Genomic DNA, 57,671 nt, shown 5'->3' with positions numbered 1-57,671 from the left:
CGACGGTGACTTCTTCACCAACTTCCAGCGGGATTTCCGCTCCCTGACCAACCTGCTGGGCGGCGGCAGCCCGTCACCCCGCCGTGGCGACGACAGCCCCGCTTCCCACACGTCGCACAACCACTAGGGACCGGATCAGCCGGCTTTACCGCCGATCGTCGTCCGCATCCGCCCCAATATCTTCCGGCCCGATATCCTCCGCCTCCACATCGATGGTGACGCCGGTCCGGCCCGAGCGCACATGATCCCCGTGCTCCGGATCGATGCCGTGGTCGCGGCGCAGTTCGTCGCGGATCTCCGCCATGCGGGCGCGCAACCGGGCATAGTCGGCCAGAAGCTGGCGGCGCCGGTCGTTCGGCGTCACGTCCTTCGGCGGGCGCAGCGAGCGCTTGAAGTCGATCAGCTGGCGGCGGGTCACATCGGGACGGATCAGCCCCTGCGCCTTGGCCCGCTCCAGCTCGTCCGGCGTCATGGTCACGATCTGGTAGGCGACGCTTTCCGCCCCCGGCAGCACGTCCAGCGACAGCCGGCCGGTGTCCACCGCCTCCGCCACCGCACGGAAGCGGAAGGCGGTCTCGACCGAGAACGGCATGTCGCTCTCGATCATCGCCTCGAAGTCGCCATGCGGCAGGATTTCCTTGGCGCGGTTCAGGTACCGGCCGATCGACAGGAATTCCTTGCGGCTGCGGTTCCAGTGATAACGGATTTCCTGGGCGAATTCCTGCCGGGTGTGGCAGGGCACGATGGCGTCGCTGATGTCGGAGGCCCGGCGGTCCGCCTTGGACGGCGCCACCGCCGTCCCTGACCGCACAGGAGTAGACGCTACCTCCGGCTTGGCCGCGGGCGGGGGAGCGGCCTTGCCCTGCTCCGCCACCTTCTTCATGAAGGACTTTACGTTAGCCATCTTCAGATCCCCAGCTCGTGGCGGATGAAGTACCAGGCGCCCAGGCATTCATCGGCGCCATTCACCGCGCCCACGTCGACGATGGAGCAGCCGACATCGTCCACCCGGTGCATGTCCTCGATGTCCGGCACCTCGTGCGGCACCAGCCGGCCGACGCGGCCCAGCTCCAGCTTCGCCTCGCGCAGGCTGACCGACCGGCGCTTGACCCGGTTCAGCAGGAAGGCGGCGGGGCGGCCATAGTCGCGCAGGAACTCCATCCAGGGAATGACGCTCATCTTGTCGAAACGCCCGACCCCGGTCGGCACCAGCACCAGATCGGCGCGGCGCAGCAGGATCTTGGTCGCCTCCGGATACAGCTCCACCGACGGCGGGGTGTCGACGAAGACCACGTCGTAACGGCCGGGATCGATCCGGGCCAGTGCCGCCTCGATGTCGTCCAGCGTTCCCTCGTAATGATCGATCGCCACCACGTCGTGCGGGCGGCGCAGCTCGTGCCATTGCCCCAGCGTGCGCTGCGGATCGAAATCCAGCGTCGCCACCCGCATGCCGTCCTTGGCCGCGGCGACGGCGGTGTTCTTGCAGCTGGTGGTCTTGCCGGTGCCGCCCTTCGGCGCACTGTAGACCACCCAGCGCGCGGGCATCGGCGCAGCCGTCTTTACCGTCTCGCCAGCCCCCTGGGCGGCCGCCTTGCCCGTTGATTTACCTGTGGCTTTGCCCGCGGATTTCCTCGTGGCGACGGCGGTCGGATCGGCCATCTGTTCCCCCTGCATCGCGTGCCAGTCATCTTGGCAGCCTTCTTATTAGCGGATCGGCCGCCGCCTCGAAAGGGCAAAGGCGGCACCTGCGCCATGGAAATAGGCGATCTCTGTACCACTGAAGCCGTTACCGGTAACGCCTCCCCACCATATCCGTTACCGGTAACGCTTCCGCCGGTGGCGGTACGGCAACCTCGATTGCCGGCACGAAACAATCCGTCACCACTTTCGGGATTTCCGTGCAGGCGCCCGGTCGCTAAAATGTCTCGCATTCCATAGTTTCGGACAGCGTATTGCCTTCCCGCAGGCGTCGGGGGCGGTGATTGGGGTTGGCGGGGGTTGGATCGGTGATACGGGGATGGCTGGGGGGATCGGGTGCACCGGCCGGGGCGGCGTCCAGGCGTGATGGTGCATGGCAACGCTCCGCCCTGCACCACAGCACCGCCCTGGCCGGGGCGGCCCGTCTGGTCATCATCACGGCAACTCTCACCCTGCCCCTCCCAGCATTCGCCAATCCCGAAGGCGGCGTGGTCACCGATGGGGCCGCCACCATCCAGTCCACCGCCCCCGGCCGGCTCGACATCATCCAGTCGACGCCCAAGGCGGTGATCGACTGGCAGCGTTTCGGCATCCGCGACGGCGAGCACACCAACTTCCAGCAGCCCGACGCCTCCGCCATCACCCTCAACCGCGTCACCGGCTCCGACCCGTCGGCGATCCTGGGCCGGCTGACCGCCAATGGGCAGGTCTGGCTGGTCAATCCCAACGGCATCCTGTTCGGGCCGAACGCCCGGGTCGATGTCGGCGGGCTGATCGCCACCACCCACGACATCCGCAACGCCGACTTCATGGCCGGCCGCTACGCTTTCGAAGGCAGCAGCGGCTCCACCGCGACGGTGGAGAATGACGGTGCCATCACCGTCGCCCAGGCCGGGCTGGCGGCGCTGGTCGCCCCCGGCGTCGCCAACCGCGGCACCATCCAGGCCCGCATGGGCGAGGTGACGCTGGCGTCGGGCCGCCGCTTCGTCGTCGACCTGTTCGGCGACCAGAAGATCAACATCGCGGTGGACGCCAAAACCGATGCGCGTCCCGTCGGCGCCGACGGCAAGCCGGTCGAAGCCCTGGTCAGCAACAGCGGCAGGATCTTCGCCGACGGCGGCCGGGTGCAGATGACGGCGTCGGCCGCCAAAGGGCTGGTCGACCGCGTCGTCAACATGTCCGGCACCATCCAGGCCCGCCGGGTGGAGCAGCAGGGTGGCGACATCGTCCTGCTGGGCGACGGCGGCGAGGTCGAGGTCTCCGGCAGCATCGACGCCAGCGCCAGCGGCCCCAATCAAACCGGTGGCTCGGTCGCCGTGTCGGGCAGTCGTACGGCGCTGACCGCCACCGCGCGCGTCAACGCCTCCGGTCCCGCCGGGGGCGGGGAGGTGCTGATCGGCGGCGACGTGCAGGGCGGCAGGGCGTCGGCCGCCACGCTGGCCGGCTACAACATCCGCCCGGCGCGCAAGCCGGTGCCGCCCTCCGCCGACACGCTGGTGGCGCAGGGGGCAAGCATCGCCGCCGACGCGACGGAGAGCGGGAAGGGCGGCAAGGTCGTGGTCTGGGCCGATGGCAGCACCCGCTTCGACGGCGCCATCTCCGCCCGCGGCGGTGCGGCCGGCGGCAATGGCGGCTTCGTCGAGACGTCGGCCAAGCTGTCGCTGCATGTGCGCGGCAGCGTCGATGCCGGTACAAGAGCAGGGCAGGGGGCAGGGAAAAGCGGCTTCTGGCTGCTCGATCCCACCAACATCACGGTGTCGGCGACGGGCGGCACCGTTTCCGCCGATACGATCCAGGCCGCGCTGAACACCGGAACCGATGTCACCCTGCAGACCGACACGACGGGCGGCGAGGCCGGCGACATCACGATCGACCAGGACATCACCAAGTCGGCCGGCGGCGATGCCTCGCTGACGCTGAAAGCCTACCGCAACATCTTCGTCAACAAGAGCATCGCGTCCAATGTCGGCGCGCTGAACCTCACACTGAACGCCGCGACCGGAACCGGCAACGGCATTGTCCGGGTGACGGGAAAGTCTGAAACCGATCCCGTCCTCATCACCACCAACGGCGGCAGCTTCATCGTCGGCGGCGGATCGGACCCGAGGGGAAAGGCCGCCACCGGCCTGTATGGCGAACGCACGCCGAGCAGCGACCGCACCGGCGTGGAGTTCGACTATGCGGTCGTCGCGACCGGCGCCGGCTCCATCCTGGTCAACGGCGAAGGCGGCGAGAACAACGGCAACGGCAACCACGGCATCGTGCTGTACGCCAGCCGTCTGACGACGGCCACCGGCTCCCTCACCCTGAACGGGGTGGGCGGCAGCGGCATGGATTACGGCGACAATGTCGGCGTGCTGCTGTCCAACTCGAGGCTTCAGACGTCCGGCGGCGCCATAACCGTCACCGGCACCGAGGGGCATGGCGAAAGCTCGATAGGCAACGACGCGGTCCGGATGGAAGGCGCGTCCACCATCACGACCGACGGCAACGGGGCCATCACCGTTCGGGGGAGCATGGCCTCCAGCCGCGACGTCGTGCTGGGCGGCGCGACCATCTACAACGGCGGCGCCCCGATCACCTTCGAGTCCGGCGGCAACCTTCTGCTCGACTACAACACCAACATCCGGTCCGGCGGGGCGGTGACGCTGAATGCCGCCTACGGGGTGTATCTTACCGAAAGCCACATCGTCACCGGCGGGGCGCCGGTGACGCTGAACAGCGCCAGAAGCCTCGACAAGGGCGCCATCCGCCTGAACACCAGCAGCATCACCACCTATGGCGGCGCCATCACCCTGGGCGGCGGCAGCGACCCGGCGACCGGTCCGGCGAAGGGCGACTATTCCGACATGGCCGGCGTCGCCATCGCCACCAGCACGCTGCAATCCGGCGGCGGCGCCATCTCCATCCGCGGCGAAGGCTCCGATTCCGGGGATCAGAGCCACGGCGTCTCGATCACCGGGCTGTCGACCATCGATTCCGACACCGGCAGGATCGCCATCCGTGGCACGGCGGTTTCCTACAATGGCTGGAATGCCGGCCTGTCGATCGCGTCCGACGGGGAAGGGGGGCCGGTCATCCATTCCAGCTCCACCGCCGCCGATGCGATCACGCTGACCGGCGACGCCACCGCCGTCGATGCCGACGAGGCCTGGGGCGTCAGGATCCGGGGCAGTGCTGCGATCACCTCGTCCGGCGGCATCGCCATCACCGGCAAGGCCGGCACCTCCGCCGTCACCTACGAGGTCGCCGGCATCGGCCTGGATGCCGACACCGACGGCAGCATCCGCATCACGGCCGACGCCGGCGAGGTCACCCTGCGGGGCACTGCCGGAACCGGTGCGAAGGCGCTGGATCTGTACCGCAACGGAGACGTGGTGGTCAGCAGCACACCGGCACCACCACCTCCGCCGCCGCCACCACCTCCCCCGGTAACGCCGCCGGTCACGGAAGAGCCGGGCACGCCCACAACGCCGACCACGCCGACTACCCCCACAACGCCAACGTCTCCCACGACGCCGACCAGCCCGGATACCGGCACCGGAAGCGGCGACGGGACCGGGACGCCCATCACGGACACGCCCACCACCGGCACGCCGACGACCACCACCCCATCCACCGGGACGACCACGTCCGGCACCACCACCGGAACCGACACGGCGGGCACGACGGACACCACGTCGTCGGCCACCGCCACGACCAGTTCGACGACCAGTTCGACGACCAACTCGACGACGGCGAACAGCCAGCCCTCCACCGCCAATTCCGTGCAGACGGTGCTTCAGACGGTGGCGCAGATCGCCGCCAACCCGACCACGACCACGACAGGCACCGTGGCAACCACCGCCACCACCCGGACGATCGGCACCACGACAACTGGCACCACCGGCTCCGCCACCGGCACTGCGACCACGCCGCAGACCTTGCTGACGACGCTGGAGCAGGGCACCGCCACCCAGAACACAACATCCCAGACCACGGCATCCCAGACCGGAGAAGGGCAGGGCACCCCGGCGGCAGGCGGCAGCTCCCCCTCCAACACCGCCCCGACCTCTCCGCCGCCGCCCGCCCCGGCCCCGGCGACCGTGGTGCTGGCCTCCGGCCGGTCGGTCACCTTCACGGCGGAAGCGGCGGCGGCCTATTCCTCCGGCGCCACCCTGACGCAGCCGGGGCCGCAGCTCCTCGCCTCGCCGCAGGTGCAGGCGGCGGCCGGCACCCTCATCCAGGCGGCCGGCAGCGGCGGCATGGTCCAGGCGGTCACCTCCCTGGCGACCGGCAGCCTGTCGGTCCAGGAACAGCGCGCGGTGCTGGCCAGCGTTCCCGTCGCCACCCTGATCGGCGGCCTGACCGCCAGCAGCGACCCGGTGGCGGTGCGCGTCGGCGGCATCCTGCAGAACAGCGCCGCCGGCCAGCCCGGCGGCTATGCCCAGGTGCGCGCGGCGGCGGCCCAGGCCAACCTGCCGCCGCAAGTCGCCCGCACCTACCTCGCCATGGTGCAGCGGGTGGAGCGCGAACAGCGCACCCAGGCCTTCTCCGGCGCGCTGCGCCAACTGGTGGCGAACCCGTCGGCGGCGGACATGTTCGGCCGGCCGGCCGCCGCCTCGGCCCCGCCCAGCCTGCAACAGGCGCGCGGCGGCCGCACCCGCGGCGGCACCATGACCCTGCGCGGCATCGTCGCCGACAGCGCCAATCTGGCCGAAGCGCGGGTGAACGGCCGCTGGGTCTTCATCGACGAACAGGGCCAGTTCCGCACCAGCATCCCGGTGGAGCCGGGGGCGAAGGAAGCCACCCTGACCATGACGGACGAGACCGGCAAGACGACGGAACAGCGCATCGCCATCGACAGCGCGACCGCCGCTCCTGACCCGGCCGCTCCGCCGAAGCCGCGCAAGATCGCCCTGATGATCGCCGTCGACAGCTACCGCGACGGCGCCATTCCGGCGCTCACCACGCCCGACGCCGACATCAAGGCGGTGGGCAAGGCGCTGAACGACCATCTCGGCTACGAGACGCGGGTGCTGCGCAACCCGACCAAGGCGCAGATCGGCGACGCCCTGCGCAAGCTCGGCCGCGAGGTGGGCGAGCAGGATCAGGTGATGGTCTATTATGCCGGCCACGGCTATGAGCTGGAGGAAACCGGCACCGGCTATTGGCTGCCCGCCGATGCGGAGACGACCAGTGCGCGCAACTGGGTGTCGAACAACGACATCGGCCGCTTCCTCAGCCGCATGCCGGCCAAGCATGTGATGGTGGTGTCCGACAGCTGCTATTCCGGCGCCTTCACCAAGGAACAGAAGGTCGATGCCAACCGCCTCGCCAACGAGACCGAGATCCGGCAGCGCCGCTCCGTCATGGCCCTGTCGTCGGGCGGCGACGAGCCGGTCGCCGACGGCGAGGTGAACTCCCCCTTCGCGGTGGCGCTGAAGAAGCGGGTGCAGGCGCTGCCGAAGGACAGCAGCGGCTACGCCCTTTACCAGGAGGTCCGCCAGGACGTGACCAGCGAGGCGCCGCAGACCCCGCAATATGGCGTGATCCGCACCGCCGGCTACGACGAGGGCGGCGACTTCCTGCTGGATCTGCCCGACCGGGCCATGAACTGACGGGGGGAAGGGGATCGACGAATGCCCTCTCCCGCCCCGGGAGAGGGAACTTCTCATTTTCCCCTGGCATATAGTTTCAAAAGAAACTATATGAGCGACAAATGGTCGCGCCCGGCGCTTGGCACCGGCCGCATCCTCCGGTTCAGGGAGCAGCCCGCATGACGTCCCCCGCCTTCACCTACCGGTCCGGCTTCGGCAACGAATTCGCGACGGAGGCGTTGCCCGGCGCCTTGCCCGTCGGCCGCAATTCGCCGCAGCGCCCGCCCTACGGCCTTTATGCCGAGCAGATCAGCGGCACCGCCTTCACCGCCCCGCGCGCCCACAACCGCCGCTCCTGGCTCTACCGCATCCGTCCGGCAGTGGTGCACGAACCCTTCCGCCCGCTGGAGCCCGGCCGCCTGACCAGCCGCTTCGACGAGGTGCCGGCCCCGCCGACCCAGCTGCGCTGGAACCCGCCGCCGATGCCGGACGCGCCGACCGACTTCGTCGCCGGCCTCACCACCATGGGCGGCAATGGCGGACCGCAGGCGCAGACCGGCTGCGGCATCCATCTCTACGCCGCCAACCGGTCGATGGAGGGGCGCTTCTTCTACGATGCCGACGGCGAGCTGCTGATCGTGCCGCAGCAGGGCCGCCTGCGCCTGTTCACCGAACTGGGCGTGCTGGAGGTCGACCCGCAGGAGATCGCCCTGATCCCCCGCGGCATCCGCTTCCGCGTCGAGCTGCCGGACGGCACCGCGCGCGGCTATGTCTGCGAGAATTACGGCGCGCCCTTCCGCCTGCCGGACCTCGGCCCCATCGGCTCCAACGGGCTGGCCAACCCGCGCGACTTCCTGACGCCCGACGCCTGGTACGAGGATGTCGACGGCGACTTCGAACTGGTGGCGAAGTTCGACGGCGCCCTGTGGCGTGCGCGCATCGACCATTCGCCGCTGGACGTGGTGGCTTGGCACGGCAACCACGCCCCCTGCAAATACGACCTGCGCCGCTTCAACACCATCGGCTCGATCAGCTTCGACCATCCCGACCCGTCGATCTTCCTGGTGCTGCAATCGCCCAGCGACACCCCCGGCGTCGACAGCATCGACTTCGTCATCTTCCCGCCGCGCTGGCTGGTGCAGGAGGATACCTTCCGTCCGCCCTGGTTCCACCGCAACGTCGCCAGCGAGTTCATGGGCCTGATCCATGGCGTCTACGACGCGAAGGAGGAGGGCTTCCTGCCCGGCGGCGCCAGCTTGCACAACTGCATGAGCGGCCATGGCCCCGATGCGGAGACCTTCGCCAAGGCCACATCCGCCGACACGACGCAGCCGCAGCGGGTCGCCGACACCATGGCCTTCATGTTCGAGACGCGTGCGGTGATCCGCCCCACGCGCTACGCACTGGAAACCGCCGAGCTTCAGCACGATTATTACCGCTGCTGGCAGGGGCTGGCCAAACACTTCGACCCGAAACGGCCATAGGTCGGGCAGGGCGCACCCGCCGGCCCCGACCATGCGACATTTTGTCTCGACGGCGCGCGCGCAGCCTTTCACACTGCGGCGTGCCGGTCGTGCGCTTGGCAAGGGGAGGGGGCCGATGGCGGCCGATGGTGGTGTTGCGGAAAGCCGGTCGCTGCTCGAACGGATGATCGACCGGATGACGGTGCAGCGCGATGCGCTGGCCTGGGCGGAGCGTGAGGTCTCGGGGCGTGACGGCATGGTGCTGGAGGTCGGGCTGGGCAAGGGCCGCACCTTCGACCATCTGCGCCACCTGTTCCCGCCGCGCGACATCCTGGTCTTCGACATGTGGGTCCGCGTGCCGCCGGAGCTGACGCCGGACGAGGACCGCCTGTTCGTCGGCGATTTCAAAGACACCATGCCGGCGGCGGCGGAGCGCTTCGGCCGCTGCGCCCGGCTGGCCCATGCCGATTTCGGCAGCACCGATCGCAACCATGACGCCAGCCAAGCGGCATGGCTGGCGCCGCTGATCGACGCGCTGATGCTGCCCGGCGGCGTCGTGCTGTCTGACCGGCCGCTGGACCGTCCCAACTGGACCCGGCTTCCCCTTCCGCCCGACGAGCGCTGGACCTACCATGCCTGGAGGGTGGAAAACTGAAGGGTGGAAAAGTGAGTAGGGCGGGGCGGATGGAAAAAGCGCCGATGGAAAACGGATCGGCCGACGCCAATCTACTTTCCCTCATCCCCCGCTGCATGACGGTGGCGGCCGGCGACGGCTGCGACGCTGCCGGCCGCCACCCTGAAGGGCTTTGATGGACCGCAACATATTTCAGTACATTTGGAAGTACAGCGGACGCCAGCAGATCCTGCTCGCCCTGTTGACGGTCGCTTCCTTCCCGGTGCTCTACGCCTCGCTGGAACTGCCGAAGATCATCATCAACCGGGCCTTGTCGGACCCCCAGCCGGAACGCCAGATCCTCGGCGTCACCATGGGTCCGGTGACCTACCTCTTGGTGCTGTGCTTCACCTTCCTGGCGCTGGTGCTCGCCAATGGCGCCTTCAAGATGCGGATCAACACCTTCAAGGGTGTGGTCGGCGAACGGCAGGTGCGCCGGCTGCGCTTCATGCTGCTCGACCGCATGCTGCGCTTCCCGCTGCCCCATTTCTCCAAGGTCAGCCAGGGAGAGCTGATCTCCACCGTGGCGGCGGAGACCGAGCCGCTGGCCGGCTTCATCGGCGACGCCTTCGCCCAGCCGCTCTACCAGGGCGGCACGATGCTGACCATCCTGCTGTTCCTGTTCATCCAGCAACCGACCATCGGGCTGGTGTCGATCGCGCTGATCCCGGTGCAGGCCTACATCATCCCGAAGCTTCAGCTGAAGGTGAAGATGCTGGGCAAGGAGCGGGTGCGCAAGGTCCGCCAGCTGTCCGAGCGCATCGGCGAAAGCGTGGAGAACATCCGCGAGGTCCGCGTCAACGGCACCGTCCGCTACGTCCTGGCGGAATTCTCGCAATATCTCGGCAGCATCTACTGGATCCGGCTGGAGATCTACAAGCGCAAGTATTTCGTCAAATTCCTCAATAACTTCATCAACCAGATCACCCCCTTCTTCCTGTTCTCCATCGGCGGCTATCTGGTTCTCGACGGCGACATGACCATCGGCGCGCTGGTGGCGGCACTGTCCGCCTTCAAGGACCTGACCGCCCCCTGGAAGGAGCTGCTCGACTATTACCAGAACATGATCGACGCCCAGATCAAGTACGAGCAGATCGCCGAGCAGTTCTCTCCCCCCTTCCTGTTCGACTGGACGCCGCCGTCGCCCACCACCCCGCCGGACCTGAAGGCCCCGCTGCGGCTGGAGGCGGTGACCTGGGCCAACGAGTATGGCGACCGCATGCTGCAACGGCTGTCGCTGGAGGTGCCGCCGGGTGCCCTGGTCGGCATCGCCGGCACCAACGCACTGGCGCTGCGCCGTCTGGCCGAGGTGCTGGTCCGGCTGTCGCCGCCGACCTCCGGCCGGATCACCATCGGCGAGCGCACGCTGGACGAGCTGCCGCTGGAGCTGCTGGGCCGCCGCATGGCCTATGCCAGCCCGGAACCGCGTATGTTCACCGGCAGCATGATGCAGAACATGACCTACGGTCTGCGCCACCGCCCGCCGGCCGACGATCCGGAAACCATGTCGCCCGCCCGCCGCCGCGAGATCGTCGAGGCCGAGGCGTCCGGCAACTCCGTCGACAGCATGGACGGGATCTGGACCGATTTCGCCATGATCGGCGCCACCGACTGGACCAGCCTGCGCCCATGGTTCATGCAGTGCCTGGCCGCCACCGGCGGCGAGAACGCCGTCTACCAGCGCGGCCTGCGCGAGGTGTTCGATCCCGACGACTACCCCTTCGTCGCCCAGCCCTTGCTGCGCGCCCGCCAGTGGCTGCGCGAAGCGATCACCGAACGCGGGCTGGACGCGCTGCTCGCCCGCTTCGAGCGTGACCACTTCAACCCCTATGCCAGCATCGCCGAGAACATGCTGGCCGGCCTGCCGGACGGCAAGCGGCTGACCGTCGCCCGCATGGTCTGCAACCCCACCGTCCGCGGCCTGATGGAAGAATACGGGCTGTGGGACTCCGCCGTGCGCATCGGCCGCCGCTTCGCCATGCGGGTGGTCAGCGTCTATCGCGACAGCGACGACGGCGACGTCATGATCATGCGCTACCCGCACATCGACGACGCCCTGTTCGAGGAGCTGGTGGAGGCGGTCACCCGGCTGAAGCGCCGGTCCGAACGGCCGCAGCGCCGCCATCAGGAGGCGGACACGCTGCTGTTCGCCACCATGTTCCTGATGATCGTGCCCAAGCGCGACGGCGTGGACTTCATTCCACCGGCGGAGCGCGAGGCGATCATGGCGATCCGCGCCCGCGTGATCGACGACATGCCGCACGAGCTGCGCGACAAGGTCGCCATCTTCCACCCCGACCTCTACCACCCGCGCCTGAACGTGATGGACAACCTCCTGTTCGGCCGCATCACCACCGAGGATCCGCGCGCCATCACCCAGCTCCGCGCCCTGGTGGACGAGGCGCTGGAGCGCACCGACGCACGGGCCTTCGTGCTGATCCTGGTGGCGCTGGGCGAGGTCGGCATCGGCGGCTCTCTGCTGCCGATCAGCGTGCGCCAGCGGGTGCAGCTGATCCGCGGCCTGATGAAGAAGCCCGACATCTTCGTCATCTATCAGGCACTGAACAGCTACGATCCGGAGGAACGGCTGCGCATCTTCCAGGCCATGAAGGAGCTGCTGCCGACCATGACGCTGATCGTGCTGGAGGAGCGGATTTCCGACAATCCCGCCTTCGACGCGCTCTACGACCTGGAGGATGGCCGGCTGGTCCGCCGCGGCCAGAACGGCGCCGACCAGGACGAGGACACCATGCCGGGCGATGCGGAGGGCACCGACGAGCCGGCCCTGCGCCTGCTGTCGCGCTCCCCCGTCTTCTCCGACCTGCCGGAAACGGTGCTGCGCCGCCTGCTGGCCTCGTCGGACTGGCGCAATGTGGCGGCCGGCGACTTCATCTACCGCAGCGGCGATCAGTCGGAATTCGCCTTCATCCTGGCGGACGGGGAGGTCGAGCAGGTGCGGCTGATGCCGGACGGCCAGCCACCGCTGCACATCGCCTACATCAAGCCGCCGGAGGTGATCGGCGAGCTGGAGCTTCTGGCCGGCGTCCGGCGCTTCTCCAGCTTCCGGGCGCGCACCGACCTGCGTCTGCTGCGGCTGGACGGGCCGACCATGCTGCGCCTGCTGTCGTCGGCGCCGGACCTGCCGATGCGGGTGATCCAGCAGATCGGCAAGCGCCTGACCAGCGAGGCGCCGTCCGGTTCGGTGCCGGCCGCTCCCCCCGTTGCCCCACAGGCCGAGACCGCCGAAAACAGCCGATCCGAAACGGAAGCATGATGAAATGAATGCAATGAGGCAGGGGCACGATGAATCCCCTCTCCCCCCCGGGGAGAGGGTTAGGGTGAGGGGGGAGCATAGCGAGGATTCTCGGGCTAGCCACGCACCGCATCCCCCTCACCCCGACCCTCTCCCCGGGGGGGAGAGGGAGATAAGGGCGAATTACGGATGGCCTTGTAATACGGGCAGGAGAGCGGCGCGATGCTGAGGGTTGAGGGCCTGACGATCCGGTTCCGCAAGGCCCCCCGCCCGGTGGTCGACGGCGTCGGCTTTTCCATCGGTGCCGGGCAGAGCGTGGCGCTGGTCGGCGAGTCCGGCTCCGGCAAGACGCTGACCTGCCGCAGCATCCTCGGCATCCTGCCGCGCGGGGCGGAGGTCGCCGGCGGCTCCATCCTGTTCGGCCAAGGCGCCGAGGCGGTCGACCTGCTGCGCCTGTCCAAGGCCGGCCTGCGCGACATCCGCGGCAGCCGCATCTCGATGATCTTCCAGGAGCCGATGAGCGCGCTGTCGCCGCTGCACACCATCGGCGACCAGACCATGGAGGTGCTGCGGCTGCACGGCAACTGCAACCGCGCCGGTGCCCGCGAGCGCTGCCTCGCCATGTTCGAGCGGGTGGGCTTCCCCGATCCGGTCCGCGCCTTCCGCTCCTATCCGTTCCAGCTGTCGGGCGGCCTGCGCCAGCGCGCGATGATCGCCATGGCGATGGTCGCCCGCCCGCAGCTGCTGATCGCCGACGAACCGACCACCGCCCTCGACGTCACTCTCCAGGCCCAGGTGCTTGCCCTCATCAAGGAGCTTCAGGGCGAGACCGGCATGGCAGTGCTGCTGGTCACCCACGATCTGGGCGTCGTTGCCAACATGGCCGACGCCGTGGTGGTGATGCGCGCCGGCCGGGTAATGGAATCGGGCTGCTGCGCCGACGTCCTCGGCCGGCCGCTGCACGGCTACACCCGCAAGCTGATGGCCGCCGCCCCCTCCATCCCCGAGACGACCTGCGCGCACGGGTCGGGCGCCGTGCGCGACCCCATCCTGGAATTCCACGGCGTCGCCAAGACCTATGAACGCGGCAACGTCCGCATCCGCGCGCTCGACGGCGTCGATCTCTGCGTCGGCCGCGGCGAGACGCTGGCCATCGTCGGCGAGTCAGGATCAGGCAAGACGACGCTGGCGCGGCTGGCCATGCTGGCAGAGCGGCCGGATCCCGGCGGCCGCCTGCTGTTCCGGGCATCCGCCGGGGAACCGCCGCTCGACCTGCTTTCCGCCGCCGGGCCGGAGCTGACCGCCTACCGCCGCCGGGCCCAGATGGTGTTCCAGGACCCCTATGCCTCCCTCAGCCCACGGATGAGCGTCGGCGAGATCATCGCCGAGCCGCTGGCGATCCACGGCGTCTGCGGCCGCGGCGAGGGGCGCGAGCGGGTGCGGGCGCTGATGGCGCAGGTCGGCCTCGACCCCGCCTGGACCAACCGCTATCCCCACGCCTTCTCCGGCGGCCAGCGCCAGCGCATCGGCATCGCCCGTGCCCTGGCGCTCGACCCGCAACTGCTGATCTGCGACGAGCCGACCTCGGCGCTGGACGTCTCGGTCCAGGCGCAGGTGCTGGAATTGCTGGAATCGATCAAGCGGCGGCTCGGCCTCAGCCTGATGTTCATCTCGCACGATCTGGCGGTGGTGGCGCGGCTGGCCGACCGCGTCGCGGTGATGCGCGCCGGCCGGGTGATGGAGGAGGCGCCGCCGGCCATCCTGTTCTCCGCCCCGCTGCACCCCTACACCCGCGCGCTGATCGCCGCCTCGCCGGAACCGGACGTGAGCCGCCCGATCGACATCGCCACCGTGGCCTTGGGCGCCGGCCGCCCCGACCTGTGGCCCGAACCCTTCCGCCCGACCGCCGACGGCGCGCCGCCCCCGCTGGTGGAAGCAGCGCCGGGCCATTTCGTGAGGCGGGCGGCATGAGGACGTCCTTTCAACCCGCCGCTCTGAATCACCCTCTCCCCCCCGGGGAGAGGGAAGGGGCCCACCGCTTTGCGGTGGGAAGGGTGAGGGGGACGCGCGGCGGGATGCTCGCAAAAATCCTGCAACGCATCCCCCTCACCCTGACCCTCTCCCCGCTTTCGGCGGACCTTTGGTCCGCCTGTCGCGTCAGCGCAAACGAAGTTTGCGCGAGAGCGGGGGGGAGAGGGGATTGGGTCCTTGCGATAGGAACTCTCCTCCTCCTCACCCTCCTCCTCGCCACCCCCGCCGCCGCCTTCACCCCGCAGGATCCGCCGATGCTGGCGGACCAGGTGCGCTACGGCCTCATCCCCCCCGTCCGCCAGCGCATGCCGGACGAGCCGCTGATCGTCGATGTGGAGGCCAAGGGCCGCGACCTCGGCCGCTCCGGCGGCTGGATCCGCACCTTCATCACCCAGCGGCGCAACAGCCGCATCGCCGTGCTCTACGGCTATGCCCGGCTGGTCGGCTACACCGCCAAGCGCGAGATCGTTCCCGATATCCTGAAGGACTTCAAGGTCGTCGACGGCCGCGACTTCACCCTGACCCTGCGGGCCGGCCATCGCTGGTCCGACGGCGCCCCCTTCACCAGCGACGACATCCGCTACTGGTGGGAGGACGTCGCCAACAACCCGCTGCTGTCGCCGTCTGGCCCGCCGCGCTTCATGCTGGTGGACGGCAAGCCGCCCGAGGTCAGCTTCCCCGACGCGGTCACCGTCCGCTTCCGCTGGGACGAGCCGAACCCCTATTTCCTGCCGACGCTGGCCGCCGCCCGGCCGCCCTTCATCTACCGCCCGGCCCATTACCTGAAACGCTACCACGCCCGCTACACCGGCGAGGCGGAACTGGCGCCGCTGCTCGCCAAGTACAAGGTCCGCAACTGGGCGGCCCTGCACAATGCGCTGGACGACATGTTCCGGATGGAGAACCCGGACGAGCCGACGCTCCAGCCCTGGATGGCGATCTCCAAGGGCACCGGCACCCACCTGCTGTTCCAGCGCAATCCCTATTACCACCGCTTCGACAGCCGCGGCATGCAGCTGCCCTATGCCGACGGGCTGGACGTGACGGTGATGGCCGGCGGGCTGATCCCGGCCCAGGTCGCCACCGGCAAGGCCGACCTCCAGGCCGAAGGGCTGACCTTCTCCCAGGTGCCGGTCCTGGTGTCCGGGGAGCGGGAGGGCAACTACCGCACCCTGCTGTGGCCGGAGGGCAAGGCGGCGGAAATCGCCCTCTACCCCAACCTGAACTACAACGACCCGGTCTGGCGCGCCCTGCTGCGCGACGTCCGCTTCCGCCGCGCCCTGTCGCTCGGCATCGACCGCCGCATCATCAACCGCTCGCTCTTCTTCGGGCTGGCGCAGGAGAGCGGCGTCGACGTGCTGCCGAGCAGTCCGCTGTTCAAGCCGGAACGCAACGGCATCTGGACCGGCTACGACGCCAAGCGGGCGGCGGCCCTGCTCGACGAGATCGGGCTGAAGCGCAAACGCGGCGAGCTGTACCGCGAGCTGCCCGACGGCCGCCCGCTGGAGGTGATCGTCGAGACCGCCGGCGAGAAGTCGGAGATCTCCGACGCGCTCCAGATCATCGCCGAGACCTGGCGCGACATCGGCGTGCGGCTGCTGATGCGCACGGTGGACCGCGACGTGCTGCGCAACCGGGTCTATGCCGGCCAGACGATGATGGCGGTGTGGGGCGGCTGGGACAACGGCGTCCCCGACCCCGACAGCAGCCCGGAGGAGCTGGCGCCGATGACCCAGGAGAATTTCAGCTGGCCGAAATGGGGGCAGTATTACCAGACCTCCGGCAGCGCCGGCGAACCCATCGACATGCCGATCCCGCAGGAGCTGATGGACCTTGCCCGGCGCTGGCGCCACACCACCGACGAGACCGAACGCCGCGCCCTGTGGTCGGCGCTGCTCGACATCCACGCCGACCAGATCTTCGCCATCGGCGTGGTGTCGAAGACGCCGCAGCCGATCGCCGTCACCAACCGCCTGCGCAACGTCCCGGACAAGGGGCTGTGGCTTTGGGATCCCGGCGCCTATCTCGGCGTCTACCGCCCCGACGAGTTCTATTTCACCGACGCCCGCCCGGCCGATCCGGAACCGGCCGGCACCCACCGCGGGGAGAATTGACGGTCATGCTGCGCTTCATCCTGCACCGGCTGCTGGTGATGGTGCCGACGCTGGCCGTGGTGTCGATGCTGATCTTCCTGGTCATCAACCTGCCGCCCGGCGATTACCTGTCCAACCAGATCGCCGAGCTGCGCGCCACCGGCCAGGAGGCGGGACTGGCGAAGGCGGAGTTCCTGCGCCACGAATATGCGCTCGACCGCCCGGTCGCCGAGCAATACCTGATCTGGATCGGCGTCTGGCCGGGCCCGAACGGCTTCCACGGCCTGCTCCAGGGCGAGCTCGGCTGGTCGTTCGAGTTCAACAAGCCGGTGGCGGAGGTGGTGGGGGAGACGCTGTGGTTCACCGTCATCCTCAACCTCGCCGCCGTGCTGTTCGTCTATCTCGTGTCCTTCCCGCTGGGGGCGCTGGCGGCGATCCGCGCCAACAGCTGGGTCGACTATCTCGCCGCCGCCGTCGGCTATATCGGGCTGGCGACGCCCAACTTCCTCTTGGCGCTGATCCTGCTCTATTACGGCCAGAAATGGCTGGGCCTGCCGATCGGCGGGCTGGTTGACGCGAAGTACGAGGACCAGCCGCTCAGCTGGGCCAAGATCGGCTCGGTGCTCGAACACCTGATCATCCCCACCATCGTCATCGGCCTGTCCGGCACCGCCGCCATGGTGCGGCGCCTGCGCGCCAATTTGCTGGACGAGCTGGGCAAGCCCTATGTCGTCACCGCCAAGGCCAAGGGCGTGCCGCCGCTGCGCCGGCTGACCCGCTATCCGCTGCGCATGGCGCTGAACCCCTTCGTCTCCGACATCGGCTCGCTTCTGCCGTCGCTGGTGTCGGGATCGGTGCTGATCTCGGTCGTGCTCAGCCTGCCGACCATCGGCCCGGCCCTGCTGGAGGCGCTGCGGGCGCAGGACATCTTCCTGTCCGGCTTCATCCTGATGTTCATCTCGCTCTTGGTGCTGATCGGCATGCTGGTCTCCGACATCGCGCTGGCCCTGCTCGACCCCCGCATCCGCCTCGGCAAGGCGAGGAAGGCCCAGTCATGAAAGAGGAGGGCCTGAAGGGCGGGGGCATGAAGGCCCCGGTCGCGAGCGGCGGCGGCATAAGCGGCAGCACGGGCGGCAGCTGGGACCATTACGTCGACGACCGGCCCTATCCCGATCCGGCCGCGGCGGATGCCCCGGCCACCCGCTTCGACGCCCACGCCTCCACCGGTCGGCTGATGCTGCGGCGCTTCCTGCGCCACCGGCTGGCGGTGCTGGGGGCGCTGTTCCTCGGGCTGTCCTATCTCAGCCTGCCCTTCGTCGATTTCCTGGTGCCCTACGGCGCCAACGAACGCGACGTGGAGCATCTCTACGCCCCGCCGCAGGGCATCCACCTGTTCCACGAGGGGCGGTTCATCGGCCCCTTCGTCTACCCGACCACCGGCCGGCCCGACCTGAAGGACTATCGCTGGCGCTACGAGACCGACAGCAGCCGGCCGATGCCGCTGCAATTCCTCTGCCCCGGCGCGCCCTACCGCTTCCTGGGCCTGGTGGAATCGCGGGTCCGGCTGGTCTGCCCGCCGCCGGATGCCTCGCTGCATCTGCTGGGCACCGACCGGCTGGGCCGCGACATGCTCTCGCGCCTCGCCATCGGGGCGCAGCTGTCGCTGACCGTCGGGCTGCTGGGCATCGCCGTGTCCTTCGCCATCGGCATCACGCTGGGCGGCATGGCCGGCTATTTCGGCGGCTGGATCGACGCCGGGGTGCAGCGTCTGTCGGAGATCCTGAAATCCCTGCCGGAACTGCCGCTGTGGCTGGCACTGTCCGCCGCGGTGCCGGCGCAATGGTCGCCGGTGACGGTGTTCCTCTGCATCTCGGTCATCCTCGGCCTGCTCGACTGGCCGTCGCTGGCCCGCGCCGTGCGCTCGCGCTTCCTGGCGCTCCGCGAGGAGGATTTCGTCATGGCGGCGGAGCTGATGGGCGCCAGCCCGGCCCGCATCATCCGCCGCCACCTGCTGCCCAACTTCGCCAGCCACCTGCTGGCGAGCGCCACCCTGTCGATCCCGGCGATGATCCTGGGCGAAACGGCACTGTCCTTCCTGGGCCTCGGCCTGCGCCCGCCGGCGACCAGTTGGGGGGTGATGCTGAACGACGCCCAGAACCTTATGGCCGTGGAAACCTATCCATGGGTATCGTTGCCGATGCTCCCGGTGATCCTGGTAGTCTTGTCCTTCAACTTCTTCGGCGACGGGCTGCGCGACGCCCTGGATCCCTATCATGGCGACTGACCCGTCCGCCTGGTCGCCACTCATATATCAGAACGCATAAGGTGGTTGCCCTCTCCCCGCCGGAAGTCATATTGATGCGCAGCAAGATCCATGTGAGGGGTTCTGTCCAGGCTGGAGCCTTGCCGCCGGTGTCTGGACGAACCCGCAACCACCGGCGCCGAACCGGTTCCAAAGACAAGCACAGCGATCTGTTCCGCGACGGATTGTCGGTTCCGAAGCATTGCTGAAGCGGAGTGTCCGAGCATGCACCAGCCACAGCCGCCCCTTCGGGCCATCCATCCCGACCGGACACCGCCGCGCATCCTGCTCTACAGCCACGACACCTTCGGGCTCGGCCATCTGCGGCGGTCACGGACGATCGCCCAGGCGCTGGTGTCGGCCTTTCCCGACGCCTCCGCGCTGATCCTCACCGGCTCGCCGGTCGCCGGCCGCTTCGATTTCCCGGAGCGGGTCGACCATGTGCGCCTGCCCGGCGTGGTGAAGCAGCCCGACGGCGGCTACACCGCCCGCAACCTTGGCCTGCCGATCGAGGAGACCACCGCCATCCGGGCGGAGATCATCCGCGCCACCGCCCGCGCCTTCCGCCCGACGCTGGCGATCGTCGACAAGGAACCGACCGGCCTGCACGGCGAATTCCTGCCGGCGCTGGAGGAGATGCGGGCCAGCGGCAACACCCGCGTGGTGCTGGGCCTGCGCGACGTGCTCGACGCTCCTGAAGCCCTCCAGCCGGAATGGGAGCGCAAGGAGGCGGTCGCCGCCATCGAACGCTATTACGACCAGCTCTGGATCTACGGCCTGCCGGAGGTCTACCGCCCGCTCGACGGCCTCGACCTGCCGGCGGAGATCGCGGCACGGGTGCGCTACACCGGCTATCTGCGCCGCGAACCGTCGGAAGGGGGCGGCGCCGTCCAGGCCGCGGACAGCCTGATGGCGCCGCCCTATGTGCTGGTGACGCCCGGCGGCGGCGGCGACGGGGCGGCCCTGGTCGACTGGACCATCGCCGCCTATGAGAGCGATCCCGATCTCGCCCCCAACGCCCTGATCGTCTACGGCCCCTTCCTGGAGGATGCCCGCCGCCAGGAATTCGCCGCCCGCATCCGTCCGCTGAAGGGCAGGGTGGAGACCATCAACTTCCATTCCCGCATGGAGGATCTCTATGCCGGGGCCATCGGCGTGGTGGCAATGGGCGGTTACAACACCTTCTGCGAGATCCTGTCCTTCGACAAGCCGTCGGTCCTGGCCCCGCGCACCCGTCCCCGCCTGGAACAGCGTATCCGCGCCGAGGCGGCGGAGGAGCTGGGCCTGCTGCGCACGCTGGATTGCGACCGCGACGGCGCCGACCCGCGGGCGATGGCCGACGCCATCCGCGCCCTGTCCAGCCAGCCGCCGCCCTCGGCCAGTCCGCTGCCCGGCCTGCTCGGCGGGCTGGAGCGCATCGTCGACCTGACGCGCGAAGTGCTGGCTACGGAACCGGCAGCCGACCGCAATACTCCCGTCACCTCGATCCGCCGCGCGGCGGAACGGCTGTCCCGCGCCATGGCAGGCAAGCGCGCATGACCGACACGGGAACGGACGGCGGCCTGCCGTCCTCCATGGTTTCGCAAGCCGTGCCGTCCAAGATCGCACCGTTGAAGATCGCCGTGGTGGTGAAGGGCTACCCCCGCCTGTCGGAGACCTTCATCGCGCAGGAGTTGCTGGCCCTCCAGCAGCGCGGCATCGATCTGGCGATCTGGTCGCTGCGCCACCCGACCGACAGCCGCCGCCACGCCATGCACGACCGCATCACCGCCCCGGTCCATTACCTGCCGGAATATCTGCGCGACGAGCCGGCCCGCGTCCTGCGCGCGCTCGGCCGCCTGATCCTCGGCCACCCGGCCGGGCTGGCGCGCACCACGGCGGCCTGGCTGCGCGACCTGAGGCGCGACCGCACCACCAACCGCGGCCGCCGCTTCGGCCAGGCCCTGGTGCTGGCGGCGGAGCTGCCGGCCGACGTGCCCTTCCTCTACACCCATTTCCTGCACACGCCCGCTTCGGTCGGGCGCTATGCCGCCGCGATCCGCGGCATCGGCTGGGGCTTTTCCGCCCATGCCAAGGACATCTGGACGACGCCGGAGTGGGAGAAGCGCGAGAAGCTGGCCGACGCCCGCTTCGGCGCCACCTGCACCGCCGTCGGTGCCGCCCATCTGCGCGGGCTGGCCGCCGATCCCAACCGCATCGACCTCGTCTATCACGGCCTCGACCTCTCCCGCTTCCCCGCCCCGCCGGACCGCACCGACGCCCCGGCCCGCGACGGCTCCGCCCCTACCCTTGCGGTGGAGATCCTGTCGGTCGGCCGGCTGGTGGAGAAGAAGGGCTATGACCGGCTGCTCGACGCGCTGGCGATGCTGCCGGACGGGCTGCACTGGCGGCTGGTCCATATCGGCTCCGGCGACCTGAAGCAGTCCCTGCGCGCCCAGGCCGAGCAGCTCGGCCTGTCCGAACGCATCGAGTGGCGCGGCGCCCAGGATCAGGCGACGGTGATCCAGGCGCTGCGCCATGCCGACCTGTTCGTGCTGACCAGCGTGGTGGCCGGCGACGGCGACCGCGACGGCCTGCCCAACGTCCTGATGGAGGCGGCGAGCCAGCGCCTCGCCATCCTCTCCACCGCCGTATCGGCCATCCCGGAATTCATCACCGACGGCACCCACGGCCTGCTGACCGATGGCAGCCCGCCCGCCATCGCCACGGCACTGGAACGGCTCGCTACCGACCCGGCGCTCCGCCTGCGTCTTGGCGAGGCCGCCCATGGCCGCCTGCGCGCCGAGTTCGGCATGACCGCCGGCATCGACCGCCTCGTCCGCCGCCTGGAGGAGGCCGCGGCGTGACCACTCCGCCCATCGCCGCACCCCGAATTGCCTTTTACGCCCCGCTGAAGCCGGTCGACCACCCGATCCCCTCCGGCGACCGCCAGATGGCCCGCCTGATCCTGCGCGCGCTGGAGGCGCTTGACCCGGCGGAGATTGGCCCGGTGGAGGTGGCGAGCAGCCTGCGCGTCTATGACGGTGCCGGCGATCCCGCCGTTCAGGCCCGCCTGACCGCCGCCGCCGCCGCCGAATGCGACCGGCTGCTGTCGCTCTACGCCGCCGAGCCGGACCGCCGCCCGGTGCTGTGGCTCAGCTACCATGTCTATTACAAGGCCCCCGACCTGATCGGCCCGGCCGTCGCCCGCCGCCTCGGCATCCCCTATGTCGTCGTCGAGGCCACCCGCGCCCGCAAGCGCCTGACCGGCCCCTGGTCCGCCTTCGCCGCCGCCGCCGAGTCCGCCATCGAGGCGGCCGACCTCGTCCTCTGCGTCAGCGCCCGCGACCGGCAGGCGGTGGAGGCCTATGGTCCGCCCGGCCAGCGGGTGGCGATGCTGCCCCCCTTCCTCGACCTGCCACCCGCCCCGGACGACAGGGAGCCGGGCTCGCCGCCCCGGCTTCTGACCGTCGCCATGATGCGGCCGGGCGACAAGCTGGCCTCCTACCGCCTGCTGGCCGGCTCCCTGTCCCTGCTGACCGCCCGTCCCTGGACTCTCGACATCGTCGGCGACGGCCCGGCGGCGGCGGAGGTTTCGGCACTCTTCGCCCCCTTCGGCCCCCGCGTGACATTCCACGGCGCCTGCGCGCCCGCCGACCTCGCAGCCCACTACCACAGCGCCGACCTGCTGGTCTGGCCCGGCCTGAACGAGGCCTTCGGCATGGTCTATCTGGAGGCTCAAGCGCACGGCGTGCCTGTGCTCGCCGTCGACAATGCCGGCACCGGCACCGTCATCCGCGACGGCCTCTGCGGCCGCCTGACCGGCCCGGCCTGCCAAGACTTCGCCGCCGCCCTGTCCGCCCTGCTGGCCGATCCGCCGGCCCTGCGCGCGCTCGGCCGAAGCGCCCGCTCTTACATCGAGACCCACCACGCCCTGCCCATGGCGGCCCAACGCCTGCGCGCGCTGCTGAGCGGCCTGCTGCCATGATCCGCTTGGCTTTCCTGCGCCACGGCATCACCGCCTGGAACCGCGAGGGCCGCATCCAGGGCCGCACCGACATCCCGCTCGACCCGGAGGGCCGCGACCGCCTCGCCGGCCTGACCCTGCCGCCGGACTGGCGCGACGCCACCCTGCACGCCAGCCCGCTCTCCCGCGCCGTGGAGACCGCCACCCTCCTCGGCCACGGCCGTCCCGTCCACACCGACCCGCGCCTGATCGAGATGGACTGGGGCGCCTGGGAGGGCCGGCGCGGCCACGACCTGCGCGCCGACCCCGCCAGCGGCTACCGCGACCTCGAACACTGGGGCTGGGACTTCCGCCCCCCCAACGGCGAAAGCCCGGCCGACGTGCGCGAGCGGTTGACGGCTTGGCTGAAGGACTTGCCCCCTCTCCCCTCCCAGCATCAATCCCCTCTCCCCCCCGGGGAGAGGGTTAGGGTGAGGGGGACGCGTGGCGAGGATTATTGGGCAAGGCACGCAATGCATCCCCCTCATCCCGACCTTCTCCCCGGGGGGGAGAAGGAGATTCATTCCCCCCACCTCATCGTCACCCACATCGGCGTGATCCGCGTCGCGCTGGCGCTCGCCTGGGGCTGGGACTTCCGCGGCCCGCCGCCGGTGCCGGTCAAGCGCAACCGCCTCTACGCCATGACGCTTGCCGACGACGGCACGCTCCGCCCAACCGGCCCAAAAGAAGGCCTGCGCCTGTCATGAAGCTGCTGATCGCCGTCACCCATCTGCTCGGCACCGGCCATCTCAGCCGCGCGCTGGCCCTGGCCGAGGCCTTCTCCGCCCGCGGCTGGCGCGTCGATGTCGCCAGCGGCGGCCGTCCCGCCCCCCATCTCGAAACCGGCAACGCCACCCTGCACCAGCTGCCGCCCCTGGCGAGCGACGGCGCCGACTTCGCCACCCTGCTGGGCACCGACGGCCGCCCTGCCGATGCCGGCCTCTTCGCCGCCCGGCAGGCGATGCTGACCGGCCTGCTCGACAGTCGGCAGCCCGATGTGCTGATCACCGAACTCTTCCCCTTCGGCCGCCGCGCGCTGGCCACCGAGTTCGACGCCCTGCTGGAGCGCGCCCGCGGCCTGCCCCAACCGCCGCTGACGCTGGCGTCGGTCCGCGACATCCTGGCCCCGCCCTCCAAGCCAAAGCGCGTCGCCGAGACCGAACAGCGGCTTCTGCGCTTCTACGACGGCGTGCTGGTCCATTCCGACCCCGCCCTGATCCCGCTGGAGGACAGCTGGCCGCTGACCCCGGCGATGAAGCCGCTGCTGCGCTACACCGGCTTCGTCGTCCCGCCGCCGCCCGTCCCCGACGACGGAACGGACGGGCAGGGCGAGATCCTGGTCACCGCCGGCGGCGGCCCGGTCGGCCGCCCGGTCTTCGAGGCCGCAGCCCTGTGCGCCGCATCCGCCGCCCTGCCGCAGCGCTGGCGCCTGCTGGTGGCGAAGGGCGACGCGGCGCTGGCCGACCGGCTGCGCGTCCTGGCCCCGCCCGACCGCCTGCTGGTGGAACCGGTGCGTCCCGACTTCCGCGCCCTGCTGGGCCGCGCTGCCGCTTCCCTCGGCCGCTGCGGCTACAACACCGCGCTCGACTGCCTGACAGCCGGTGTGCCCAGCGTCTTCTGCCCGTTCGAGGACGGCAAGGAGGTCGAACAGACCATCCGCGCCACCATCCTGGCCCGTCAGCCCGGCATCGCCACCCTGCGCGAGGCCGACCTCACCCCCGACAGCCTCGCCAAAGCGTTGCAGTCCGTGCTGGGTGCCCGCATCCCGCCGCTCAGCCCCAACGCGCTGGCCGGTGCCACGCGTAGCGTGGAGATCGTCGAAGCCCTGCTGACGGAGAAGACGTCATGACGAGCTGGACCGCAGTTGAGGACGAACTGGCCCGCTGGACCGACCTCGGCCGCCACTGCCCCCTGTGGCTGCGCGACGACGATGCGGTCGCCGCCAGCCCGCAGCTCGACCGGTTGCTGAATCGCTGCGCCCGGGCCGGCATCCCCCTCGGCCTCGCCGTCATCCCGGCCGACGCCGAACCCTCGCTCGCCGACGCACTCGCCGACGCACTCGCCGGCCATGCCTTCGTCACCCCGCTGGTCCATGGCTGGTCCCACACCGACCACGCCGCCCCCGGCAGGAAGAAGTGCGAGTTCGGCCCGGAACGTCCGCCCGAGATCCGTCGGGCCGAGGCCGGACGCGGCCTGTCCACCCTGCGCGCCCTGTTCGGGGACCGCGTTCTGCCGCTGTTCGTCCCGCCCTGGAACCGCATGGCCCCCGACATGCCGGCCTGCCTGTCGGCATCCGGCTACCGCGCCGTCTCCGCCTTCGGCCCGTCTCCGGCGAAGCAGGACGGCATCGTCTGGGTCAACACCCACCTCGACCTGATCGACTGGCGCGGCACCCGCTCCGCCGTGCCGCTCGACGCGCTGCTCGACCTGCTGTGCCGCGAACTGCGCGACCGGCGCGAGGGGAGGCGGAACCCTGCCGAGCCCATCGGCCTGCTGACCCACCACCGCGTGCATGATGAGGCGATCTGGGATCTGCTGGACCGCCTGCTGGAGCGGCTGGCAGTACATCCGGCGCTGGAGTGGCCGGATATCGGGAGCTTGGTGTAGCGGCGTGGCGATCCGCGTCAAACCGGCGGCCAATGGATTGCGGCCGATGGACTGCACCGGAGCGCCGCCTTACCCTGCGCCCTTACCCTGCACCGAGTCCGCGCCGCCGTTCCACAGGGAGACCGTGATGACCGACCACCGCCAGACCCGCGCCGCCTTCGCCGATCTCCACACCGACGGCTGCTTCGTCATTCCCAACCCCTGGGACGTCGGCAGCGCCCTGATGCTGGAACATCTCGGCTTCCGTGCGCTGGCGACCACCTCGGCGGGGTTCGCCTTCTCACGCGGGCTTCCCGATACCGATTGGGCGGTGCCCTGCGCGGACATGCTGTCCCACATCGCCGACATCGTCCGGGCGACCGCCCTGCCGGTGAATGCCGACTTCGAATCCGGCTACGCCCACGACCTCGACGGGCTGGCCCGCAACCTGCGGCTCTGCGCCGACACCGGCGTCGCCGGCCTGTCGGTCGAGGACGCCACCGGCGACCCGGCGAAGCCGCTGTACGATTTCGATCAGGCCGTCGAGCGCATTGCCGCGGCGGCGGAGGCGCTGCGCGGGACGGGCGTGCTGCTGACCGCCCGCTGCGAGGCCGTGCTGGTCGACCATCCGGCCGCCGTCGAGGAGGTGATGCGCCGGCTGCCGGCCTATGCCGCGGCGGGCGCCGACGTGCTCTATGCGCCGGGTCTGCGCACGCCCGAAACCATCCGGGCGGCGGTCGAGGCGGTGGCACCCAAGCCGCTCAACCTGCTGGTCTCGGCGCCGATCGGCTTGACGGTGGAGCAGATCGCCGGATTGGGCGTGCGGCGGATCAGCCTGGGCAGCGCGCTCAGCCGCGCCGCCTGGGGCGGCTTCCTGCGGGCGGCACGGATGCTGGCCGATCACGGCCGGTTCGACGCGCTTGCCGAGGCCGAACCGTTCGACGCTCTCAACGGTTTCTTCCGGACGCAGGGCCGGAACAGGCGATCGGACTGAAAACGAAAAAAGCCGGCCCGTGCCTTTCGACGCGGACCGGCCCCATCATGCGGTAGAAGCGCCGCCCCCTTACGCCGCGTGGTCGGTGATGAAACCGGTGGCGGTGCCCAGGTTGGCGGTGCCGTGGGTCAGGTGCAGCAGGAAGTTCTCCGTGCCTTCGTTGGCGTTGTTGTCGCCGTTGATGTGCACGGTGACCGTCTTGGTGGTCTCGCCCGGCTGGAAGGTCAGGCTGCCGTGGGCGGCGGTGTAGTCGCTGCCGGCCTTGGCGGTGCCGTCCTCGGTCGCGTACTCGATGGTGGTGGCGGTGGTGACCGCCTTCGCCAGCTGCACGGTGAAGACCGCCTCGTCGCTGCCGGCGACGGTGCCCGAGCTGCCGGAGTTGGCCGCCAGGCCCGCCTTGATGATGTTCATCTTGGTCGGATCGACGGTCTTGTAGTCGTCCTGCAGCAGGCCGCCGACGTCGCCCGATTCCGGCGTCCACGCCCAGTAGGTCCAGTTCATGCCCTGCTGGCCGGCGGCCAGATCGCTCTTGCCGTCCAGGTTCCAGTCGCCGTTCATGTACTTGATCAGCGTGCTGGCCCAGGTCTGCTCGGCGGCGCTGTTCATCTGGCCGCCGAACTCGCCGACCAGGATCGGGGCGATGTTGTTCTTGTAGATGTAGCCCCACATGCTGTCGTACTGGGCCGGCAGGTTGTTCGGATAGTTCGGATCCGACAGCCAGCTGAACTGGCCGACGCTCTGGCCGTAGGCGTGCGGCGAATAGACCAGCTTGTTGGGAGTGTCGAACTCGATGGGATGGTTCTTCACGCCGGCCAGCGTGCTGCTCCACTCCGTGCCCTCGACCAGCAGCAGCCAGTCCTTGTTGACCGACTGGATGGAGTTGCCGATGCGCTCGGCCGCCGCGGCCCAGTCAGTGGCCTGATTGCCGTCACCCCAGGTGGCGGACACGCTCGGCTCGTTGTGCAGGTCGGCGCCGATCACCGCGTCGTTGCCGGCATAATGCTTGGCCAGCATCTGCCAGTCCGCAATCACCTTAGATTCGGGGTTGTTGTCGGTGTACCACAGCCCGTGCTCGTTGGTGCCGGCGCCGCCGTCGTTGCGGTGGTGGTCGAGGATCACCTTGATGCCGTTCTTGCCGGCATAGTCGATGACCTTGTCATAGACCTCCAGCCGGGTCAGGCCCTTCAGGTCCGGGTTCTTCGAATAGTCGATGCCGTTGGTGACCGCCGTGCTGTCGAACATGTCGTCGGCCCAGGTCAGGCGGATGACGTTGAAGCCCAGGCTCTTCATGCTGTCGATGTGGTGCTGGTAGCTGTCGGCCCACAGCCCCGACGGCACGTAGTTGTAGCCCTCGCCGCCGAACCAGTTGACGCCGGTCAGCCGGACGTTGTTGCCGCTCTCGTCGACGATCTGGTTGCCGTTGGTGTGCAGGAAGCCGTTGATCGAGCTGCTGCTCTTCACCATGCCCGGATCGGACACCGTGACGTTGCCGACCGTCAGCGACAGCGAGGCATCGCCGCTGCCGGCATTGCCGGTCGAACCACCCGTGCTGCCACCCGTGGAACCGCCCGTGCTGCCCCCGGTGGAGCCGCCAGTGGAGCCCCCCGCCGACCCGGTGGAGGCGGCGAAGTGGCTGGCGTCCAGCTTGGCGGTCAGCGTGGCGTCCCAATAGAGGTCGGTGGTGGCGCCCAGGTCGGCGCCGTCGGCGGTGCGGTGGACCGACATGGCGGCGTCGGTGGCCGCCACGGTCTTGCCGTCGACGCTGACGCTGTGGACGTACAGGTTGCGGTCGGCGCCGTCGATCACGGCGTCGTTGTCGTACTTCACCTCGACCGCGTGGGCCTTGCCCTGCGCCAGATCGGCGGTGAACTTGTAATCCTTGGCGTCGGTGCCGGTGGCCGTGCCTTCGCCGATCTGCTTGCCGTCGACCAGCACGGTGAAGTGCGCGCCTTCACCGGCGGCCGCATTGCCGGCGGCGTTCACGGTGATGACGTTCTGGGCGGTGCCGGCGGCCGGCGCGGCGGGGGCGGCCGGAGCAGCCGGGGCGGCGGTCTGGGCACCGCCGAAATAGCTGGCGGGGGTGCTGAAGGTCAGCGCGCCGTCCCACCACATGGCTTCCTGGCCGGCCTGGGTCGGCGCCGGGGCGGCATCGTCATAGCGCTCATAGATGGCGTCGGTCGGCTTCAGCGTGTGGCCGTTGACCTCGATCGACTGGACGTAAAGGTCGCGATAGGCGCTGGTCGCGGTGTCGTTGTCGTAAACGACCTGGATCTTGTGCGCCGTGTTCGCCGCAAGGTCGGCGGTGAAGCTGTATGCCTTCGACGAGGGGTCGGCCGCATTGGCCGAACCGACCTCCTGACCATCCACCAGAAGCTTGAAATGCGGCGCGACGCCATCCAGGGACTGGCCGTAGGCGTTGACGACGATCTTGCTCGGCGCGGTGGTCGTGCTCATGACTTCAATCCTATGTCCGTTGTGTTGAAGCCATGCTGGGGCTTCAATGGTTAACGAAACCTTTCCAAATCCGTTTAACTTTTCTCGAACCTTGTGGCAAATTTGGCCCAGCCCGTCACAGGGGGGTTCAAGGGGGAGGGATCAGATCAGCGAACTATATCCCATCATGGTCACAGGGTTGCGCACCACTCCAGCAGTCTTATTTCTGAAAGTTCAATATCTACTTTTCCTTTCCTGACTTTGCAAAGTCGATCTCAAAAGACATAGATGCGGCTTACCGATACCTTTTCCGCACATACGCATCATTCTTTCAAAAATACCGCGAGATGATGGCAGATGTGAGCCATATATACTGATCCATTCGGGCACTGGATTGATAGAAACCCGCCGGTCAGAATTACAGCCACAGGGGTAAGACAAAATCGCGAACGGCCTTTTTCGCTTGCAAGAAAGTTAAGAACCGTGAGGACACTGCGTCGTGCGACCTTGCCGCGAGGCGATTTATTAAAGGATAATATTCCTTTTTTGTCGCGCCGTCCCCCGGCGGCGCAATCCTGCGTCACTCCGGGATGAGGGTGGCGGCCTGACGTTCCCGTTCGCATCCGCTCGCGGACAGTTCCCTCTTCACCGTCGCCCTGTCCGTCCCGCTGCGGTTCTGGCTCATCTTCCGCTTGGCGTCGATCCGGGTGATCGGCATCCGCACACCGACGATGCCGCGCAACTGTGCCCGGACGAAGTCGGGTGGAGCATCGCCAACGGCCCAGGGCTGCGGGCGCGACGCCTCGTGAAGGCTGGTCAGGCGCGTGACGACCTCCAGCAGCCGCTCGGCATCCTCGAAGAACTCGACCGGGCCATAGGCGTGGACGGCCACATAGTTCCAGGTCGGAACGACCTTGCCGTCCCGGCTCTTGCCCTCGTACCAGGATGGGGTGACATAGGCGTCCGGCCCCATGAAGATCGCCAGGGCCTCCGCCGCCGGCGTCTCCCTCCACTGCGGATTCGCCTTCGCCAGATGACCGTAGAGCGTGCCCATCCCGCCCTCGTCGGCAGCGAGGAACAGGGGCAGGGGGGAGCACACCAACTCGCCGGCCACGGTCGTGACCAGATTGGCGAGCCCGGCGGCCCGCATCGTCTCATGGATGAAAGGCAGGTCGGTCTCGCGGAACGCGGCGGGGATATACATTCGGGCCTCCTTGCCGGGACAAAATTCGTCGGGATGGAGTTTCCGGGAAAACTGGCCCACATTGAACGGCCAGTTTCCCTCTTTCCGACCGGTCCAGTCGATGTCCACGCTTCCACAGCCGGATGGGGTCAGGACCATCGCGTCCCGGATCGGCGACGCGATCAGGGCCCAGATCGCCGATGGCGTTTATCCGCCCGGCGCGCGCCTGCCGTCGTCACGCGCGCTTGCCGCCGACCTCGGCGTGTCCCGCACGACGGTGACGGCCGCCTATGAACAGCTCGCCGCCGAGGGCTATCTGGAGGTGAGGCAGGGCGCAAGGCCCCAGGTCCCAAAAGGTCTGAGACCGGCTGGCCTGAGACTTGATAGCCTGAGACCCGATGACCTGAAAACGGCGCCGCCGGACACCGGCGCGCCTCTACCCCGGCTTTCGGAATTCGGGCGGCGGCTGGCCGGCCTTCCCCTGCACCATCCCGCCGAAACCGGTGGGCCCGTCATCGACTTCCGCTATGGCGAACTCGCCGCGTCGGATTTCCCCACCCTCACCTGGAAGCGGGCCGTCGATGCCGCCATCCTGCGCCGTCCCTCCCGCCTCCGTTATGGCGATCCGTCCGGCTCGCCCGAACTCCGCTCGGCCCTGCAGGCCTATCTCTGGCGGGCGCGGGGGCTGCGTTGCGATCCCGACCAGATCATCGTGGTGAACGGGTCGCAGCAGGGCCTCGACCTGTGCGTGCGGCTGCTGCTCGATCCCGGAGAGGCGGCGGTCATCGAGGACCCGTGCTATGCGGCGGCGCGCGACATCCTCGTCGCCACCGGCGCCCGGCTGGTCCCGCGGATGGTGGATCGGGAAGGGATGCGCACGGAAGGGCTGCCGCCCGCCCGTCTGGCCTATGTGACGCCGTCCCACCAGTTCCCGCTCGGCAGCGTCATGTCGGTCAGCCGCCGGCAGGATCTGCTGGCCTGGGCGCAGGCCTGCGGGGCCACTGTCATCGAGGACGATTATGACGGCGAATATCGTTTCGACGTCGCCCCAATCCCCACCCTGCAAAGCCTGGACGGGGCCCTGGATGAGGCCGGAACCGTCATCTATCTCGGCACGGTGTCGAAGACGCTCTCGCCGGCCTTGCGGCTCGGCTACCTCGTGGTTCCGCGGCCGTTGATCCAGGCCTTCCGTGCGGCGAAACGGCTGGCGGACCGCCACACGCCGGCCCTGGAACAGAGCGCCCTGGCGGATCTGCTCGCCAGCGGCGCCTATGAACGGCACGTCCGGCGGGTGCGGCGGCGCAACGGGGAGCGGCGCGCCGCCCTGCTGGCCGCCTTGCGGACCCGGTTGGGCGACGGGGTCAGGGTGGAGGGCGCCGAGGCCGGGCTGCATGTCGTCGCCTGGCTCACCCGCTTCCCGCTGGAGCGGGAGGCAATGATCGTGTCGGCGGCGCGGGCGGCGGGTGTGGGCGTGTACCCCATCACCCCGCTCTACGACCCGTCATCCCTCTCCGGCCGCCCGGACTCCGGCCGTCCGAACCATCCCGGTCTGGTGATCGGCTATGCCGGCCTGGAGGACCGCGAGATCGCCCAGGGGATCGAACGGCTGGGCGCCGCCCTCGAAACCCTTGCCGAATCCCGGGCCGAATCCCGGGCCGACGAAGACACGCCGCTCAGCGCGCCTCGACCATGCCGATGAACTGCGCCAGTTCCGGCGTGGACGGCCGGTCGAACAGTTCGGCCGGCGGTCCCTGTTCGGCGATGCGGCCGCCATGCATGAAGACCAGCCGGTCGCAGACCTCGCGGGCGAAGCGCATCTCGTGCGTCACCAGGATCAGCGTCATGCCCTCTTCCGCCAGCTTGCGCACCACGCCCAGCACCTCGGCGACCAGTTCGGGGTCGAGCGCCGAGGTGATCTCGTCGCACAGCAGCACCTTGGGCGCCATCGCCAGAGACCGGGCGATGGCGACGCGCTGCTGCTGGCCGCCCGACAGCTGCGACGGGTAGGCGTCGAACTTGTGGCCCAGCCCGACCTTGGCCAGCGCCGCTTCCGCCGCGGCGCGGGTGGTGGCCTTGTCCTGCTTCTTCACCACCTTCAGCGCCAGCATGACATTCTCGCCGGCGGTCAGGTGGGGGAACAGGTTGAACTGCTGGAACACCATGCCGACCTTCTGGCGCAGCGCCCGCAGGTCGATCTGGCCGGGGTCGACGCATTCGCCGTCGACCTCGATGACGCCGCCATCGATGCGCTCCAGCCCGTTGATGCTGCGCAGCAGGGTGCTCTTGCCCGAGCCGCTGCGGCCGATCATGGCGACGACCTGTCCCTCCTCCACCGCCATGTCGACGCCCTTCAGCACCTCCACCGGGCCGAAGGACTTGCGGATGGCGGAGAGCTTCACCAGTGGTGTCTTAACGGGCGACATTCAGCTTCCTTTCCAGCGCCTTGGCCGACAGCGACAGCGGGTAGCACAGGGCGAAATAGATCAGCCCGACCAGCCCGTAGACCAGGAAGGGCTGGAAGGTGGCGTTGGTGATCATGGTCCCGGCCTTCGTCACCTCGACGAAGCCGATGATGGAGGTCACCGCCGTGCCCTTCACCACCTGCACCGAGAATCCGACGGTCGGCGGCACGGCGATGCGCAGCGCCTGCGGCAGGATGACGTGGCGCATCTGCTCGGGAAACGTCATGGCGAGGCTGGCCGAGGCCTCCCACTGGCCCTTCGGCACCGCCTCGACGCAGCCGCGCCAGATCTCGGCGAGATAGGCGGCGGTGAACAGCGTCAGCCCGACGGCGGCCGAGGTCCAGGCCGAGGTCTCGATGCCGATCAGCGGCAGGGCGAAGAAGACGATGAACAGCTGCATCAGCAGCGGCGTGCCCTGGAACACCTCGATGAACAGCCGGGCTGCGACGCGCAGCGGCGGCACCGGCGACACGCGGGCGACCAGCAGCAAGAGCCCGGCCACCCCGCCGGAGACGAAGGCGATCAGCGACAGCAGCACCGTCCAGCGCGCCGCCAGCAGCAGGTTGGACAGGATGTCCCACAGGGTGAAGTTAAGCACGCGACACCCCCTTGGCGAACATCCGCTGCCCCATCAGGCTGAAGACCCAGCGCAACCCCACCGCCAGCGCCAGATACAGCGCGGTCGCCAGGAAATAGACCTCGAAGGGCCGGAAATTGCGGGATTGGATGAAGTTGGCGGCGAAGCTCAGCTCCTCCGCCGCGATCTGCGAGCAGACCGACGAGCCCAGCATGACGATGACGATCTGGCTGGTCAGCGCCGGCCAGATCTTCGCCATCGCCGGCCCCAGCACGACATAGCGGAAGATCTGCGGCCCGGTCATGCCTAGGCTGGCCCCGGCCTCGATCTGGCCCTTCGGCGTCGCCTCGATGCCGGCGCGGATGATCTCGGTCGAATAGGCGCCGAGATTGATGACCATCGCCAGCACCGCCGCCTGCCACTCAGCCAGCCGGATGCCGAGCGACGGCAGCCCGAAGAAGATGAAGAACAGCTGCACCAGGAAGGGCGTGTTGCGGATCAGCTCGACATAGGCGCCGACGACGAGCGCCAGCGGCTTCACCGTCGAGGTCCGCGCCGCCGCCCCGCCGACGCCGAGCGCCACGCCCAGCACCGTGCTGACCGCGGTCAGCGCCACGGTGGTCACCACCCCGTCCACCAGCACGGGCGTGTAGTCCAACAGGGACGAGAAATCGAAACTGTAGGCCATGGAAGATGCCCCGTGCCGGTGGAAAGGTGACGCGGATCACAGATCCTTCGGCAGCGGCGCGTGCAGCCACTTCTTGGCGATGTCGTTCAGCGAGCCGTCGTCCTTCGCCTTGGCGATGATGGCGTTGACCTTCTCCAGCAGCGGCCCCTCGTTCTTGTTCAGCCCGACGAAGCAGGGGGAATTCTTGATCAGGAACTTCAGGATCGGCTGGCGTGGCGGGTTGCGTTCGAAGATGGCGGCGGCCACGACGTTGCCGGTGGCGACCAGCTGCACCTGCCCCGACAGGAAGGCGGAGATGGTGCCGTTGTTGTCCTCGTAACGGCGGACGGTGACCTTGTCGGTGACGATCTTCGACAGCTCGATGTCCTCGACCGAGCCGCGGGTGACGCCGACGGTCTTGCCTTCCAGGTCTTCCGGCTTCTCGGCCTTGATGTCGTCGGGGCCGAAGACGCCGTTGAAGAAGGGGGCGTAGGCGGTGGAGAAATCGATGACCTTCTCGCGCTCGGCATTCTTGCCCAGGCTGGAGATCACCAGATCGACCTTGCCGGTGGTCAGGTAGGGGATGCGGTTGGTGCTGGTCACCGGCACCAGCTCCACCTTGGCGCCCATTTCCTTGGCGATCAGGGTGGCGGTGTCGATGTCGTAGCCGACCGGCTTCAGGTCGGTGCCGACCGAGCCGAAGGGCGGGAAGTCCTGCGGAACGGCGACGCGCAGCACCTTTTCCTTGGCGATGCGCTCCAGCGCGTCGGCTTTTGCATGGGTGGGGGCGAGCGCCCCGGCCAGAACCGCCGTGGCAAGGCCGAGAGCACCCAGAATCTTGGCGAACCGCATGGCACCTGATCTCCGAACCGAAAGACGATGAGCCTCCCTTTTCAAACCATGTGCCACTTTCGTCCTACGAATTCCGGTGCGGGCCAAAGGGCGGAAATGTTACGGTTATCCCGATTTCTGGCATATCTGTTACAGTTGTAACGTCACTTAAGCTGCGCTCAAGCTGTCCGTTTTTTGTGCAAACATCGAGATTACGAGGCGATCCGCCCATGAAACAGGCAGCAAAACAGATGGGAAAACAGGCAACCCAGGGGACGGAGACCGCCGACCCGTCACTGACCGCCCGCATCCGCGACCGCTACGGCGATCTCAGTCCTATGGAGCGGCAGCTCGCAGACGTGATCCTCGCCTGTCCGGGCGAACTGTCGGGCTATTCGGCGACCGAACTGGCCGGCCGGGCCGGCGTGTCGAAGATGACGGTGTCGCGTCTGGTCCGCCGCCTCGGCTATGCCGGCTTCGAGGAGGCGCGTCTGGCCGCCCGGCGCGGCGGCGATTGGGGTTCGCCCCTGTTCCTGCTGCCGCCCGGCGGCCCGGCGGCGGTTGTCGACGGCGATCCGGCGCCGCTGGAGGCGCATTTCCAGCGCAGTGCCGAGGCGCTCGCCGCCACTGCCCGCCAGACCGACCCGGCGATGCTGGCCCAGGCGGCCCGCGCGCTCGCCGACGCCCGGCGGATCTGGGTCTGCGGCGCGCGCAACAGCGCCTTCCTGGCCGGCTATGCCCGCTGGCAGTTCATCCAGGTCCGCGGCGAGGTCCACCAGCTGGCAGCCGCCGGCGAGACGATGGCGGAGACGCTGGCCGATCTCGGTCCTGACGACCTGCTGTTCCTGGTCGGCATCCGCCGCCGCCCGCCCGCCATCGTCCGCCTGCTGCACATCGCGGCGGAGCGCGGCATCCCCACCATCCTGATCGCCGACAGCCACTCGGCCCTGGAGGCCCCGCCGCCGCCGCTGACCTTCCGCTGCGAGACGCGCAGCCTCGCCGCGCTGGACACCCATGTCGCCGCGCTGGCGGTGATCCACGCGCTCGCCGCCGAACTGATCCCGCTGACCGGCGAGGCCGGCCGCGCCCGCATCCGCGCCATCGAGGATCTGCACGAACGGTTGGAAGAACTCTAAACCCGCGAGTTGCCTTGCTTTCCGGCGGCAATCGCGACACCCTGGTATGGCACGCGAACGGCCGACGGGCGTCCCGAAGGGGCTGCCCGCCCCGGCCGTTCGTGCTGCTGACCAGTCACCCCGCCGTCCTCCCAAGGTATCGCCGCCCTGCCGGCGCACCGGACGGCCCAGCCAAAGAGGACGGCCCCCGCGGCCGGAACCACATGCGCCGTCATCGCCGCGCCAAGATCGTCGCCACCGTCGGACCGGCCAGCAACTCGCCCGAGATGCTGAAAACCCTGTTCCTGGCCGGCGTCGACACCTTCCGGCTGAACTTCAGCCACGGCACCCACGACGACCACGCCAAGGTCCACCGCGCCATCCGCGAGCTGGAGGCCGAGGTCGGCCGCCCCGTCGGCATCCTTCAGGATCTCCAGGGTCCGAAGATCCGCGTCGGCACCATCCGCGACGGCAAGATCGCCGTCGCCACCGGCGAACAGATCCGCTTCGTGCTCCAGGGGACCGACGGCGACAAGCGCGCCATCCCGCTGCCGCACCCGGAAATCTTCGCCGCCATCATGCCGGGCCACCATCTGCTGATCGACGACGGCCGCGTCCGCGTCGAGGTGACCGAACTGGGCGACGACTGGATCGAGGCCAAGGTCGTCGTCGGCGGCACCATCTCCAACCGCAAGGGCGTCAATCTGCCGGGCACCATCCTGGACCTGTCACCCCTGACGGCCAAGGATCGCGCCGACCTCGCCTTCGGGCTGGAGCTGGGCGTCGACTGGGTCGCCATGTCCTTCGTCCAGAAGCCGGGCGACATCCTGGAAGGCCGCGGCCTGATCGGCGACCGCGCCGGCATCATGGCGAAGATCGAGAAGCCGCAGGCGCTGGAGAAGATCGACGACATCATCCGCCTGTCCGACGCGGTGATGGTGGCGCGCGGCGACCTCGGCGTCGAAATCCCGCACGAGGACGTCCCCGGCCGCCAGAAGGAGCTGGTGCGCGCCTGCCGCCTCGCGGTGAAGCCGGTGATCGTCGCCACCCAGATGCTCGATTCGATGGTCTCCGCCCCGACCCCGACGCGGGCCGAGGCGTCGGACGTGGCGACCGCCATCTATGACGGTGCCGACGCGGTGATGCTGTCGGCCGAATCGGCGTCCGGCCAGTATCCGGTCGAGGCGGTCGCCATGATGGACCGCATCATCCGCTCCACCGAGCAGCACAAGCTCTACCGCTCGCTGATCCAGGCGACCCATCCGGGCGAGGAGCACACGCCGCCGCACGCGGTGGCCGCCGCCGCCGCCGATCTGGCCGACACCCTGCATTCCTCGGCCATCGTCGCCTTCACCTCCAGCGGCACCACCGCGGCGCGCATCGCCCGCAAGCGGCCGGAGGTGCCGATCCTGGCGATCACCCCCGACACCGCGGTGTCGCGCCGGCTCTGCCTGCTGTGGGGCGCCCACAGCGTGCTGTCCGACGACATCCGCACCTACGAGGAGATGGTCGACCGCGCCATCGCCATCGGGCGGGCGGAGGAGCTGGCCGGCAAGACCGGCACCATGGTCGTCGTCGCCGGCATCCCCTTCGCCCAGGCCGGCACCACCAACAACCTGCGCGTCATCCACATGGACGGCAAGGCGTAAGGGCGGGCAGGGCTTCCCCCATCCCTTACCGGATGGGGGAAGCTATCGTTCCATCTTCGTCGACAGCACGATCGACGACATCGTCCGCTCGACCCCCGGCAGGCGGCCGATGGTGTCGAGGGCCGCGTCCATCGCGTCGTGGGTTTCGGTGCCGACGGTGGCGCACAGGTCGTATTGGCCGCTGATGCTGTGCAGCCGGATCACCTCCGGCATCTTGCGCAGGGCATGCACGGCACGGTCGGCCAGCTTGGCACTCACGCTGATCATCACCAGCGCCGTCACCCCGCGCCGCGGCGCCGGCTCGCCCAGCTTCACCGTATAGCCGGAAATCACGCCCTGCCGCTCCAGCCGGGCGATGCGGTCCTGCACGGTCGAGCGCGACAGCCCCAGCGCACGGCCCAGCGCCGCCGTGCTGGTGCGCGCGTTCACCGTCAACAGGTCGATCAGCCGGCGGTCGAGGTCGTCCATGGAGGTCCGTCACACAGAATCCCCTCTCCCCCCGGGGAGAGGGTTAGGGTGAGGGGGTCGCGTAGCAGAATTTTTCGGGAAAGGCACGCAGTGCATCCCCCTCACCCCGCCCCTCTCCCCAGGGGGAGAGGGGGTAAATGCGCAAGGTGTCAGCCCGCGCAGCCCGCCTGATAGCGTTCCATGGCCGCCCGGATGTCCTCCGGGATCGGCACCGCGGCGAAATCGTCGAGCGAGGTGGTGACCAGAGTCAGGCTGCCCGACAGCCGCACCTGCCCCTCATGCTCGCCGTTGATGCGCAGTTGGAGGGAACTGCGGCCCAGCCGCTCCAGCAGGACGCCGAGCGTCAGCGTGTCGCCCATCCGGCTGGGGATCACGAAGTCGCACTCGGCATGCACGATCGGCAGGCCCAGGCGCCGTTGCAGGATCATCGTCGCATAATCGATGTCCAGCCCCTGGGTGAACCAGTCCTCCACCGCACCGTTGAACATGTCGAAATAGACCGGGAAATAGACGATGCCGGCCGGGTCGCAGTGGGAAAAGCGAATGGGCCGCTGCATCCGGAAACAGCCCGCCGGCAGGGGCCGATGGCTGGGATGGTCGTCGGGGCGGCGCGTCCGCTCGCTGTACTCGTGCATCTCTCGGTCAATCCTTGTTCCGCTCCGCTCGCCGGTCATATGGAGCCCATATGGGATGCCCGGTGCCTCGCGGTCGCCGCGTCTCGTTCCGGCGGCAAACAGTTGTGGCTATTCCAAACAATCCGGGAAAAGCACCTTTCGTTCAACGGCTTCCTTCATCAATAGGGGAAATCCGCAAGTTTCGTACCCCGCGCTGTTGCGGAAATGCTGCACTGCAATCACGACAATGACCCGAATCGCGCTCCAGCCCCGATAGCCACAATTTGTCGCAGATTCCGCCGGTTTTAGCGTAAACATCACACAAAGATCCCGCCACCCCTCGCCATCCTGCGTCCCGCATCCGGGTTCAGGCCCAAAACGGACATCAGGCCCCGAAAGCCGGCCGCCCCCAAGGGGCGGCCAAGGCTGACGGGCACATCAGGCGAGGACACCGAACCGATGGCCACTTCCGCTACCAAGATCGTCGTGAACGCCCTGGGCAAGGCCGCAGGCGGCGTGAACGCCCATTTCACCCTGCTGGTCGACGGCCAGAAGGTGGGCGAGGGCACCGCCGGCACGACGGCGAAGGATTTCGTCTTCACCCCCGTGCTGACGTCCGACGTCGCGCACAAGGTGCAGATCAAGTACGACAACGACGCCATCATCAGCGGGCAGGACCGCAGCCTGACCGTCAACAGCATCAGCATCGGCGGCAAGACGATCGCGCCGACCGCCGGCATCGTCAGCTACGACAAGGGCGCGCTCGACGGCAAGGACGTCGTCGCCGGCCAGTCGAACCTGTGGTGGAACGGCACGCTGGTCGTCACTGCCGACAAGAGCTATTTCCCCGCCACCGTCACCGCGACCCCCGCCAGCGGCAAGGACACCATCGTGGTGAACGCCTCCGGCACCCCGGCGGGCGGCGTCAACGCCCACTTCAAGGTGCTGGTCGACGGCAAGCAGATCGGCGAGGGCACCGCCGGCACCGCCGCGAAGAATTTCAGCTTCACCACCGACGTCGCCGACCGCGTGGCGCACAAGGTGCAGGTCCAGTACGACAACGACGCCGTCGTCAACGGCCAGGACCGCAGCCTGACCGTCAACAGCATCTCCATCAACGGCCACAGCTATGCCCCGACCAGCAGCGCCGTCAGCTATGACAAGGGTGCGCTCGACGGCAAGGACGTGATCGCCGGCCAGAAGGGGATGTGGTGGAACGGCACGCTGGTGGTGAACGCCCCGGCCTCCGACTTCCCGGCCGGCACCACGACCACCACCCCGACCACGCCCACGACGCCGACCACGCCCACCACCCCGACCGGCCCGGCCTTCTACGTCGCCACCAACGGCAAGGACAGCTGGTCGGGCAAGCTGGCCGCTCCGAACGCCGACGGCACCGACGGCCCCTTCGCCTCTCTCCAGAAGGCGCAAGCCGCGATGCGCGCCGACCCCAACATCGACACCACCTACATCCGTGGCGGTGACTACCACCAGAATGGTCTGTGGCTCGACGGCCAGGACTCCGGCGTCACCTTCGCCGGCTACGGCAGCGAGAAGGCGGTGATCCACGGCAGCTCCTCGGCCACGGTGTCCTTCGGCCTGGGCGGCGCCAAGAACGTCACCATCGAGGGCCTGACCTTCGCCGACGGCGTCGTCGGCGGGCATTACGTCTATGCCGACAACGCGGCCGGCCTGACCTTCGCCAACAACGCCGTGAAGGGCGGCGGCTACGGCATCACGGTGCAGAACAGCGCCAACAGCAAGGTCACCGGCAACCAGTTCGACAGCACCGGTGCGGAGTCCATCTTCGTCAAGGCCGGCTCCAACGCCACGGTTGTGTCCGACAACCTGATCCGGCACCCGAACGCCGCCGACCGCGGCGACGCCGGCATCTGGATCAACGGCAGCTCCGACGTCAAGGTCACCCACAACCAGATCGAGAACTCGCCGGAGAAGGCGATTGCCGTCGGCTCGGTCCAGACGGACGGCAGCGACGCGTCCTACCGGGTGACCATCGCCAACAACAAGGTGATCAACGCCAACCTGGAATCGAACGACGGCGGCGGCATCTACCTGATCAACCGCCAGCAGGATCTGGCCAACCACACCGTCATCAACAACGACGTGTCCGGAACCACCGCGACCAACCCGTCCAGCAGCGTGGCGAGCTGGGGCATCTATCTCGACGACTGGACCAGCGGCACCACGGTGAAGGGCAACGTCGTCCACGACAACATCGGCGGCGTCTTCCTGCATGGCGGCTGGAACAACACGGTCACCGAGAATGTCATCGCCGGCAACAGCGGCGCCCAGATCGGCCTCCAGCAGGATGTCGCCTGGAGCGGCTGGAAAGGCCACACGATGACCAGCAACGACATCTCCGGCAACGTCATCGACGTGCGCGAGGGCACGGCCGTCCACATCTACGGCCCGGCCAATGTCGGCAACCTCCACAACAACTTCTACAGCAGCCTGAACACCGCCGAGAAGGAGTTCGATGCCTGGCCGCAGGTGATGTCGAGCGGCGCCTGGGGCACCCTGGCGAACTGGCAGGCCGCCGGCTACGACAAGGGCTCGGTGATCCTGAACCCGGCCTTCGTCAATCCGGGTGCCGACGATTTCAGCCTGGCGTCGAACTCGCCGGTCTACGGCATGGGCTTCGACCATATCCCCTACACCGACATCGGCCTGCTGCACGCGTAACCCTCTCCCCCCACGACGAGATCCCCTCTCCCCCCCCGGGGAGAGGGTTAGGGTGAGGGGGCGCGCGGCGAGGATTTTCAAGAACCGCGCAGTCCCCATTCGCCACCAAATCCACCTTGTGCATCCCCCTCACCCCGGCCCTCTCCCCGGGGGGGAGAGGGGGATCTTACCCTCGCCGCGGTATCTATCACCTGCGGCCGATAAGAGTCCGGCTGGAACCTTGGGGTGGGCGGGGCGTTATGGCTTTCGAAAAGTCGCCCGATCCGACACCGGGCGTATCTTGAAGTGAAGACCGACCACCCCAACCTGTCAATCGTCATGCCGCCCCAGCCTTCCAAAAGGAACGCGGGCGTCATCCTGAGAAACACACCGGATGACCCGCCCGCGACGCATCGTCTGCATGGGTGGCATGCCGCAGGTCTGTCCGGCATCCGGCCGGCGGCCAGCCAATATAAGAGGAAACCATGGATCGTCGTGAATTCTGGATGAAGGACCCGGAGCTGAAGGCCGCCTACGAGGCTCTCGGCCCCAATTTCCGCCGCGAGGTGGAGCAGGCGCAGGCGCGCCGCAGCCAGCGCACCCTCCAGGGCGCCGCCATCGCCTCGCGCGGCAGCCGTTCCGCCTCAAAGCCCAACCCGGTGAGCGTCGTCCGCCGCTGACGCCTTACTCTTCGCACGTGATCGCACCAGATCTGTGTGACCGCGGCTGGCTCTGTGGAGCAAGACGGACCTAAACTCGGCATTCCGCCGTTCCATCGGTTCGTTTCCCCCGCTCCCGGCCTAGCAAATGCCCTCCGCCAACCGTCCGCACCACCCGTTGCGCCATCGGCTGCCCAATCGGCTGCGCATCCCCCGCCATGTCTGGATGTCGCCCAGGAACTGGCGTCGGCGCCTGCTGTTCTGGTCCGGTGCCGGCGTGGTCGGGCTGGTCGCCGTCCTGTTCGCCCGCGCCGCCGACTACGCCCAGCAGCTGTTCCGGCTGGCGGAGGCGGCATCGCCCTGGCTGCCCTTCCTGCTGACCCCGCTGGGGCTGGCCTTTTCGGCCTGGGTGGCGCTGCGGGTGGTGCCGGGATCGCAGGGCAGCGGCATTCCCCAGGCCATCGCCGCCCGCCATGTCCAGGATCCGGCGGCCAAGCGCCGGCTGCTGTCGCCGCGCATCGCCGTCGGCAAGATCCTGCTGACCCTGGTCGGGCTGGCCTGCGGCGCCTCCATCGGGCGGGAAGGGCCGACGGTGCAGGTCGGCGCCTCGATCATGCTGATGGCCGGCTCCATCGCCGGGCTGGGGCGGGAGCCGGGACTGATCCTGGCCGGCGGAGCGGCCGGCGTCGCCGCCGCCTTCAACACGCCGCTGGCCGGCATCGTCTTCGCCATCGAGGAGATGGCCCGCAGTTTCGAAAGGCGGACCAGCGGCCTCGTGCTGGTGGCGGTGGTGGCGGCCGGTCTGGTCGCCGTCGCCCTGCTCGGCAACTACGCCTATTTCGGCCATACCGCCGCCTCGGCCAGCTGGCAGGACTGGAAGGCGGTGCTGGCGACCGGCCTCGTCGGCGGACTGGCCGGCGGCGGGTTCAGCAGCCTGCTGCTGTGGCTGTCGCGCTGGATCCGCTGCGGCCTGGGCGGACGGCTGGCCCGCCACCCGGTTCTCATCGCGCTCGGCTGCGGCCTCGCCCTGGCCGTCATCGGCGCCGCCACCGGCGGCCTGACCTTCGGCACCGGCTATGAACAGGCCCGCGCCGTGCTCGACGGGGTGGAGACGCTGCCCTGGTACTATGCCCCGGCAAAGCTGCTGGCGACCGCCCTGTCGGGCATCTGCGGCATTCCCGGCGGCATCTTCTCCCCCTCGCTGTCGGTGGGGGCGGGCATCGGCTCGATCGTCGGCGGGCTGCTGCCGGATACCTCGCTGGAGGCTGTGGTGCTGCTGTCGATGGTCTCCTATTTCGCCGGGGTGGTACAGGCGCCGCTGACCGCCGTCGTCATCGTCACGGAGATGAGCGCCTCGCCCGACATGCTGCTGCCGCTGATGCTGAGCGCAGCCCTCGCCACCACCCTGTCGCGGCTGGTCTGCCCGCACTCGGTCTACCACGCCATGGCCGACACTTTCCTGGCGGTGCTGCGAAGCGACGAGGCCGGCAAGCCGGCCCCGTCCAAAGCGGCGGCGATCCCGTCGCCGTGACCAGACCTCAATAAGCGCTCGCCCGGTCCAACCGCGCGATGTCGTCGGCCTCCAGCCGCAGCCTTGCGGCGGCAATCAGGTCGCCCATCTGCTCCGGCTTCGACGCGCTGGCGATCGGCGCGGTCAGGCCGGGCCGCGCGATCAGCCAGGCGATGGCAACCTGCGACGGCGTCGCCCCATGCCGGCCGGCAACCTCGTCCAGCGCCGCCAGAATCGCCCGGCCACGCTCGTTCAGGTATTTCGACACCACCCCGTTGCCGCGGGCACTCTTGCCGGCATCCCCGGCCGAACGGTACTTGCCGGTCAGGAAGCCGGCGGCCAGCGAATAGTAGTTGATGACGCCCAGCCCATTCTCCCGGCAAATCCCCTCCAGCTCCGCCTCATAGCCCTGGCGGCTGTAGAGGTTGTATTCCGGCTGCAGGGTCTCGTAGCGGGGCAGGCCGGTGCGGGCGCTGACCTCCAGCGCCTCGCGCAGGCGCGGCGCCGTCAGGTTGGACGCACCGATGGCCCGGACCTTGCCCTGGTCGATCAGCTCCTTGTAGGTGCCGAGCGTGTCCTCGAACGGGGTTTCGGGATCGTCCCAATGGGACTGGTAGAGGTCGATGCGGTCGGTCTGGAGCCGCTTCAGCGAATCCTCCACCGCGGTGCGGATCCAGGCGGGGGACAGCCCCTTCTTCCCCGGCCCCATCTCCGACCCGACCTTGGTCGCCAGGACGATGCGGTCGCGGTTGCCGCGGCTCTTCATCCATTTGCCGATGATCGTCTCGGACTCGCCGCCCTGGTTGCCGGGCGCCCAGGCCGAATAGACGTCGGCGGTGTCGATGAAGTTGAACCCGGCATCGACGAAGGCGTCGAGCAGCCGGAAGGAGGTGGCCTCGTCGGCGGTCCAGCCGAACACGTTGCCGCCGAAGCAGAGCGGGGACACCGTCAGGCCGCTATGGCCAAGCGGGCGTTGATCCATTGCATCGTCTCCTTTGCAGGTCGTCCTGTGAAGATCACCGGTCAGGCGGCGGGCCGCCCGCGGAATTCGGTCAGGTAGAACAGCAGGCCGATGGCGGGAAAGGCGAAGCCGATCCAGGTCACCGGCGCCCAGCCGCCGACGGCGAAGGCATAGCCGGCGAGCGCCGAGCCGGCGGCACCGCCCAGGAAGAAGATCGCCATATAGATGGCGTTCATCCGGCTGCGAGTCTCCGCCCCCAGCGAATAGATGGCGCGCTGTCCCAGTACCATGTTCATCTGCACGCCCATATCGAGCAGCAGCCCGGCCAGCACCAGCAGCGCGATGGAGCCCTCTCCCGCCCGCGCCACGAAGAAGGACAGCGCCGCCATCGCCAGCGCGAAGCCGGTCGCCGGCCGGGTCCAGCCGCGGTCGGCGATCCGCCCGGCGATCGGCGCCACCAAGGCCCCCGCCGCCCCCGACAGGGCGAACAGCGCGATGCCGCGCTGGCTGAGATGGAAGGGCGCCCCCGCCAGCAGCAGCGGGACGGAGGTCCAGTAGAGGCTGAAGGCGGCGAACATCATGGTCTGGTAGACGGTCCGCCGTTGCAGCACCGGGGTCCGCACCAGCAGCCGTCCGAGCGAGCCGAGCAGGACACCGTAACTGGACCGGCTCGTCGGCCGCCGCTGCGGCAGCACCCGCCACAGCAGCACGGCGAAACCGACCATCACCAGCGCCGACAGGCCGAACACCGCCCGCCAGCCCAGGCTGTCGGCGATCAGGCTCGACACCGGCCGGGCCAGCAGGATGCCCAGCAGCAGCCCGCTCATCACATTGCCGACCACCTGCCCGCGCGAGGCCTCCGGCGCCATATGGGCGGCCAGCGGCACCAGCATCTGCACGGCGACGGAGGTGACGCCGATCAGGAAGGCCGCCGCCAGGAACAGCGACGCGGTGGGGGCGACCGCCGCCACCAGCAGGGCCGCCACCGTGCTGGACAGCGTCACCACCACCAGCCGCCGGTTCTCCAGCAAATCGCCCAGCGGCACCAGCAGCACCAGCCCGGCGCCATAGCCGACCTGGGTCAGGGTGACGACGAGGCTGGCGGTCTCCGGCGACAGCCCGACCGCCGGGCCGATCAGCCCGACCAGCGGCTGGGCGTAGTAGATGTTGGCGACCACCACCCCGCAGGCCAGCGCCATCAGCAGGACGAGCGAGCGGGACAGCGCCGGGTGGGCGGCGTCTTCGACAGGAAGGGGGGCGGCGGTGGGCGGCATCGCGCGGTCCTGTGCGGTCATGACGGTTCGGAACGGTGACGGAACAGCGCGCAGCCTATGTCGGCACCTGCGGCCGGCACATCGGTCAATTGCGCCGCCCGGCCATGCGCCGCCTCATTCCATCTCCGCGCACAGCGCATAGAGCCAGTCGCGGAATGGCCCGAAGCCGGCATCCTCGCGGCGGGAGGCGCGATAGACCAGATACCAGGAATGGACCATCGGCACCGCCAGTTCGAAGGGCGCGGCGAGGCGCCCGGCGGCGATGTCGTCCACACTGTAGAGCCGCGGCGCCAGCGCCACCCCGACGCCGTCGATGGCCGCCTGCAAGGTCATGGCATAGCTGCCGAAGGACAGTCCTTTCGATCCCGGGTCCGCTCTCGAATCCGCCACCCCGGCGGCGGCCAGCCAGCGCGGCCAGTCCTCCCCCCAATGGGAAACGTACAGCAGCGTGGCGCCGGCCAGATCCGCCGGCTTGCGCAGGTCAGCCGCCAGCCGCGGCGCGCAGACCGGTTGCAGGCTGGAGGAGAACAGCCGTTCCGCCTCATAGCCGGGCCACTGGCCATCGCCGAGCAGCACGGCGCAGGTCCAGTCGTCGTTCATCGGCGCTCCGGCCCCGCCGGTGGCGATCCGCACCTCGATCTCCGGATGAGCGATGTGGAAGCTGGACAGGCGCGGGATCAGCCAGCGCACCGCCACCGTCGCCCCCATCCCCACCGTCAGCACTGGCCCGGCCCGCATCGCCGACACCTGCTCGACCCGCCGGGCGATGCCGTCGAACGCCTCGGTCAGCGCCGGCTGGAGCGCCCGGCCGCGCTCGGTCAGCAGCAGCGCATTGGCCCGCCGGTCGAACAGGGCGAAGCCCAGCCGTTCCTCCAGCAGCTTCACCATCCGGCTGATCGCCGCCTGGGAGACATGCAGTTCCGTCGCCGCCGCGGTGAAGCTGCCATGGCGGGCGGCAGCCTCGAAGGCGCGCAGACCGTTCAGCGAGGGCAGGCGGCGCATGGTCCCATCCTTACGTGACCCCAACTTTACCCCAACTTTTCCTGGGGCTGAGCATCGAACAATGCCGTTTGCGGCGCAACCGCGCGCGTGCGAGTTTCTTCGCATCCTCTCTGACATTCGGGCGATTCATGCTGACGCTTCCGCTGATGGTGGGGCTTGGCCTCACCGTTCTCGTGACCTCGTTTCTGTCGGGCCTGTTCGGCATGGCCGGCGGCATGGTGCTGATGGGCCTGCTGCTGATCCTGCTGCCGGTGCCGTCGGCGATGCTGCTGCATGGCGTGACGCAGTTCGCCTCCAATGGCTGGCGGGCGTGGCTGTGGCGGCGCCATGTCGTCTGGCCGGTCATCCTGCGATTCGCGCTGGGCGGCTCCGCGGCCGGCCTGCTGTTCGCCCTGGTCGGCGCCGTACCGGACCGCGCGGTGTCGCTGCTGATTCTGGGACTGTCGCCTTTCCTGGCGCTGGCGGTGCCCGCCCGCTGGGCGCTGAACGCGCAGAAGCCGCTGCACGGCGTGCTGGGCGGCTTCCTGTGCATGGGCGTCCAGCTGGTCGCCGGCATCTCCGGCCCCCTGCTTGACACCTTCTTCATCCGCAGCGCCATGACCCGGCAGAGCGTGGTCGCCACCAAGGCCGCCATCCAGTCGGTCGGCCATCTGGTGAAGATCGCTTACTTCGCCCCGCTGGTGGCCGGCGGCGCCGACGAGACCGTGGAGTGGACGGTGATCCTGATGTCGATCGCCATGGCCCTGTTCGGCACGAATCTCTCCCGCCGCGTCCTCGACCGCATGAGCGACGCCCAGTTCCGCCTGTGGAGCCGCTATCTGGTGATGGGAACCGCCAGCGTCTATCTCGGCCAGGGCCTGTTCCTGCTGGCGGTACACTGAAAATATAATATCAAATCAACTGTTTAGCCTGTTTCTTCTTTCCATCCTTACTCCCTGGGGGCCGGATCCCGCCCCGATGCGGACGACAAGCCCGCTCCCCGATCCTTACGGCTTGGGGGCGGGCTTCCTTACATCCTGGGGGCCGGTAAGCCCTTGTGACTCCTTACTTGACCCTGGAAGCGACCCCGTCGCTCCGCTCAATCACCCGATCCTTACCTCCTGGGGGCCTGGATCCGGCTTCGGGTGCCCCCAAGCCGTAAGGATGGCGCTTGCCCACAGAGCCCTGGACAGCAAAAATGCCGGAACGCCCCCAGGGAGTAAGGATAGAGCCCATCCCATAAAGCCGTTTTCCCGAATCGAGTCGCACTGATTCCGGTCGTGTAAGGATGTCGGAAGGCACCTTCGGCCGAGATTCGCACTTCGGAAGCCCTGGCAGATCCGGCACTTAGCCTGCGTTTGCGACTCCCTTTCCCTTTTAAGAGGATTCGTCGGCGTGAAACCCCAGGGGAGTCCGCGAGTCGCAGCGAATCTTCCTTACAGCCTGGGGGAAACAGCCTTACCGGGCGGGGGCGAGTCGCACACCCCCCGGGGCGTAAGGGATCCGCCCCCGGGATGTAAGGATGAAAAGGATTCCGCGGCGCGACCCTTTCCTTACTTGTTTTTCGGGTAAGGATTGATTTAGCCTCCCTCGATTTCGGCGGAGGAATGTGATGGCGGGGACGGGGCGCAGGAAGGCGCGCGGTGCGGTGACGGAGGAGTCCGTCCCGTCGGACGCAGCTGCGCCCACCAAGGCCGCCCCTGAATCCGGGAAAGCCGAATCGGCAAAGGCCGGATCCGGCCTCGTCGTCCTGGGGCCGGAGGATCTGGCCGGCGGTGCGGTGATCGACGGCGACGGCGCGGCATCCACCCTGCCGTCGGTCGCTGCCGACAGCGCGGCACCGGTCGCCGGCCTGACCGCCCGCGTCGCCAGCGCCACCTTCGAGCGCGACGGCTACAAGCATCTGATCAAGGCGGCGGAGGCGGTCTACAGCTATCCCGCCAACGGCACGCGCCTGTCGCTGCCGGCGCAGAAGATGCTGAACTTCATGATCCATCTGGCCGGCAGCCAGAATTTCGCCAACAAGCTCTACCGCCTGCCCAAGCGGGTGGTGCGCGGCAACCACAAGGGCAACGAGCGCATCTTCGACGCGCTGAAGGAAATCTTCGATTCCAGCCTGGTTGTCATCGGCCCCTTCCGCGGCCGCCGGTCGCGCGCCGAACTGCGCATCCTCTCCAGCTATGTCCGGCCGGAGGAGGAGGAGGACAGCGACGCCGCCGACATCCATTTCCAGTTCACCGACGCCTTCCTGGAAATCCAGCGCTCGTCGCAGCTGTGGGCCAAGCTGTCCGGTCCGGCGATGGTCAAGGTCACCAGCACCTACGCGCTGAAGCTCTACGAGATCGGCATGCAGCGCTACCAGATGGACTATCCGTCGCTGGAGCTGGACATCGACACGCTGCGCAAGCTGATGAATGTGCCGGAGGGCGCCTACAAGGATTTCGGCATCCTGCGCACCCGCACCATCGACCGCGCCATCGCCGAGGTGAACCAGCTCGCCCCCTTCCGCGTCAGCATGCCGGAAGACAGGATGAAGCGGAAAGGCCGCAAGATCGAGGCGGTGACCCTCGAATTCCTCGCCAAGGACGAGGAGGAGGCGGCCGAGACCTATCTGGAGCGCGAACGCCACAGCGCCGGCCGCCGCGCGCGCCGCATCGGCAAGGTCGACACCGTGGCTCCCGCCGACCCGGTGGAGGCCGGCCTCGCCGATCTCGGCCCGCTGCCCGACGCCGACGACGTGACCGCCCTGTGGGCCGCCGTCCTGCACGCCCTGAAGGGCAAGGTCCCCGCCCCGCTGCTGGCCGAACTGGAGCCGGACCGGGTGGAGGAAGCCCCCCAGGGCGGCCGCCGCCTCGTGCTGAAGGCGAAGAACGCCGCCGTCGCCGACACCGCCCGCATGAACCACTGGCCGAGCCTGAAGTCGGCCCTGTCCTCGCTGACCGGCGGGATGATCGAGGACGTCGCCTTCGAGGTGGCGGCCCGCAAGGCGAAGGCGAAGGTGGCCTCCCCCGAGACGTAAGGATGGGGCGCCTTTAGGGGCTGCATTGCTCATTAGGGCGGTCCCGTTTCCGAGCCCCCGTTTCCGAGCCGATCAACACCCGCATGTTTGCGTCCGCCGCCGTCAGGCGGTTGGCGCCTTGGCCGTCCGTGCGGCGATGTCGTCGAGAAAGGCGGTGAGATCGTCCTGAAGGTCGGACGGATCCTCCAGCCCGACGCTGATGCGCAGGATCAGGTCCTCACCGGTCCAGGGGCGGGCGGTGCGGTTGCGTTTGACCGGCATCGGCGCCATCAGGCTGCGGGTTCCGCCCCAGGAGGCGCCGATGGCGAAGGTGCGCAACACGTCGAGGGCATGCTGGACATGCGGCGTCGCCGCGGGCGTGAACACGACGCTGAAGACGCCGCTGGCCCCGAGGAAGTCGCGCTTCCACACCGCATGGCCGGGAGAGCCGGGGAGTGCCGGATACAGAACCTGCTCCACCAGCGGATGGCCAGCCAGCCGTTCGGCCAGCATCATCGTCCCCTCGGACGCCTGCCGCATCCGCACGCCCAGCGTCTCCATTCCCCGCAGCACCAGCGAGGCATCATCGGGTGAAACACCGATCCCGTAGCGGCCGAGAGCGCTGCGGACCGGCGTGATCAGGGCCTCGTTCCGCACGGTGAGGGACCCCATCAGCAGATCGGAATGGCCGCTGATGTATTTCGTCAGCGCTTCGGTAACCAGATCGGCACCATGGTCGAGAGGCTTGAAGTTCAGCGGGGTGGCCCAGCTGTTGTCGCAGCTGACCAGGGCGCCATGGCGATGCGCCACCGCCGCGATGGCCGGCAGGTCCTGGACCTCCATGGTGGTGGAGCCGGGAGATTCGCACCAGACGACCTTGGTGCGTCCGTCGATCCGCCGTTCCAGGTCAGCGACGTCGGTCGGGTCGTAATAGTCGACCTCGATGCCGAATTTGACCAGATCGTGATTGGCGAAGTCGCGCATCGGTGGATAGGAGGTATCGGCGATCAACATCCTGTCGCCGGCTTGCAGGAAGGGCAGCACGGCAAAGCTGTTGGCTGCCTGCCCTGACGGCAGAAGGAAAGTCCAGGCGCCGTTTTCAAGCGCCGTCAGCTTGGCTTCCAGCGTCCGGGTTGTTGGAGTGCCGTAAAGGCCGTAGGTATAGCCGGCGTGCCCGCGTTCGCCGCGTTTCGCGTAATCTTCGGCATTGGCGAATAGGATTGTCGATCCACGATGGACGGGCACGCTGAGGCTATCGAACCCTTCGGTGGCAACCGAAGGATTCACCACGCATTGGGTGAGATCTTTCATGGGAGGCGTCCTTTGTCTGACGCCCCCGATTTGATGCCACCAGCCCTATTTCGTCCAATATTGATTTCTGGCTAGTTTATTCTCTCAGGTTATAGGGAGACCACCATGAATCTGCGGCAGGTCGAGGTGTTCCATGCAGTCATGACCAACGGCACCGCGTCACGCGCGGCCGAGGTGCTGCGCATTTCGCAACCCGCCGTCAGCAAGGCAATCCAGGAGCTGGAACGGGAAATCGGCTTTTCGCTGTTCCATCGCGCCAAAGGGCGGATGCTCCCGACGGAGGAGGCGCGGCTGTTCTTCCAGGAAGTGGCCTCGTCCTTTGCGGGCTTGATTCATCTGCGCGCTGCCGCTGCCCGCATCCGTGACTTCGGCTCAGGCGAAATCCGGGTCGCGTGCCACTCGGCAGTCAGCACCACCATCCTGCCGAAAGCATTGCGTGCCTTCCAATTGCGGCATCCCGACGTGTCGATCACAGTGCAGGCGCGCATGTCGTCCGTGGTGAAGGATCTGATCGCCTCCGGCCAGTTCGACGTCGGGCTGGCGGCCGACGAAATTGACGTGACGGGGGTGGATGCGACGCTTTTCATGCGGCAGCGCTTGGTCATCGCCGTCCCAGCCGATCACCCGCTGGCGCAGCGCGAAGTTCTCCACCCCGCCGATCTTCATGGCACGCCATTCATCGCCCTCGCACCCGAGGACACCGCGCGCCGCCGGCTGGATGGGGTGCTGGCCGCCCATGGCGTGATGCCGAAAATCGTGCTGGAGACGCCCTACTCGACGACCATATGTGCGATGGTGCAGGCCGGCATCGGGTGCGGTCTGGTCAGTCCACTGACTGCCGAACCCTATCTCGGTCGAGGCCTGGTCGCCTGCGCGTTCGAGCCGGAAATTCGATCACGCACCCTGCTCCTTCTGCCACCGAACCGTCGTCCATCCCGCATCGTCGCCGACTGCATCGCGGAGTTGACGGCATTTTCAACGGATTGAGGTCTTTCCTCTCGGGAGGGGCCGAACGGCTGCGAACACCCATTGTCGAATGACCGGACTGGCATTGTGCCGGCTTGCTGGCGTGCGGCGGCAGCGTCCTCCCTGTGGGGTTCCGGGAGCTAGGGAGCCGACGTAGGGACGTCTGGAGCCCCAAGCCACCGGCTAGGGCGCTTCGCCAAGGTGGTTTCTGTCAAACGCCTCCCTTGCCGTCCGAAAGCTGTCTGCGTTCTCGACGATCCACGTCCAAAGAGGAACCATCTGGACAAGCAGCTCCAGGCCGGAGTCGGACAGCCGATACTCGACATGCGGCGGCACCTCCGCTAAGTCGTGGCGGATCACCAATCCGTCACGTTCCAATTGGCGCAGGGTGCGCGTCAGCATCCGTTGAGTGACACCATGCATGCGCCGGCTGATTTCCGCATGACGCAGTTGACCACGGCGATCTTCGACCAATACATCAAGCCGATTCTGTCGCTGCTCCCTTCCCAGGAGAGCCGGCTGTAACCACATTCTCATCAAAAGCGGGGGATTGGCCCTCGCCCCAACCGGCACAGCCACACCGGAAGGGAGGTGAGCGCCATACCCGCTCCGGACTACAAGCCCGTCTTCCCGGACGACGGCTCCATATAGCGTCCCCCCGGCGCCCTCAAGGGCGCCGGGGGGGCCACCGCGACGCCCAACCACCCCCTCCCATCCCGAGACCGCCATGCCCGTTCCCCCCGCCAAGCGGCCGACCCTCGATGACATTCAAGCACTCCAGATGCGCCCACCACATGTGTGGTTCGCCGAGGTGACCGAGCCGCTGGTCGATGAGTTCGCCCGCGATCTCGACACCTTGCACCGTGCAGTAAGCGCTGTTCGCGAGGTCTTCCACTTTCACGAACGGCTGTGGTGGTACTGGGATTCCACGGACAAGAAGCGTGTACATGACACACCCAACGCCGCAGAATTCCTCAAAGAGCTGAAGAAGCGGTCTAATGCCTTCCGTGCATTGGATGCCGCCGCCAACGCCACCAAGCATCACGTTCGCGATCACCAGAAGTATCACCGGGGCTGTGTGCAGATAGTTGGTTACCCTGATCCTGACTTCCCGCATGTCGTTGCCACCGCCACACAGGTCCACAGGACCATTGGCGATGGCGGCCCCAACACCCTGGCCACCATTCAGGAAGCCATGACGGTCTACCGCACCTACTTGTAAGGCGGCGGAACGGCCCGGTTCGCAAAGGAAACGCCGGCCCTTATGACAAACCGGCATTACAGGGCGTAGAAGCACATGTTCTGACCGTGTGTTTACATCCCGGACAATCTAAGCACTTCCGTGCCGTCACCCCATATCCAGGCAGGGCAACGGCATCAAGCCATTGATCCCCACGGGTTTTGCACAAAATCCCTATAAAGTGATAAAATTCCTATATCCTCTCCGCACCCCGTCCCATCCCCTTGCGGAGCCACGCCATGCCCCTCGACAGCCGTACCTTCCAGAACGACTACTTCCCCCTCTGGGCCGAAGAGCCGCCGGTGCCGTCGGAAGGCTCGCTGGTCCCCGGATCGCAGTTCCATGAGGAGCAGTGGATCATGGCCGCCGGCATGCTGGCGCGCGGCAGCAGCTTCCTCTATGTCGCCCGCGCCATGGGATGCAGCCGCACCACCCTGTGGCGCGCCTATTACGGCTCGAAGGATTTTCGTCACAGGGTCTGGTGGGAAAGGCAGGCGCTGAACCGCGAGGCCGACCTGCGCCTGTCCTCTCTGCGCAGTCTGGTCGTCGAACAGATCGAACGGCTGGTCTCCTCCGGCGATCCGTCGACCGTGCGCTGGCTGGCCGAACGGCTCGGCCTTCTCGACGGGCTAGGCGTTCACCCGGCTCAACGACCGGCGCAACAGCCGCAAACCCGGCAGCCGGCCGACTCCGTTTCTCCGCAGCCGTCGGAAGACCCGTCCGCCGAAGTCGTCCCAGAACTCGACGATGACAGCATCCCCGGCGCCTTCCGCGAACGCACCCCGCCCAACCCGCGCGCCGTCGCCGCCATCCTCGCCCGCCCGGAAGCGACGGGGCCGAAGGGTGTTTACCCCTTTACCTTCAACCCCGACGATCCCTATCCCAATCTCGGCTCGGCGCTGGAACGGCAGGGCGGGAAGGGCGCCTTCGGCAAGCGGTAAGGCAGAATGGAACAGCCGCCGGAAACTGTTCCACGCTGTTCCATCCCCCCAGGAGGTAAGGATCGGCGGAGTCCTCCCCCGCCGATCCCCCCAACACTCAGCCCTGCTTGGCCTTCAGCGCCGCCAGACGGTCGGACAGGCTGGTCGGCGCCGTCTTGCCCGACGCGGCGGCCAGCGCCGCGGCGATGTTGGGGTCTTCCTTTTCCGGGGCCGACGGGCGCAGCAGCTTGGCCTTGGCGTTGGCGGCCTCCGCCGCGGCCAGATCCTTGGCGGCCGTGTCCTGCATCGCCTTCAGCGCGACGGTCAGGCCGCTGGTGGCCCCGGCAAGGCCGGCGGCCTGACGGGCGGCTTCGGCCTGACGCTCCGCCATGGCGCGCTGCTGGTCGGCGCGGCCCATGTCGCGCTGGGCGCGGGTCAGCTCGGCGCGGGCGGCCTTCAGCTTGGCGCCGGCGTCGGCATAGTTCTTCTCCAGCATCTCCAGGAACTCGCGCGCCTCGACCGCATCGCGGACCTCGCGCTCGATCTCGGGGGCCATCTCCTCCAGCATGGCGACGATGGTCTCCAGGCTCTTTTCCAGGCCGGCCTTGCGGGCCGGGTCGGTCTCGGCGTCGATCTGGCGCTGGAGATGCTCGGCGGCGGCCATGCGCTGGGCCGACAGGGCCTTGATCTCGTCGGCCTCGCGCTGTTCGCGGTCATGGATGGCGCGGGCTTCCGCCACCTGCCGGCCCAGCCCGTCGAGATGCTGCTCCATGGTCCGCAGCTCCGCCTCGGTCGCGGACTTCGGATCCCAGCGGACCAGCGCCTCCATGGCGCCCTGGACGGCCTGGTCGGTCTTGACACCCATAAGGTTGCGGATGAAGGCAAGCATGGCTGATTCCTGTCGAAGGAGGGTTGTTGGAGGCGCCCCGACCCGAAAGACCGCGGACGCTTCGCCTGCACAGATGGGGTGGGGGCGATCCGGGAACCAGACCCCTCCATCCTTACCTCTTGGGGGCGACTTGTCCGGCCCCCGTTATCCCGCCATGGCGGCGGCGTTGATCACCGCCACCCCCAGCTGGACGCCGACCAGCGCCGTGGCCGACGCGACGTTGCCCGATTCGATCTGGCCGCGCAGGTCGCGGATCAGCAGGGTCGCCACGGCGAAGGCGACCAGCTGGAGGATCAGCGCCACCACACCCCACAACAGGATATCCAGCACAAAGGTGCTGGTCGCCAGCGTCGCCGCCAGCGGAATGGCGAGCGCCACGATGGATCCCGCCAGCGTCAGGCCGCCGGCGGCATTGCCTTCCGCCACCAGCCGGCGCTCGTCGAAGGGGGTGATGCGGGTGTAGACGGCGACGCCGACCGCCAGCAGCGCCAGCGTGACGGCGAGCTGGACCAGCAGCACCGGAAGGCCGGTGCCGAGCGCGGTCAGGATGGAACCGAAGGTGCTTTCCATGGGGCCGGCACTCTTGTCGTGTGGAGGTTAGGACAGGGAGAGGGAGGCGGGATTGACGTCGATGCCGGCGGCGATCTCGACCGAGGCGCGGCCGGACCGCTCCACCGCCTCCACCAGGATATATTCGGTGGTGGGTGCCGGCGATGCGGCGCCGGTGGGGGCGCCGTACAGCATCGACTGGCTGGTCACCGTCTCGGTCCCGCGCAGGGTCTGGCGCGTCTCGCTGAGGGTGAAGGGCTGGATGCGGCTGGCGCCCGGCTGCCAGACGCGGGGATAGAGCTTGCCGTCCTTGGTCTGGAACTCCGGCCAGCCGATCATCCCCTCGGCATCGTCCAGCCAGAAGCCCCACTCGCCCTCGTCGGCCGGGGTGACGCTGTCGATCGGGGTGAAGTAGCGGCACTCGTCCGGCTGCCCGTCCGGGCCGAGATGGATCTGGAAGAAGCCGCCCCCCGGCAGATGCAGGCGGTAGACGGTGGCCGGGCCGGAGGTGACGGTGCCGACCGCCTCGATCGACACCAGCCGGTCGGTGCCGGTGTCCGGCGCCTTGACCTTGGTGGCGCTCTCCGCCAGCAGGAAGGGGGTGGGGTCGATGGTGACGGTCATGCCCAGCCGGAACAGCGACGGGCTGTAGGCCTTGCCGCTGAGCTTCTGGTTCACGTAATTGCCGAGCGTTCCGAACAGGGGCACGTCCGATCCCTCCTTAGCAACGGGGCCGTTGGCTGTCGGCCCGGATTTGGCTGGCGCATCCATCCGGCGCCGCGCCCGCCACAGCAGGAACAGCACCGCCGCTCCCAGCAGCAGCAGGCCCCACCACCAGAAGCCGTGCCCCGACCCGCGGGAAGCCTGCGCGGCGTTGGCGCTGTCGACCGAACTGGCCGAGTCGGCGCGGGCCAGCTCCGCCGGCACGTCGGGCGGCAGCTGCCCGGCCTGACGCGGGGCGCCCGACTGGGAAGCCATCGACTGGTCGAGCTGGTCCAGCTTGCCGCGCAGCTCCGCATTGTCGCGGGCCAGCCGGTCGGCCTCCTGCCGCCACTCGCGATAGCCGGGGTCGTCGGCGTTGTTGTGGAAGAAGGCGGCATGGCCCGGCCGCGTCAGCGTGTCGAGCATGAACCACAGGAACAGCCCGTCCCAGATGCCGAAGCGGCGCGGGGCGCTGTAGCTGTAGGGCGGCGGGCTCCAGCCGTAGCCGCCATAGGGGTTGGCCGGTGCCGGCCGCGTCGACGGCGTGCGGTAGGACGAGCCGCCCCAGCCCCAGCTCCAGCCGGAACCGCTCGAACTGCTGGACCCGCCGGTGCCGCCCTGGGTGGAGGCGGTGGGCGGCGGCGCGCCGGGCTGGGCCGGCGGGGTGCGGTCGGCCTCCTGCTTGGTGCGGTAGCGGTTCAGCGCGTCGGCCGAGCCCTGCTGGCTGAAGGCCTTGTCACCGGCCGACGCCGGTGGTGCGGCGACCGACGGGGCGCTGTTGCCCGGCCGGGCATAGCCGCCGCTCGAACTCGAAGACCCGCCGGAGAACCAGCCGCCGCTTCCGGTCGATGACGATCCTGTGGACGGCGTGCGCGAGGTGGAGGGGCGGGAGTATCCGCCACTGCTGCCCCCGCTGCTGCTGCCGACGGACGGGGTGCGCGACGGCCGCGAATAGCCGCCCGACGACCGGCTGCTGGACCCGGCGCGGGCCTCGGCTTCCTGCGGCGTCAGCGTGATGGCCGCTGCCGCCGTGGATGCGATTGCGGCGATGGCGAGCGGGGCGGGTGCCGCGGGAGCGGTCAGGACGGTGCCGACGGGGACCGCCAGCGGCTGCACCGTCATCAGAAGGGCGACGGCTGCGGCGCGCCATCGCTCCGTCCAGCGATCCTGACACCGGGTGGGCCTTCGGGGCTTCGCGGTCTGCGTCATCTTCCTCTCGCACGTCATCGGGAGCCGGTTCAACCGGCCCTTCCGGCGATTGTTGCGCGAGGGTAGGCAGATAAGCGGCTGCGCTCAAGGGACTAAGTCGCGGCCGGCGCTTAATTCAGGAGACGGCGGGCGCCGTCCGCTTGTCTGCCGCCGGTTCCGGCTGC

General features: G+C 68.6%; 46 protein-coding genes (2 of these 46 cut by a window edge). 27 read left to right on the top strand and 19 right to left on the bottom strand.

Features of this window, described 5'->3' with window-relative positions:
- Positions 1-127, top strand: the 3' portion of a protein-coding gene (locus tag J2848_RS12150) for a hypothetical protein (protein WP_246193834.1). The gene continues 386 nt to the left of window position 1, outside the view; the window shows 127 of its 513 coding nt (coding positions 387-513); the start codon falls outside the window, past its left edge; its stop codon occupies positions 125-127.
- An 18-nt stretch (positions 128-145) separates the two neighbouring features.
- On the opposite strand, the gene J2848_RS12145 is transcribed toward J2848_RS12150, so the two are convergent.
- Together J2848_RS12145 and J2848_RS12140 are read right to left on the bottom strand one after the other, a co-directional pair.
- On the bottom strand, positions 146-904 hold the full coding sequence (locus J2848_RS12145; protein ID WP_149231248.1) for a DUF3102 domain-containing protein: 759 nt from the start codon (positions 902-904) through the stop codon (positions 146-148).
- 2 nt (positions 905-906) lie between these two features.
- Positions 907-1,659, bottom strand: coding sequence for a ParA family protein (locus J2848_RS12140; protein WP_246193833.1), 753 nt, complete (start codon positions 1,657-1,659; stop codon positions 907-909).
- Positions 1,660-2,006: 347 nt separating this feature from the next.
- Between J2848_RS12140 and J2848_RS12135 the strand changes: the two genes are divergently transcribed.
- From J2848_RS12135 to J2848_RS12060, 15 genes are all read left to right on the top strand, one after another.
- The gene (locus tag J2848_RS12135; RefSeq protein WP_246193832.1) at positions 2,007-7,298 is read left to right on the top strand and encodes a two-partner secretion domain-containing protein; all 5,292 of its coding nucleotides are present in this window, start codon (positions 2,007-2,009) and stop codon (positions 7,296-7,298) included.
- A 158-nt stretch (positions 7,299-7,456) separates the two neighbouring features.
- Entirely contained in the window at positions 7,457-8,761 is a 1,305-nt protein-coding gene (hmgA, locus tag J2848_RS12130) for a homogentisate 1,2-dioxygenase (protein ID WP_149231246.1), read from the top strand.
- Positions 8,762-8,876: 115 nt separating this feature from the next.
- Positions 8,877-9,395 carry a class I SAM-dependent methyltransferase gene (locus tag J2848_RS12125; protein ID WP_149231245.1) on the top strand — a complete coding sequence of 173 codons (519 nt, stop codon included), beginning with the start codon at positions 8,877-8,879 and terminating at the stop codon, positions 9,393-9,395.
- A 154-nt stretch (positions 9,396-9,549) separates the two neighbouring features.
- On the top strand, positions 9,550-12,687 hold the full coding sequence (locus J2848_RS12120; RefSeq protein WP_246193831.1) for an ABC transporter transmembrane domain-containing protein: 3,138 nt from the start codon (positions 9,550-9,552) through the stop codon (positions 12,685-12,687).
- Positions 12,688-12,888: 201 nt separating this feature from the next.
- On the top strand, positions 12,889-14,637 hold the full coding sequence (locus J2848_RS12115; RefSeq protein WP_149231244.1) for an ABC transporter ATP-binding protein: 1,749 nt from the start codon (positions 12,889-12,891) through the stop codon (positions 14,635-14,637).
- Positions 14,638-14,951: 314 nt separating this feature from the next.
- Positions 14,952-16,811, top strand: a complete 1,860-nt coding sequence (locus J2848_RS12110; RefSeq protein ID WP_246193830.1) for an ABC transporter substrate-binding protein — start codon at positions 14,952-14,954, stop codon at positions 16,809-16,811.
- 5 nt (positions 16,812-16,816) lie between these two features.
- On the top strand, positions 16,817-17,848 hold the full coding sequence (locus tag J2848_RS12105; protein WP_149231243.1) for an ABC transporter permease: 1,032 nt from the start codon (positions 16,817-16,819) through the stop codon (positions 17,846-17,848).
- On the top strand, positions 17,845-19,074 hold the full coding sequence (locus J2848_RS12100; RefSeq protein ID WP_149231242.1) for an ABC transporter permease: 1,230 nt from the start codon (positions 17,845-17,847) through the stop codon (positions 19,072-19,074). The genes J2848_RS12105 and J2848_RS12100 overlap by 4 nt, the downstream gene beginning before the upstream one ends.
- Before the next feature lie 243 nt (positions 19,075-19,317).
- Positions 19,318-20,631, top strand: coding sequence for a glycosyltransferase family protein (locus J2848_RS12095; RefSeq protein ID WP_149231241.1), 1,314 nt, complete (start codon positions 19,318-19,320; stop codon positions 20,629-20,631).
- 35 nt (positions 20,632-20,666) lie between these two features.
- Positions 20,667-21,938: a glycosyltransferase family 4 protein gene (locus J2848_RS12090; RefSeq protein ID WP_149231332.1), complete on the top strand. Its 1,272-nt coding sequence runs from the start codon at positions 20,667-20,669 to the stop codon at positions 21,936-21,938.
- Complete coding sequence (locus tag J2848_RS35890) at positions 21,935-23,059, top strand: glycosyltransferase family 4 protein (RefSeq protein WP_149231240.1); 1,125 nt, start codon at positions 21,935-21,937, stop codon at positions 23,057-23,059. The genes J2848_RS12090 and J2848_RS35890 overlap by 4 nt, the downstream gene beginning before the upstream one ends.
- Positions 23,056-23,784, top strand: a complete 729-nt coding sequence (locus tag J2848_RS12075) for a histidine phosphatase family protein (RefSeq protein ID WP_149231239.1) — start codon at positions 23,056-23,058, stop codon at positions 23,782-23,784. The genes J2848_RS35890 and J2848_RS12075 overlap by 4 nt, the downstream gene beginning before the upstream one ends.
- Entirely contained in the window at positions 23,781-24,926 is a 1,146-nt protein-coding gene (locus tag J2848_RS12070) for a glycosyltransferase family protein (protein ID WP_149231238.1), read from the top strand. The genes J2848_RS12075 and J2848_RS12070 overlap by 4 nt, the downstream gene beginning before the upstream one ends.
- Entirely contained in the window at positions 24,923-25,684 is a 762-nt protein-coding gene (locus tag J2848_RS12065) for a polysaccharide deacetylase family protein (protein ID WP_149231237.1), read from the top strand. The genes J2848_RS12070 and J2848_RS12065 overlap by 4 nt, the downstream gene beginning before the upstream one ends.
- Positions 25,685-25,811: 127 nt before the next feature.
- Positions 25,812-26,657 carry an isocitrate lyase/PEP mutase family protein gene (locus J2848_RS12060; RefSeq protein WP_149231236.1) on the top strand — a complete coding sequence of 282 codons (846 nt, stop codon included), beginning with the start codon at positions 25,812-25,814 and terminating at the stop codon, positions 26,655-26,657.
- A gap of 69 nt (positions 26,658-26,726) precedes the next feature.
- On the opposite strand, the gene J2848_RS12055 is transcribed toward J2848_RS12060, so the two are convergent.
- The gene (locus J2848_RS12055; RefSeq protein WP_149231235.1) at positions 26,727-29,111 is read right to left on the bottom strand and encodes a cellulase family glycosylhydrolase; all 2,385 of its coding nucleotides are present in this window, start codon (positions 29,109-29,111) and stop codon (positions 26,727-26,729) included.
- Between the two features lie 559 nt (positions 29,112-29,670).
- Entirely contained in the window at positions 29,671-30,294 is a 624-nt protein-coding gene (locus tag J2848_RS12050; protein WP_149231234.1) for an FMN-binding negative transcriptional regulator, read from the bottom strand.
- A gap of 100 nt (positions 30,295-30,394) precedes the next feature.
- On the opposite strand from J2848_RS12050, the gene pdxR reads away from it, so the two are divergent.
- The gene (gene pdxR, locus J2848_RS12045; RefSeq protein ID WP_149231233.1) at positions 30,395-31,972 is read left to right on the top strand and encodes a MocR-like pyridoxine biosynthesis transcription factor PdxR; all 1,578 of its coding nucleotides are present in this window, start codon (positions 30,395-30,397) and stop codon (positions 31,970-31,972) included.
- Here pdxR and J2848_RS12040 read toward each other — a convergent pair.
- Genes J2848_RS12040 through J2848_RS12025 form a run of 4 tightly spaced genes read right to left on the bottom strand, consistent with a single transcriptional unit; the run spans position 31,947 to position 34,831 of the window.
- Entirely contained in the window at positions 31,947-32,696 is a 750-nt protein-coding gene (locus J2848_RS12040) for an amino acid ABC transporter ATP-binding protein (RefSeq protein ID WP_149231232.1), read from the bottom strand. The two genes, pdxR and J2848_RS12040, sit on opposite strands and share 26 nt — an antisense overlap.
- On the bottom strand, positions 32,683-33,333 hold the full coding sequence (locus J2848_RS12035; protein WP_149231231.1) for an amino acid ABC transporter permease: 651 nt from the start codon (positions 33,331-33,333) through the stop codon (positions 32,683-32,685). Before J2848_RS12035 ends, J2848_RS12040 begins: the two co-directional genes overlap by 14 nt.
- On the bottom strand, positions 33,326-34,000 hold the full coding sequence (locus J2848_RS12030; RefSeq protein WP_149231230.1) for an amino acid ABC transporter permease: 675 nt from the start codon (positions 33,998-34,000) through the stop codon (positions 33,326-33,328). Before J2848_RS12030 ends, J2848_RS12035 begins: the two co-directional genes overlap by 8 nt.
- A 36-nt stretch (positions 34,001-34,036) precedes the next feature.
- Positions 34,037-34,831 carry a transporter substrate-binding domain-containing protein gene (locus J2848_RS12025; protein ID WP_149231229.1) on the bottom strand — a complete coding sequence of 265 codons (795 nt, stop codon included), beginning with the start codon at positions 34,829-34,831 and terminating at the stop codon, positions 34,037-34,039.
- A gap of 230 nt (positions 34,832-35,061) precedes the next feature.
- Here J2848_RS12025 and J2848_RS12020 point away from each other — a divergent pair, with 230 nt between their 5' ends.
- Both J2848_RS12020 and pyk read left to right on the top strand, forming a co-directional pair.
- Complete coding sequence (locus J2848_RS12020) at positions 35,062-35,946, top strand: MurR/RpiR family transcriptional regulator (protein WP_246193828.1); 885 nt, start codon at positions 35,062-35,064, stop codon at positions 35,944-35,946.
- A 203-nt stretch (positions 35,947-36,149) separates the two neighbouring features.
- Positions 36,150-37,574: a pyruvate kinase gene (pyk, locus tag J2848_RS12015; RefSeq protein WP_149231227.1), complete on the top strand. Its 1,425-nt coding sequence runs from the start codon at positions 36,150-36,152 to the stop codon at positions 37,572-37,574.
- A 42-nt stretch (positions 37,575-37,616) separates the two neighbouring features.
- Here the strand turns inward: pyk and J2848_RS12010 are convergent, their stop codons facing one another.
- Both J2848_RS12010 and J2848_RS12005 read right to left on the bottom strand, forming a co-directional pair.
- A complete protein-coding gene (locus J2848_RS12010; protein ID WP_149231226.1) occupies positions 37,617-38,042 on the bottom strand; it encodes an Lrp/AsnC family transcriptional regulator in 426 nt (141 codons plus the stop codon).
- Between the two features lie 149 nt (positions 38,043-38,191).
- Positions 38,192-38,677: an acyl-CoA thioesterase gene (locus J2848_RS12005; RefSeq protein ID WP_246193827.1), complete on the bottom strand. Its 486-nt coding sequence runs from the start codon at positions 38,675-38,677 to the stop codon at positions 38,192-38,194.
- A 438-nt stretch (positions 38,678-39,115) separates the two neighbouring features.
- Between J2848_RS12005 and J2848_RS12000 the strand changes: the two genes are divergently transcribed.
- From J2848_RS12000 to J2848_RS11990, 3 genes are all read left to right on the top strand, one after another.
- Complete coding sequence (locus J2848_RS12000) at positions 39,116-41,359, top strand: carbohydrate-binding domain-containing protein (protein WP_149231225.1); 2,244 nt, start codon at positions 39,116-39,118, stop codon at positions 41,357-41,359.
- A 464-nt stretch (positions 41,360-41,823) separates the two neighbouring features.
- Entirely contained in the window at positions 41,824-42,018 is a 195-nt protein-coding gene (locus J2848_RS11995) for a hypothetical protein (protein ID WP_149231224.1), read from the top strand.
- Between the two features lie 127 nt (positions 42,019-42,145).
- Complete coding sequence (locus J2848_RS11990; protein WP_149231223.1) at positions 42,146-43,528, top strand: chloride channel protein; 1,383 nt, start codon at positions 42,146-42,148, stop codon at positions 43,526-43,528.
- A 7-nt stretch (positions 43,529-43,535) separates the two neighbouring features.
- Here J2848_RS11990 and J2848_RS11985 read toward each other — a convergent pair whose 3' ends face one another.
- The 3 genes from J2848_RS11985 to J2848_RS11975 form a co-directional block, all read right to left on the bottom strand.
- Positions 43,536-44,489 (bottom strand): aldo/keto reductase, encoded by a 954-nt coding sequence (locus J2848_RS11985; protein WP_149231222.1) that lies wholly within the window; start codon positions 44,487-44,489, stop codon positions 43,536-43,538.
- 41 nt (positions 44,490-44,530) lie between these two features.
- Positions 44,531-45,763, bottom strand: a complete 1,233-nt coding sequence (locus J2848_RS11980; RefSeq protein WP_246193826.1) for an MFS transporter — start codon at positions 45,761-45,763, stop codon at positions 44,531-44,533.
- 93 nt (positions 45,764-45,856) lie between these two features.
- Complete coding sequence (locus J2848_RS11975) at positions 45,857-46,744, bottom strand: LysR substrate-binding domain-containing protein (RefSeq protein ID WP_149231221.1); 888 nt, start codon at positions 46,742-46,744, stop codon at positions 45,857-45,859.
- 128 nt (positions 46,745-46,872) lie between these two features.
- On the opposite strand from J2848_RS11975, the gene J2848_RS11970 reads away from it, so the two are divergent.
- Together J2848_RS11970 and J2848_RS11965 are read left to right on the top strand one after the other, a co-directional pair.
- The gene (locus J2848_RS11970) at positions 46,873-47,625 is read left to right on the top strand and encodes a sulfite exporter TauE/SafE family protein (protein ID WP_149231220.1); all 753 of its coding nucleotides are present in this window, start codon (positions 46,873-46,875) and stop codon (positions 47,623-47,625) included.
- Between the two features lie 710 nt (positions 47,626-48,335).
- A complete protein-coding gene (locus J2848_RS11965; protein ID WP_149231219.1) occupies positions 48,336-49,742 on the top strand; it encodes a replication initiation protein in 1,407 nt (468 codons plus the stop codon).
- Between the two features lie 102 nt (positions 49,743-49,844).
- Here J2848_RS11965 and J2848_RS11960 read toward each other — a convergent pair whose 3' ends face one another.
- A complete protein-coding gene (locus J2848_RS11960; protein WP_149231218.1) occupies positions 49,845-51,032 on the bottom strand; it encodes a trans-sulfuration enzyme family protein in 1,188 nt (395 codons plus the stop codon).
- Between the two features lie 105 nt (positions 51,033-51,137).
- Here J2848_RS11960 and J2848_RS11955 point away from each other — a divergent pair, with 105 nt between their 5' ends.
- Positions 51,138-52,019 (top strand): LysR substrate-binding domain-containing protein, encoded by an 882-nt coding sequence (locus J2848_RS11955; protein ID WP_149231217.1) that lies wholly within the window; start codon positions 51,138-51,140, stop codon positions 52,017-52,019.
- 162 nt (positions 52,020-52,181) lie between these two features.
- Here J2848_RS11955 and J2848_RS11950 read toward each other — a convergent pair whose 3' ends face one another.
- On the bottom strand, positions 52,182-52,421 hold the full coding sequence (locus J2848_RS11950; protein WP_246193825.1) for a winged helix-turn-helix transcriptional regulator: 240 nt from the start codon (positions 52,419-52,421) through the stop codon (positions 52,182-52,184).
- Positions 52,422-52,725: 304 nt separating this feature from the next.
- On the opposite strand from J2848_RS11950, the gene J2848_RS11945 reads away from it, so the two are divergent.
- Together J2848_RS11945 and J2848_RS11940 are read left to right on the top strand one after the other, a co-directional pair.
- On the top strand, positions 52,726-53,220 hold the full coding sequence (locus J2848_RS11945) for a hypothetical protein (protein ID WP_149231215.1): 495 nt from the start codon (positions 52,726-52,728) through the stop codon (positions 53,218-53,220).
- 257 nt (positions 53,221-53,477) lie between these two features.
- Positions 53,478-54,179, top strand: a complete 702-nt coding sequence (locus tag J2848_RS11940; protein WP_149231214.1) for a hypothetical protein — start codon at positions 53,478-53,480, stop codon at positions 54,177-54,179.
- A gap of 97 nt (positions 54,180-54,276) precedes the next feature.
- Here the strand turns inward: J2848_RS11940 and J2848_RS11935 are convergent, their stop codons facing one another.
- From J2848_RS11935 to J2848_RS11920, 4 genes are all read right to left on the bottom strand, one after another.
- Complete coding sequence (locus tag J2848_RS11935) at positions 54,277-55,047, bottom strand: hypothetical protein (protein ID WP_149231213.1); 771 nt, start codon at positions 55,045-55,047, stop codon at positions 54,277-54,279.
- Between the two features lie 144 nt (positions 55,048-55,191).
- Positions 55,192-55,617: a DUF350 domain-containing protein gene (locus J2848_RS11930; RefSeq protein ID WP_149231212.1), complete on the bottom strand. Its 426-nt coding sequence runs from the start codon at positions 55,615-55,617 to the stop codon at positions 55,192-55,194.
- Between the two features lie 27 nt (positions 55,618-55,644).
- Positions 55,645-57,507, bottom strand: a complete 1,863-nt coding sequence (locus tag J2848_RS11925) for a DUF2491 family protein (RefSeq protein ID WP_246193824.1) — start codon at positions 57,505-57,507, stop codon at positions 55,645-55,647.
- 115 nt (positions 57,508-57,622) lie between these two features.
- A protein-coding gene (locus J2848_RS11920; RefSeq protein ID WP_149231210.1) for a lysophospholipid acyltransferase family protein crosses the window boundary here: on the bottom strand, positions 57,623-57,671 show its end. Its footprint extends 734 nt past the window's final position; only the last 49 of its 783 coding nucleotides appear in the window; its start codon lies off the right edge, out of view; it ends in the stop codon at positions 57,623-57,625.

It is taken from the genome of Azospirillum lipoferum (assembly GCF_024170005.1).
GTDB classification, from domain to species: Bacteria; Pseudomonadota; Alphaproteobacteria; order Azospirillales; family Azospirillaceae; genus Azospirillum; species Azospirillum lipoferum.
Note: the sequence above shows the minus strand (reverse complement) of the source record. Positions and strands in the feature narration are given on the sequence as shown.

Excerpts from the sequence above, each read along its gene's own strand:
- J2848_RS12145 (WP_149231248.1), bottom strand. The coding sequence starts at position 904 with ATGGCTAACGTAAAGTCCTTCATGAAGAAGGTGGCGGAGCAGGGCAAG.
- J2848_RS12140 (WP_246193833.1), bottom strand. The coding sequence starts at position 1,659 with ATGGCCGATCCGACCGCCGTCGCCACGAGGAAATCCGCGGGCAAAGCC.
- hmgA (WP_149231246.1), top strand. The coding sequence starts at position 7,457 with ATGACGTCCCCCGCCTTCACCTACCGGTCCGGCTTCGGCAACGAATTC.
- J2848_RS12125 (WP_149231245.1), top strand. The coding sequence starts at position 8,877 with ATGGCGGCCGATGGTGGTGTTGCGGAAAGCCGGTCGCTGCTCGAACGG.
- J2848_RS12120 (WP_246193831.1), top strand. The coding sequence starts at position 9,550 with ATGGACCGCAACATATTTCAGTACATTTGGAAGTACAGCGGACGCCAG.
- J2848_RS12115 (WP_149231244.1), top strand. The coding sequence starts at position 12,889 with ATGCTGAGGGTTGAGGGCCTGACGATCCGGTTCCGCAAGGCCCCCCGC.
- J2848_RS12110 (WP_246193830.1), top strand. The coding sequence starts at position 14,952 with ATGCTGGCGGACCAGGTGCGCTACGGCCTCATCCCCCCCGTCCGCCAG.
- J2848_RS12105 (WP_149231243.1), top strand. The coding sequence starts at position 16,817 with ATGCTGCGCTTCATCCTGCACCGGCTGCTGGTGATGGTGCCGACGCTG.
- J2848_RS12100 (WP_149231242.1), top strand. The coding sequence starts at position 17,845 with ATGAAAGAGGAGGGCCTGAAGGGCGGGGGCATGAAGGCCCCGGTCGCG.
- J2848_RS12095 (WP_149231241.1), top strand. The coding sequence starts at position 19,318 with ATGCACCAGCCACAGCCGCCCCTTCGGGCCATCCATCCCGACCGGACA.
- J2848_RS12090 (WP_149231332.1), top strand. The coding sequence starts at position 20,667 with ATGGTTTCGCAAGCCGTGCCGTCCAAGATCGCACCGTTGAAGATCGCC.
- J2848_RS12075 (WP_149231239.1), top strand. The coding sequence starts at position 23,056 with ATGATCCGCTTGGCTTTCCTGCGCCACGGCATCACCGCCTGGAACCGC.
- J2848_RS12070 (WP_149231238.1), top strand. The coding sequence starts at position 23,781 with ATGAAGCTGCTGATCGCCGTCACCCATCTGCTCGGCACCGGCCATCTC.
- J2848_RS12065 (WP_149231237.1), top strand. The coding sequence starts at position 24,923 with ATGACGAGCTGGACCGCAGTTGAGGACGAACTGGCCCGCTGGACCGAC.
- J2848_RS12060 (WP_149231236.1), top strand. The coding sequence starts at position 25,812 with ATGACCGACCACCGCCAGACCCGCGCCGCCTTCGCCGATCTCCACACC.
- J2848_RS12055 (WP_149231235.1), bottom strand. The coding sequence starts at position 29,111 with ATGAGCACGACCACCGCGCCGAGCAAGATCGTCGTCAACGCCTACGGC.
- J2848_RS12050 (WP_149231234.1), bottom strand. The coding sequence starts at position 30,294 with ATGTATATCCCCGCCGCGTTCCGCGAGACCGACCTGCCTTTCATCCAT.
- pdxR (WP_149231233.1), top strand. The coding sequence starts at position 30,395 with ATGTCCACGCTTCCACAGCCGGATGGGGTCAGGACCATCGCGTCCCGG.
- J2848_RS12040 (WP_149231232.1), bottom strand. The coding sequence starts at position 32,696 with ATGTCGCCCGTTAAGACACCACTGGTGAAGCTCTCCGCCATCCGCAAG.
- J2848_RS12030 (WP_149231230.1), bottom strand. The coding sequence starts at position 34,000 with ATGGCCTACAGTTTCGATTTCTCGTCCCTGTTGGACTACACGCCCGTG.
- J2848_RS12025 (WP_149231229.1), bottom strand. The coding sequence starts at position 34,831 with ATGCGGTTCGCCAAGATTCTGGGTGCTCTCGGCCTTGCCACGGCGGTT.
- J2848_RS12020 (WP_246193828.1), top strand. The coding sequence starts at position 35,062 with ATGGGAAAACAGGCAACCCAGGGGACGGAGACCGCCGACCCGTCACTG.
- pyk (WP_149231227.1), top strand. The coding sequence starts at position 36,150 with ATGCGCCGTCATCGCCGCGCCAAGATCGTCGCCACCGTCGGACCGGCC.
- J2848_RS12010 (WP_149231226.1), bottom strand. The coding sequence starts at position 38,042 with ATGGACGACCTCGACCGCCGGCTGATCGACCTGTTGACGGTGAACGCG.
- J2848_RS12005 (WP_246193827.1), bottom strand. The coding sequence starts at position 38,677 with ATGCACGAGTACAGCGAGCGGACGCGCCGCCCCGACGACCATCCCAGC.
- J2848_RS12000 (WP_149231225.1), top strand. The coding sequence starts at position 39,116 with ATGGCCACTTCCGCTACCAAGATCGTCGTGAACGCCCTGGGCAAGGCC.
- J2848_RS11995 (WP_149231224.1), top strand. The coding sequence starts at position 41,824 with ATGGATCGTCGTGAATTCTGGATGAAGGACCCGGAGCTGAAGGCCGCC.
- J2848_RS11990 (WP_149231223.1), top strand. The coding sequence starts at position 42,146 with ATGCCCTCCGCCAACCGTCCGCACCACCCGTTGCGCCATCGGCTGCCC.
- J2848_RS11985 (WP_149231222.1), bottom strand. The coding sequence starts at position 44,489 with ATGGATCAACGCCCGCTTGGCCATAGCGGCCTGACGGTGTCCCCGCTC.
- J2848_RS11980 (WP_246193826.1), bottom strand. The coding sequence starts at position 45,763 with ATGACCGCACAGGACCGCGCGATGCCGCCCACCGCCGCCCCCCTTCCT.
- J2848_RS11975 (WP_149231221.1), bottom strand. The coding sequence starts at position 46,744 with ATGCGCCGCCTGCCCTCGCTGAACGGTCTGCGCGCCTTCGAGGCTGCC.
- J2848_RS11970 (WP_149231220.1), top strand. The coding sequence starts at position 46,873 with ATGCTGACGCTTCCGCTGATGGTGGGGCTTGGCCTCACCGTTCTCGTG.
- J2848_RS11965 (WP_149231219.1), top strand. The coding sequence starts at position 48,336 with ATGGCGGGGACGGGGCGCAGGAAGGCGCGCGGTGCGGTGACGGAGGAG.
- J2848_RS11960 (WP_149231218.1), bottom strand. The coding sequence starts at position 51,032 with ATGAAAGATCTCACCCAATGCGTGGTGAATCCTTCGGTTGCCACCGAA.
- J2848_RS11955 (WP_149231217.1), top strand. The coding sequence starts at position 51,138 with ATGAATCTGCGGCAGGTCGAGGTGTTCCATGCAGTCATGACCAACGGC.
- J2848_RS11950 (WP_246193825.1), bottom strand. The coding sequence starts at position 52,421 with ATGCATGGTGTCACTCAACGGATGCTGACGCGCACCCTGCGCCAATTG.
- J2848_RS11945 (WP_149231215.1), top strand. The coding sequence starts at position 52,726 with ATGCCCGTTCCCCCCGCCAAGCGGCCGACCCTCGATGACATTCAAGCA.
- J2848_RS11940 (WP_149231214.1), top strand. The coding sequence starts at position 53,478 with ATGCCCCTCGACAGCCGTACCTTCCAGAACGACTACTTCCCCCTCTGG.
- J2848_RS11935 (WP_149231213.1), bottom strand. The coding sequence starts at position 55,047 with ATGCTTGCCTTCATCCGCAACCTTATGGGTGTCAAGACCGACCAGGCC.
- J2848_RS11930 (WP_149231212.1), bottom strand. The coding sequence starts at position 55,617 with ATGGAAAGCACCTTCGGTTCCATCCTGACCGCGCTCGGCACCGGCCTT.
- J2848_RS11925 (WP_246193824.1), bottom strand. The coding sequence starts at position 57,507 with ATGACGCAGACCGCGAAGCCCCGAAGGCCCACCCGGTGTCAGGATCGC.